Source organism: Frankiales bacterium (genome assembly GCA_016125335.1).
GTDB lineage: Bacteria > Actinomycetota > Actinomycetes > S36-B12 > CAIYMF01 > Longivirga.
Genome location: WGLY01000020.1, coordinates 1 through 57,671, shown reverse-complemented (window position 1 = coordinate 57,671; position 57,671 = coordinate 1). Strand labels below are relative to the sequence as shown.

Below are 57,671 nucleotides of genomic sequence, written 5' to 3'. Positions count from 1 at the left end.
GGCCGAGCCGGCGGCGGGCCGCACGACGAGAGCGCCCACGAGGCCCATCGCGACCTCGCGCACGCCGTCGACCGAGGTGCCCGGGTTGGCGGCGTCGGTGAGGCCTGCCTGGTACACGTAGGTGCCGGCGCGGTCGGGCGTGAAGGTGAAGGCCTGGGTGCCACCGCCCGGGGCCGCGGCCGCGGTGTAGGCGCCGTTGCCGTCGACGGCCTGGAGGCCGTGCCCGACGCCGTCGAGCTGCGGGATGGACAGCCCGACGGGCGCGGCGAGGTCGTTGACCAGGTGGATGGTCATCTTCACGCCCACCTGGCCGACGATGAGGGCCGAGCCCGCACCCGTCTCGGTGTTGTCGGCGCTGAACTTCCACAGCTGCAGCGGGTTCGCCACGCCCGCGACCGACACCGTGCCGGTGCGGGCGTGGATGGTGCACCCGCCCGACGCGTCCGAGGACGCATCGGTGCAGTCGACGCCGGCCGCTGCGCCCTGGGGCGGCAGCAGGCTGGGCTTGGGCGCCGACACCGCGGTGCCGTGGATCGCCGCGGGCGCGGTGACTGCGGCGGGGCGGGCAGCGGTGGGCTGGGCCGCGAGGGAGGAGACCACGGGGGTGGCGGCCGCCACCCCCGTGGCAGCGAGCAGGGCGATACCGACGCCGAAGGTGGCGGCGGTGCGCGCAGGGCGCCGGGTGCGGGTGTCCATGTCGATGTCCTCGCTCACTGCGCCAGGCACAGCTGGTTGGCTGCCGGGTCGATGCGGATCAGCGTCATCTGGCCGCCGAAGGACGCCCCGAAGTTCGTGGCGAACTGCAGCGCGTGGTTGTGGGCCATGTGGTAGTACTCGCCGCACACGTTCATCGAGGTCACGCCGGCGGGGAGTTCGCCCTGGAAGCCCAGGTAGGGGCTCATCGAGTACCACGTGCTCGCCGAGGTGAGGACGTCCTGGTAGGGACTGATCGGCACCGGGACGGGGTTGGTGATCGGGTTGTAGTTCTCGACGTTGGTCCAGGTGAACATGGCGTCGACCGTGCGGTTGGCGCCGATGTCCACGAGGTACTTGCCGTACGAGCTGTCGGGCTGGCCGGTCTTGTCCAGCGGCTGGCCGTCCTCTGCGATCACGCGCTCGGTGTTGCCGTGCGGGTGGAAGGCCGCGTCGGTCGGCATGACGTTGATGTAGCGCACGAGCGCGGGCAGCGTGTCACCGCCGTTGGTGGGGTTGACGCCGTTCACCAGAGGCGCGTCCGGCTGGTACTGCTCCTTCACGTGCACCATGGCGCCGTAAGGCTGGCTCGGCAGCCACGAGGCGTCGTTGGGGCTGGTCGTGTCCGGTGAGCTGCGCCCGTTGAGCAGGAAGTACTTGGCCGAGTAGTTGTTCCAGTTGAAGGCCTTGTGCTGCTCCACGGCCAGGTGCAGGTCGGGGTCGACCTGGGCCAGGATGTGGATGAACTCGCGCCCCGGCTGGAACTTGGTGCGGATGTCCGCGTACGCCTGGTCCGGGTGGCCGGCCGGCCGCACGACGATCGCGCCGTAGAGGCCCATCTCGACCTGCTTGGCCGGGTCGGTGCCGCTCTCGTACAGGTACGTGCCCGGGTCGGCCGCCGTGAAGGTGTAGGTCACCTGGCCGCCGTTGGCCGCCGCGGTGGGTGCGAGCGAGGTGAGCTGGCCGTCACCGCCGAACTGCGGCTCCGACGGGTTCCCGTTGGCCGTCACGTCGCTCTGGCCGGGGAACACCAGCGAGGTGTCCTCGTCGAGGGTGTTGGTCAGCGTGATCGACACCGTCGCGCCCTGCTGCACGCAGAAGATCGGGCCGGGCAGCTGGAAGGCGTGCGAGTCGGTCTTGAAGCCCCAGGAGAACAGCACGTTGCCGTCGGGCATGGAGATGTGCCCCGTGGCGGTGGAGATGCTGAAGCTCGGGTGCAGCGAGCTCTGGTCGCCGGGCTCGCACTCGATGCCCTCGGACTGCGCCGTGGGCACCGCCTGCGAGGCCACCGAGGTGCCGACGAGCGTGGCCGCGATCACGGCGATTCCCGCGCCGAACGCGGTGAGTCGGGTCAGGTTCATCGCCATCACATCCGGGTCGGGAGCTCGAGAGGCTGCTGGCCGAGGGTGCCCGCGGGGTGGACGACGACATGGGTGAGCATGCCGCCGTACCCGCTGGCGCCGTCGTTCTGCAGGTTCATGAAGTTGCGGTCGTAGAGCAGGTAGGTGCCGGGGGTGCTCGGCGCGGTGAAGAGCACGTCGCGCGACTCGCCCGGGCCGCAGTCCACCGAGTTGGTCACGTAGCTGTTGTCGTGGCCGTCCTTGCCCTTGAGCTGGCTGGCGTCTGCGCCCACCACGTGCATCGGGATGCCGTCCATGGTGATCGAGTGCCGCAGCGAGCCGAGGCTCGAGATGCGGAGCAGGACGACCTCCCCCACCTCGGCGTCGATCCGCGCGGTGCGCGGCTGGTACTTCAGCCGCTCGCCCGCGGAGCCCGCGGCGTAGGACACGGTGGGGGCCGGGTCGAAGGTGTCCTCGATCGTGTCGGGGAACGCCCGGCCGTTGAACAGCGCGAAGCCGGCCCGGAAGTAGGCCCAGTCGCTGATCTGGATGTGCGCGTCGCGCCAGTGGTCCTCGGGCATGTTCTCGGTGAGGAAGAGCGGGTACTCGCGGTCGTAGCGCGTGGCCTCGTCGTTGAAGACGTAGCGCAGCGCCTTGCCGTCGGCGTCGTAGCGCTGGGTCTTGCCGTCGGTCTCGTAGTTCATCAGCGGCCGCACGCAGACCAGACCGGTCATGCCCATCTGGACGTGCTCCACGTCCTCGAAGTGGCAGTGGTACATGTACGTGCCGGCGTCGTGCGGCCGGAACAGGTACGTGATCGTCTTGCCGATCGGCACCGACGCCGACATCTCGGGGACGCCGTCGAAGATCGGGATGGCGTTGTTGAACCCGTGCCAGTGCATCGTGTGCCCGTCGACGAGGTCCGGACGCATCGAGAGGCCGAGGTTGGTCAGCTGGACCCGGATCTCGCTGCCCTCGTCGAAGAAGAGGGGCGGGGCGGAGATCTGCGCCTTGCCGCGCTCGCCGATCACCTTGGCGTCGTTGTAGCCGGTGACGTCGCGGAATCCGAAGACGTACATGTTGTACGGCGCCGGGGCCAGCTCGTCGGGCCAGAAGCCCTTGACCGGCTTGGCGGAGTCCGGCATCGACACCCAGCCGTCGGTCGCCGCGAGGTGGACCTCCGTGCGGTAGGTCGGCTTCCACGTGGCGTCGGCCGCGATCGCCTGGGAGCCGCCGCGGGTGGCGGCGACTCCCGCGATCCCCGCACCGGCCGCCGTCACCACACCCGCGCGCAGCACGGTGCGACGCGAGATGAGGCCGGAGCCCGTCGCGCTCGTCGCGCTCTCGTCGTTCACGGTCGTTCCTCCGTCGTTGCGGGTTCGGATCTGGCTGCCGGGCGGGGCCGCGAGGGCCTCCGCGCTGGTCGAGGGCCCGTGGGCCTCGTTGCGGGCGGTCACTGCGCACGCACCTTCGTGCGCACGACCTTGACCGGGGAGGGCCACGACGTGCCGGCCTTCTTGATGGAGATGAAGTACGTGCGGCCGCGCACGAGGTGCGTGATGGTGCAGACCGCTGCGGTGCCGCCCTTGGCCGTGCAGACCCCCGCCACGCGGTAGCCGCGCGAGGTGGTGAAGGCGGCCACGACCCACGTCGTACCGGGAGCCGCGGCCCTGCCCGGTGCGGTGAACGCGATCCGCACCCCGCCCCGCAGCCCAGGGGCGTAGAGGGCGGCCACCGTCCCGGCCCGGAACGCCGGGGTCACACCGGTGCTCGAGCTCGTACCGCCGTTGCCGGTCAGTCCGGCCGCATTGGTCGCCGTCACCGAGACCCGGTAGGTCCGGAAGTTCGGGAGCCCGGTGAAGGTGTAGGTGGTGGTGGGCGCCGTCACCGAGTGAGAGGGTCCCGTGTTCGCCCACCCGTTGAATCCGACCCGGTACTGGAGCTGCACCGTGTAGGACACCAGCGGCACGCCGCCCGTGTTGCCCGGTGCGGTCCAGTTGGCCACGAGCGAACCGGCGGTGCTGCCGCGGACCAAGGTGACGCCGGTCGGCGCCCCAGGGGTCGTGGCCGGCATGCCGCTCACGAGCGCAGTCGGGGCCGAGGACGTGCCCGGTGCGACCGCGTAGGTGGCGACCACGTCGACCCAGTACGTCGTCCCCGTCGTGAGCCCGGAGATCCGGCACGACTGCTGGGAGGTGCTCGTGGCGGGGCCTGCGGTGCAGGTGCCCGCAGAGCCGCTGCCGTCCGCCGCCGTGTGAGCCGTGGCCAGGTACCCCGTCGAGAGGCCGTTGATGGCGTTGGGCGTGAAGCGGATGTCCAGCGCGTGCCCCGCGACGAGCCCGGAGGTCACCGGGGTGACGGTGAGGTTCGTCGGGGTGCCGGGCGGCGGGATGGTCGGCGTGCCCTCGACCCGGGGGTCGGTGGCGGCCGACTGGCCGACGGCGTTGTAGGCGAGCACGTCCACGTGGTAAGTCGTGCCGTTGGTGAGGCCGGTGATGGTGCACCCGGTCCCGGTGCTGGTGCAGACGCCGGCCAGGTCGCCGCCGGAGGCGGCGGTCCAGGCCCGGGCGATGAAGGAGGTCGCCGCCGGGTTGCCGGCCGCGCCCGCAGTCCAGGCGACGGCCAGCGAGCCGTTGCCCGCGGTGACGTCACCGATGGTGGGCACGCCCGGGGCCGCGAGGGCGTCGGCGCCCGTGCGCAGCTCGAAGGCTCCGGCGTCCGGGATGCCGATGCGGTCGTAGCCGGTGACGTCGGTGGTGACCGCCGGCAGCGTGGTGCCGAAGTCGATCGCCGGCGAGCCGGTGGTGATCGCGTAGTCGGCGTAGTTCCACGGCGACTGCGTCATGTCGTTGATGACCGTCTGGCGGAAGGCCACGAACGAGCGGCGCGCGTCGGCGTGCACGGACAGCGTGTAGGGCGAGGCGAACTTCGGGTCCACCGCGCTGTTGGAGGCGTCACCGGTGGTGCCCGTGGTCGAGCTCAGGACCGAGGTCCGGACGTCGACCAGGGAGCCCGGCTCGTCGACCGAGCCGATGTCCCAGACGTTGGCGTCTCCGTCGCTGATGCCGTGGATGGCGATGCCGTCGAAGGCACCGGCGCGGTTGTCCCAGATCACGTTGTTGTACGTGGTCGGGTCGGTGAACGACACCTGCGGGGTGGTCGGCTCGTTCCCGACCAGCTGCTTGAGCAGGGTGCTCAGGCCGGAGGTCGAGATGCCGGCCGCGGCCGGGGTGCCGTCGCTGGTGACGGCGGTCGCGGTGGTGACGTTGCGGGCGATCGTGTTGGCGTCGATCGTCACGTTGCTGGCGTCGTTGAGCGAGATGCCGCCACCCTCGTGGGCGCTGACGTTGTTCACGATCTCGTTGTTCTCGATCGTCACCAGGCGGGCGCCGGCGTTGAGCAGGCGGATGCCGCCACCGTCGTCGTTCGCGAGGTTCTGGTCGATCCGGTTGTGGTCGAGCAGGACAGTGCCGGAGCCGCCGGAGAGGGCGTCGGGGTTCGGCGGGATCTCACCGGCCACCAGGACGGCGCCACCCTCGTCGTAGCTCTCGTTGAACCAGATGCGGTTGTGGTCGATGCGGTTCGGGTTGGTCGTGCTCGAGCCGCTGTACCCGTAGTGGCTGATGCCGCCGCCGTACTCCGCGCTGAAGTTGCCGCAGACGTCGTTGTAGGCGACGCGGTAGTTCGTGGTGCCCGAGAACAGGCCCACACCGCCGGCGAGGTTCGCACCACCGTTGTTGGTGATGGAGTTGTGCGCGACGACGAGGTTCTGGTTCCGCAGCGAGTAGCTGTCGCTCGTGCTGAGGCGGTAGCCGGTCGACGTCGTGCGCAGACCCAGGGTGGGGCTGTTGGCGTACGGCGTGCCCACGCGGATGCCGCCGGCGTACGAGCCGGAGTTCCCGTCGATCTTGTTGTTGCTGATGACGAGCCCGTTCGTGCCGCCGTGGACGTAGATGCCGCCGCCCTGCGTCACGACCGCGCCGGTGCCGCCGTACGGCGTGGTGCTGCCGCCGGTGAGGATGTTGATGTTCGTCGGCGTCGTGCTCTGGATGCCGCCGGTGATGGTGAAGCCGTCGAGGGCCGGGGCGGGCGATCCGTTGTACGTCGGCGAGAGGACCGTCACCGCGGCCGAGTCGGGCACCGCGATGCTGGAGTTGTCGTAGCTCAGCGAGCCGAGCAGAGTCAGCCAGTTCTGGCCCGAGGGCAGGCCCTCGTCGAAGAACGAGCCGTCGATGACCGAGCCCTGGACGTAGTCGCCGTTGGCCTGGAAGCCGCCGGGGCCGACGCCCTGGATCTTGGTGCCCGAGTCGAGGATGAGGTTCTCCTGGTAGGCCCCGGTCGGGTTCGGCACGACGGTGTCGGACCCGGTGACCGGCGTCTGCGGGTAGGCCACCACGAGGGTCGTCCGGATCGAGTTGCGCGGGCCGCGCTCGTAGGCGCGCGCCTGGTTCAGCGCGTCCTGGAGCGTGCCGCCGGTGTCGGTGTTCACCTCGTTGGCTCCGGTGAGGCCGGGGCCGACGCGGTAGATCCGGTCGAAGGTGTACGAGCCGCCGAGCACCTGGAGGGTGACGCCGTTCGTGGTCACCTTGCCGTTGTCGGCGCGCCGCACCATGAGCTGCCGGGCGCCGTTGAACGACGAGCTCGGAGCCGGCACGGCCACGGTGATCTGGGTGTCGCTCCACGAGAGGACCGACAGCGGTGTCGCGGTCAGCGGGTCGGCTGCCTTCTCACCGGCCCCGCCGAGCAGGACCTGGCCCGAAGAGCCGAAGTCGCGACCGGTGATCGTCAAGGTGCGGGCGCCCTGCACGACCGGGTCGTCGACCCGGAACAGCTGGGGCTCGTTGTCCGACACGGTGCACTTCACGGCCGTCATCTGGCCGTCGAAGGTCTGGGCGGCGGTCAGCGTGGGCGCCGTGTCGGTCACGGTCCACAGCCCGGGCCAGGCCTGGAAGTTGGTCGCGATCGTGCGGTAGCGCGAGTCGTACGTCGGGTTGAGGTGCCCGGGCGTGCCCGGGTCGTTGCCGACGAACTTGTACATGCCCGGCGAGACGCCGCTGGGCGACGGGTTGTTGATGCGCACCGTCGAGGGCTCGATGGCCTCGTAGAAGCCGTTCGGGTCCGCGATCGCGGTGTCGACGAGGTTGCCGGCCCAGTCGTAGATGCCGGTGGGCGCGTTCGGGATGCCCTCGACCTCGCCGTACTGGATCTTCGTCGGGTCGCTGGACACGCCGAGGTCGTTGAGGATCAGGCCCCAGAAGTGCGAGGCCAGCGGGACGTCGGTGAACATCTCGAAGTTGGTGAACTGCGCCGTGCCGCTCACCACGTCGACGAGCTTGTCCGTGCACAGCGGGGTCTGCTGCCCCTCGTACGGGCTGCCGCCACCGTCGATGAAGTCCGGGTTGGTGACGTGCACGGTGTGCATCGGCCCGGCGCACTCGGGGATGACGCCGAGGCCCTCACCGCCGCCCGGGCCGGAGCACGCCGCCGCGTTGTAGTTGGGGTCGCCGGGCGTGCACGTGCTGCTGCTTCCGGCGTCGGCGGAGGCGGGGAAGTTCTCCTGCGGCAGCATCTGGTCGCCGCCGAAGATGTTGACGTCCTCCTCCTTGGTGATCTTGTACATGTCGTGACCGAAGGAGTCCTTCGGGATCTCCACGCCGACGATGTACTGGTCGGGCTTGAGGCCCATGTCCGGCAGGCCGGCGGCCGACAGGTCGGCGTACCAGGCCAGCGGCGCGGAGTCGTCGGCGTTCAGCGGGGCGCAGCCGGGCAGCGGGTAGGTGCCGGTGCTGCGGATCTCGGCCATCTGCGCGACGGTGCACGCCGGCGTCGTCGCCGGGTCGAACAGGTTGAGCCGCGAGGAGCCGAAGCCGTAGTTGCCGTTCACGGTCTGGGCCGTGGCACCCGGGGTGGAGTCGCTGGGCTTGGCGTACCAGCCCGCGAGCGGGGCCTCGACGCAGTCGGTGTTCTTGGACGGGTCGGCGAGCACCTGCTCGCCGGTCAGCACCGCGCCTGTGCGGTCACGGGCCACGCAGGCCTGCGGGCGCTGGTAGGACTCCGAGGTGTAGGTCTCCGCGAGCTGCGGGCCGTGCACGAGGGAGCCGTCGGCGTTGACCATCGGGTCGCCGTTGGGACCGTTGGGGCAGCCGTTGAAGGCTGCGTCGAACTTCGGGTCCGAGATGAGCGACGGGTCGAGGGTCGAGCCGCAGAGGACGGGCGCGTAGAGGTTGACCGGGACGCCCTGGATGCCGGGCTGCCAGTCCTCGGTCGCCGCGTCGGCCGGGGTGAGCTCGTTGCGCGTGGTGCCGTAGGAGATCGTGCCGGCGATGCCGCCGGTCTCGCCGTCCTTGAACGGCTCCACGGCCCAGTCGATGTTGCCGCAGAGGCCGATGACGGGCTCGACGGAGATGTCGACGGCACCACCGAGGTAGGTGGTGGACTTGTCCTCGTTGCACGCCTGCACGGTGATGCCGGTCGGCTTGAACCGCGGGTTGGCGTGCTCGAGGATCATGAACCGCGACAGCGGGTACGCCTGGATGATGTCGTAGTGGCCCGTCGGGTCCGTGTCGATCAGGTTGGTGAACTGGTCCATCGGGGTGTTGTCGCGCTCGCGGAAGGTGAGCGTGGTGCGGGCGACGCCCTGCTCGCCCGGGTCGCGCTTGCCGTTGCCGTTGGTGTCGATGAACACCGAGCCGGTGATGTGGGTGAACCAGCCGCCCACGTAGGTGACGCCGGCGTTGACGTCCGAGCCGGTGATGTTGACGTTGAACGTCTCGAGGATGTGGTTGATGGGCGCGTCCCACACGGTGACCATGTACTGGCCGTCCGCGAGGCCGTTCACGGTGTAGTTGCCGTTCGCGTCGCCCTTGCCGGCCCACACGACCTGGTCACCGGCGTCGATCGCGCTGATCGCGACGTTGGGGTTCTTGATCGGGCCGCAGTCCGAGGAGCCGTTGGCGCCGGGCACGGCGTTGGGCACGTAGGCACCGCCGACCGAGGCGATGTACGTGCAGCCCTCGTGCACGGAGCCGGAGATCGAGTGCGAGCCGGTCACGCCGTTCGGGCTGGTGCGGGTGCTGAACTGGTCGGTGGTCAGGTGCGTGGAGCTGTCGTAGGTGGCCCGCACCCACGGGTGCGCCACGGTCGGCTCCGGCGGTACGAAGCCGAACTGCACCTCGGGGACGAGCTCGCCACCGGCCGTGGTCTCGGTGCCGTAGCCGGTGTCGCCGGCCATGACCCACCAGTCGTGGTCCTGGGCGCCCTCGAGCGTGGTGGTCTGGAGCCAGTTCTGGTGCACGGCGTCGGGCCGGATGACGATGCCGTAGCGACCGGGCGCCATGTTCGGGATGACGATGTCGCCGTTGCTGTCCGAGACGCACTTGCCGGTGCTGGTGGAGCTGATGACGGGTGCGCCGTCGACGAAGATCATCTTGCCGTTGTTGTCGTGCTCGTACGTGGTGCACAGCGGGTTGCCGTAGTAGTCCGTCGACACGTCGCCGAGCAGGTCGTTGAGGAAGGCGCGGAAGCCGCGCAGCGGCGCCTCGGCGTCGATCTCGTACACACCGTCGGCCGGCACGGTGTCCTGGAAGATGCGCGCGCGGATCGTGGCCAGCGGGATCGGGTACTGGAGCAGCGAGACCACCGGGGCGGACGCGAGCTCAGCGGTGCCGGAGGTGGGCACGGAGAAGTGCGCGCCGCCGATCTCGTAGCCCTCGGCCTTGACCGAGATCAGGAAGCGGCAGGGCTGCGCCGGCGAGTTCGCCGTACGGGGCGCCGTGGCCGCGTAGTCGTTGCACGCCTGCTGGAGCACCGAGAGGTGGATGTTGCCCGCAGCGATGTCGTCCTGGTTGCCCGAGGCGACGATCGGGTCGCCGGTGTTGGACGTGCGGGTGCCCGGCCACTGGCAGTCGTTCGGGTAGTTGGGATCGGTGCCGGTCGACTTGGGCGCCGGCGGAAGGCAGTTCTTCGTCGAGTCGTTCCAGACGCCGGTCGTCTCCATCTGGATGAGGAACTGGTACTTCAGGTCCGCCGGGAGCGGGGCGCCCTTGGGGATGTCGCCGTTGACGCCCGAGACGAAGCTCAGCGACAGGTCGGTGATCGGCGCGGCCGAGGCGGGCGCGGCGATCGTCGTCGTCGTCACCGCCACGAGGCCGAGCAGCAGCGCGGAGGCGCCGGCGAGGGCGGTGACCCGCGAGCGCACCGCTCGCCTCGAGCCCCGCAGGACAGCGTCAGCCATCGCAGAGATGCCGGTCACGATGCACGTCCCAACTGCGCCGCAGGGCGCTCGATCGACAGCGAGGGGAGGGGGAGGTCGCCCGCACGGAGCGAGAGGTGACGACCTGCGCGCACGGCCGCCGGGAGCAGGCCCGCGGTGCGCTCACGATGAGTGACCATCTGGTGCAACTCCCCCCACAGGGTTGCGCCGGGCCCCCCGGCCCGGTCTGAGGTCGTACGACCCCAGGGGCGAGGGAAGCAGCGACGCCGCGTGACTGCCTATCCCGAAACTGCGGTGCCTCCGGAGCCATGACCCCCCGCATCTGGGGGGTCGGGAGGCCGGATCTCGACGGAACGTGATCGGTATCCCGGCGTGCCGCCACGGGGGGTGACGGCATCACCCGTTCGGGTCAGTGAGGTGAGCCTCTCCTGCCCTCATCCGAACGGATGAGTCGTAGGACCCGATCTGCCGAGGTCGGCGTGACGCTGCGCAACTACGGTCGTCAGGCAGTTCGACAGGGTCGTAGGTCCTCGGACGTACGACGGCGGACCGGGCCGGGGCCCGGAGATCGTGAGGGTGATGGGATGTCCGAGCAGCGCGCGTTCCCGCGCCAGGGCCGGCACGGCAGGGTGCTCGTGGTCGACACGCACCGGCTCTTCGCCGAGCTGCTGTCGGCGGTGCTGCACACGCAGCCCGACCTCGACTGCGTGGCCCGGGCCTTTACCGAGGCCGAGGGGCGCCAGGCGTTCCTGTCCAGCGCCCCCGACGTCGTCGTGATCGACACCGGGATCGCGGCCGACGGCGGCGTGGGCCTCGCCCGCGACCTGCTCGCCCGCCGCCCGGACATCCGGATCGTGATGGTCGCCGACAGCCCGCGGCCCGACGTGCTGCGCGCCGCCGCCCGCGCCGGCGTGTGCGCCTACCAGCTGAAGGCCTCGCCGCTCGAGGACATCCTCGAGGCGATCCGGTCCAGCCGCGTGGGCACCCTCATCGCGCCGGCCCACCTCGTCGTCGCGGCCACCGAGGACCTCGGCGTCCAGGAGGTCGAGGACGCCGACCTCACCCCGCGCCAGCGCGAGGTGCTGCACCTGCTCAGCGAGGGGTTCGCGGTGCAGCAGATCTCGCGCCGCCTCGGCCTGTCGATCCACACGACCCGCGGCTACGTGAAGACGCTGCTGGCCCGGCTCGACGCCCACTCGCAGCTCGAGGCGGTCGCGATCGCCAAGCGGCGCGGCATCCTGCGCTCCGCGAGCTGACCACGACGGGAGGAGACACCTCATGGACACCTGGACGCCGCGCCGCACGTGGGACCAGCCCGCCGCCGCCGGCCGCTCGCTGCGGCTCACCGTCGTCACCCTGCTCGCCCTGCTGGTCGCGCTCGTCGCGGCCGGGCCGGCCAGCGCGCACACGCAGCTCGTCGACAGCAACCCGAAGCAAGGTGCGGCGCTCGACGCCGCCCCCACCCAGATCGTGCTCACCTTCAACGAGGTGCCGGCGTCGGTGGTCTCGGTGAAGGCGCAGTCGACCAACGACGGGCCGCTCGTGGCGCTCGGCGATCCCGTGCTCGACGGCCAGACCGTGACGGTGTCGTGGCCGGCCGGCACCCCGGGCGACCTCTACCGGGTGGGCTACCAGATCGTCTCCGACGACGGCGACCCGGTCGAGGGCACGCTCATCTTCAGCTACCCGGCCGCGCCCGGCGACCAGGCCGCGGCCGCACCGGCGGCGTCGACCGACACGGGGTCGATGACCTCCTCCGTCTGGCTCGTGGGCGTCGGTCTGGTGGCGGCTATCGCCGTGGGCCTGCTCGTCGTCACCCGGCGTCGGGTCGCCTCCGACCCACTGACGGTGGACGGCGCGGACGGCGTGGACGTCGAGGACACCCAGACCACCGAGGTCTGAGCGCTCAGCCCTGCGCCGTCGGCCCCTCGCTCCCGTCGACTCCGTCGTCCGGGGCGTTCACGGCCTCCTCGTCGAAGTCGACCCGCTTGAGCTGCTTGTTCAGCCCGCGCGCGATGAAGTAGCCCGCGACGACGAGGAACAGCAGGGCGAGGAAGCCGAGCAGCCCCGGGCTCACCATGTCGTCGGGGGGCGGGGTGACCGTGGGCGACGGCGAGGGCGACGGCGAGTCCGCGAACGGCACGAGCACGGTGAGCAGGAACAGCACGGTGATCCTCGGTCAGGCGGTGGTGGCGGGCACGCGGAGGCCGGCGAACAGGTCGTCCTCGTGCTCGCCCGGAGGGCGCTCGCCGGCCGGTGCGCCCGGCACGAGCGAGCGGGCGAGCTGGTAGTCCTCGGTCGGCCACACCCGGCGCTGCACCTCGGTGGGCAGGTGGAACCAGCGGCCGTTCGGGTCGACCTGCGTGGCGTGGGCCTTGAGCGCCGCGTCGCGCACCTCGAAGAAGTCCCCGCACGGCACCCGGGTGGTGAGCCGGGCGGCGTCCTCGGGCTTGTCCTCCCAGGTCGAGAGCCACTCCGCGAAGGGCGACTCGAGCCCCTCCGCGAGGCACGCCTCGTGCAGGGCGACGAGCCGCTCCTTGTGGAAGGTGAGGTGGTAGTAGAGCTTGGCCGGCTGCCAGGGGTCGCCGGTGCCGGGGAACTGCGCCGGGTCGCCCGCCGCCTCGAAGGCGCGCATCGACACCTCGTGGGTGCGGATGTGGTCCGGGTGCGGGTAGCCACCGTTCTCGTCGTACGTCGTCAGCACGTGCGGGCGGAACTCGCGCACGAGCCTCACCAGCGGCTCGCTCGCCTCGTCGAGCGGGACGAGCGCGAAGCACCCCTCGGGCAGCGGCGGGGTGACGCCGTCCTCGCCGGGCTCGGGCAGGCCCGAGTCGACGAAGCCGAGCCAGGTCTGGTCGACGCCGAGGATCCGGGCCGCCTCGGCCATCTCGGCCCGGCGCACGGCGGGCATGTCGGCGAGGACTGCCGTGTCGTGGGCCAGCGCCGGGTTGAGGATGTCGCCGCGCTCGCCGCCGGTGCAGGTGACGACGAGCACCTCGACGCCTTCGCTCACGTAGCGCGCCATGGTGGCCGCACCCTTGCTCGACTCGTCGTCGGGGTGCGCGTGCACGGCCATCAGCCGCAGCGGCTCGCCGGGCTGCGGCAGGGTCGCCTCGAGGGTCACGATCGGCTCCCAGGGGGTGGTGGGGGACACTGCAGTCTCCCAGACACCGCCGACCCCGCCGAACCCGCGCCGCTCCGGCGCACCGGCACCGCGACGAGGAGACCGCCCGTGCCCGCCCGCACCCTCAGCCCGGCGATGGCCGCGCGCTACGGCGTCGGACGGCGCTCGCCCGGGCTGGCTGTGGGGATCGGCGTGCTGGTCGTCGTGTTCCTCGGGATCCTGGCGTTCGTCACCTACCACCTGGCCACCAACGGCGTGCAGGCCTCCGTGGTGCGCTTCGTCGTCGTCGACGACCACCGCGTCGATGTCACGTTCGACGTCCACCGCACGCAGGGCCAGGCCACGACCTGCGTGCTGCGGGCGCAGGACGAGCACCACGCGGATGTGGGATACGCCACGGTGACCATCACGGCGGGCTCCGGCTCCGTGCGCGCCGTCTACCCGCTCGCCACCTACGCCCGTGCCACGACCGCCGAGGTGCTGGGCTGCGCGGCGGACGGCCCGCCGCGCGTGGACGCGCCCGCGTTCCTGCCGGGCACGACCAACCCGGCGCAGCAGCCGACCATCGACGGCTCGTGAGACGCTCCCCGGCCGACGCACGTACCCTGGGGGTTCGCACCGGGCGCCCCGGGTAGCACCGGGCTTCCCGCGACGACCCCCTCATCCCGGGGTCGTCGGCACCGTCACCCACCATCGAAGGCAGCGACACGTTGAGCGACACCGGAACCCCCGAGACCTGGCTGACCCAGGAGGCGTACGACCGTCTCCAGGAGGAGCTCGCCGACCGGACGGGCCCCCGCCGCGCGCAGATCGTCAAGCGGATCGAGGCCGCGCGCGAGGAGGGCGACCTGCGCGAGAACGGCGGCTACCACGCCGCCAAGGAGGAGCAGGGCAAGAACGAGGCCCGGGTGAAGGTGCTCGTGCACCTGCTCGAGACCGCGCAGATCGGCGCCCCGCCCGCCGCCGACGGTCTCGTCGCCCAGGGCCAGGTCGTCACGGTGCGCTTCCCGGCGTTCGACGACACCGAGACGTTCCTGCTCGGCAGCCGCGAGGAGGCCGCCACGGCGTCCATCGACGTCTACTCCCCCACCTCGCCGCTGGGCGCGGCCGTGCTCGGCGCGCGGATCGGCTCGACGGTCGAGTACGAGACGCCCACCGGCGCGATGATGCAGGTGGAGGTCGTCTCCGCCGAGCCCTACACCGGCTGAGCGATCACCCGCGACCGCACTCCGCGCGAAGGCCCCCACCGGTCAGGTGGGGGCCTTCGTCGTCCCGGAGGAGACCGGGCAGATCCTGCGGCTCAGCCGTTGGAGCGACGGTACTTGCGGACGGCCAGCACCGAGAAGACCGCGATGAGCACGGAGCAGGAGATCACGGTGTAGAGGATCGGGTTCTGCATCGGCCACGCGTCGGAGATCTCGCCGGTCGGGTTGCCGAACAGCTGCCGGCAGGCCAGCACCATCGAGGACACGGGGTTCCACTCGGCGATGGTCTGCAGCACCGGCGGCATGCCTGACAGCGGCACGAAGCAGTTGGAGAGGAACGTGAGCGGGAACAGCCAGATGAGGCCGGCGGTGTTCGCGGTCTCGGGGTTGGGCATGTGCAGCCCGACCCACGCGCCGATCCAGGCGACCGTGTAGGCGAACAGCAGCAGCAGCCCGTAGGCGGCCAGCGCGTCGAGCACGCCGTTGTGGATCCGCCAGCCGACGACCAGACCGGTCACCGACAGCACTACCAGCACGAGGATCTGGCGGATCGCGTCCGCCGCGGTGCGCCCGAACAGCACGGCGCCCGAGGCCATCGGCAGCGACCGGAAGCGGTCGATGATGCCCTTGTGCAGGTCCTCGGCGAGGCCCACCGTCGAGGCCGCCGCGGCGAAGGCCACCGTCTGCCCGAAGATGCCCGGCACCAGGTACTCGCGGTACGCCGCGGCGCCCGCCCCCGGGTCGGCGCCCGGGATCGGGATCGCGCCGCCGAACACGTAGGCGAACATCACGACGAAGATCACCGGCTGCACCAGCGAGAAGAAGATCATCTCGGGCACCCGGACGGTCTGGATCAGGTTGCGCTTGGCGACGACCACGCCGTCGTGCAGCAGCCAGCCGAGGGCCGGGCGGCGCTTCGGGGCGGTGGCCACCGCGCCGGTGGCGGTGATGCTGGCCATGTCAGGCCTCCTTGCGGCCGCGGCTGCGACCCGTGGTGGGGGCGGGGGTCTCCTCCTCGGCCACGTGGCCGGTGAGGGAGAGGAACACGTCGTCGAGGGTGGGCCGGCGCAGCGCGAGGTCGTCGATCCGCACGTCCGCCGCGTCGAGGGCGCGCACGGCCTCCACGAGCACGGTCGAGCCGCCGGACACCGGCGAGACCACCGTGCGCGTGTCGGCGTCGACGGTCGCGTCGCCGTCGGAGACCGCGCGCAGCGCCGACGCGGCGACGGCCGGGTCCGAGCCGACGCTCACGACCACCTCGAGGCGGTCGCCGCCCACCTGGGTCTTGAGCTCGTCGCTGGTGCCGTGCGCGATCACCCGGCCGCGGTCGATGACGACGATGTCGTCGGCGAGCTGGTCGGCCTCCTCGAGGTACTGCGTCGTGAGCAGCACCGTGGTGCCGTCGCGGACGAGGTCGGCGATGACGTCCCACATCTGCAGGCGCGAGCGGGGGTCGAGCCCGGTGGTGGGCTCGTCGAGGAAGAGGATCGACGGCGAGCCGACGAGGCTGGCCGAGAGGTCGAGCCGGCGCCGCATGCCGCCGGAGTAGGTGCGCGCGGGGCGGTCGGCGGCGTCCGTGAGCGAGAAGCGCTCGAGCAGCTCGTCGGCGCGGGCCCGCACGTACTTGGACGGCAGGTGGTAGAGCCGGCCGACCATGTCGAGGTTCTCGCGGCCGGTGAGGTACTCGTCGACGGCGGCGTACTGCCCGGTGAGCCCGATGGCCCGCCGCACCGCCTCGGGGTCGGCGGCGACGTCGACGCCGGCGACGGTGGCGTGGCCGGAGTCGGCCCGCAGGAGCGTCGCGAGCACGCGGACGGTGGTGGTCTTGCCGGCGCCGTTGGGCCCGAGCAGGCCGACGACGGTGCCGTAGGGGACGGTGAGGTCGAGGCCGTCGAGCGCCCGGACCTCCCCGAAGTGCTTGACGAGTCCTTCGGCGTGGATGGCGGCCTCGGCCGGGGCAGGGGTCATGGGGCGAGCCTTCCGTCTGGGTCCGACGGCCGGCACCGGGGTTTGCGCTGGGCGAACAGGGGCGGTCATCGGGTCACCCCCGCGGGACCGGTGGCGGCGGCCAGGGCGCGCTCGGCGTCGAGGCGGGCGAGGTCGGCGCGGCGCTGGGCGCGCTCGGCCCGGCGGGCGGCCGCGGCGGCGCGGCGCAGCCGGCCGAGCGGGACCTCGGTGAGGAGCAGCCGGCGGTGCTCGTCGGCGACCTGCTCGGGGATGTGGTGCACGGCGGTCTCCTTCCGGGACGTGCGGTGCGAGGGGACGGCGTCCGGGGTCGGACGGCCGGGCGGACGGGTGCGGGTCACGAGGCGGTGCGGGGCGTGCGGGACCGCCGTCCCGGCCGGGGGCCGGGACGCGGGCAGAAGGGGGACGGGGTGGCGCGGCCCTCGGGGGCCGCGTCAGTCGGCGAGCAGCGCCTCCGCCTCGTCGACGCTGAGCCGGCCGGCGGCGAGGTCGGCGAGCACCTTGTCGCGGTCGACGCGCCGCCCGGCCGCGGCCGGGTCCTCGAGGCCGAGCTTGGCGAGCAGCTCGGTGAAGCGGGCGCGGGTCGTGGGGTAGGAGACGCCGAGGTGCTTCTCGAGCTCGCGCATGTTGCCCCGGCTGACGAGGAAGACGCGCAGCATCTCGGTCTCCTCGTCGGTGAGCCCGCAGTAGGCGCACATCCGGAACTCGCCGGTGATGCCGGTGCCGCACGAGGTGCACCCGCACCCCGTGACGACGAGCTGCGCGGAGCACACCGGGCACTCCCGCGGCGGGCGGTGCAGGTCCTCGGGGTGGCGGGCGCTCATGCCGCCACCACCGAGGCGGAGCCCATGCGCACCGTGACGTCGAACCGGTGCGACCCGGAGCCGGTGCTCCCGCGCGAGCGCATGCCGTTGTCCTCCGACGACGGGTGGCCGTCGCCGATGCGCAGCGAGCCCATCTCGGACACCGCCTCGACGACGACGTCCGAGCCGGGCTGCAGCCGCAGGTCGAGGCTGCCGAACTCGCACACGAGGGAGCTGTCGCCGGTGACGACGCCGACCAGGCTCAGGCTGCTCATGGCGCTGGTGCCGTGGACGGTGCCGCGGTGCTCGCGCACCTTGACCGAGGACGCCTGCGCCTTGACCGCGAGGTCGGCATGCAGGCCGGTGACGCTGACGCTGCACGCGGTGGCGTCCAGCGACACGGCGAGGTCCGGGTTGACGCGCACGGTCACCCGCTCGCCCCGGCCGCCGGTCCACACGGTGGGGACCCAGCCGAGGTACTTGGGCTTGTCGCGCACCTGGTAGCCCTCCCCGCTGGGCGCCTCGATCACGAGGGTCGAGCCCTCGTGCCGGACCGAGTGCGGGCCGTCGGCGACGGCGGTGGCCACCGTGGGGTCGGCGACGACGACGAGCTTGACGCCGCCGGCGAGAAGGGAGACGGACCCGACCGAGGAGGAGGCGGTCGGGGCCACGAGGGTGTCGGTGAGGTCGGGGTGCTCGACCGAGGGCGCGGACTCGTCCTCGTCGAGCAGGCGGGCGGCCTCGGCGGGGTCGAGGTCGCCGGCCGCGACCCGCGCGAGGACGTCGCGCAGGCTGCCGGTGGGGGGAAGGTCGGAGGAGGTCATGCCGAGAACTGTAAAGCGCACTTCCGAGAATGGCAACCCCTGTTTACAAAACGCACCCAGCAGTTCGGGTGGGGGCCTGGACTGGGGTCGCCCTGCCGCCAGGGCCGGTCAGGTGGTCACGGTGAGGCCCTCCGCGACGAGGCGGGCCAGCATGTCGTCGCGGTGCGCGGGTCCGCGGGTCTCCACCTGCACGACGATCTCCACCTCGTCGATGCGCAGCAGCGGGTCGATCCGGGCGTGCTCCACCTCCAGCACGTTGGCGTCGGCCGCCGCGAGCGCGGCCAGGATCGCGGCGAGCGAGCCCGGCCGGTCCGGCACGCGGAAGGTGAGGGTGCTGTAGCGGCCGGCCGCGGCCAGGCCGTGGCGCACCACGCGCAGCAGCAGCAGCGGGTCGACGTTGCCCCCGGATACGACCACCACGACGGGCGGCTCGAAGTCCGCGGGATGCTCGAGCACCGCCGCGGTGGCGGCCGCGCCGGCCGGCTCCACCACGAGCTTGCTGCGCTCGAGGGTGAGCACGAGCGCCCGGGCGATGGCGTCGTCGTCCACCACCCGTACCTCGTCCACGAGCCCCTCGACGAGCGCGAAGGGGACGTCGCCGGGCCGGCCGACGGCGATGCCGTCGGCCATCGTCGCCATCGACGGCAGAGCCACGGGGTGCCCCTCGGCGAGCGAGAGGGGGTAGGCCGCCGCACCCGAGGCCTGGACGCCGACGACGCGCACGTCGGGCCGCAGCGCCTTCACGGCGACCGCCGTGCCCGCGAGCAGCCCGCCGCCACCCGTGCACACCACCACGGTGCGCACGTCGGGCCGCTGCTCGAGGATCTCCAGGCCCACGGTGCCCTGCCCGGCCACGATGTCGGGGTGGTCGAACGGGTGCACGAGCACCGCGCCGGTCTCCGCCTCGAACGCGCGCGCCCGCACCAGGCAGTCGTCGATCGTGCCGGGGACGAACTCGATCTGCGCGCCGTAGCCGCGGGTGGCCGACACCTTCGGCAGCGGTGCGCCCTCGGGCATGAACACCGTGGCGCGGACGCCGAGCATGCTCGCGGCCAGGGCCACGCCCTGCGCGTGGTTGCCGGCGCTGGCCGCGACGACGCCGTACGCCCGCTGCTCGTCGGTCATCCGCGCCAGTCGCGTGTACGCGCCGCGGATCTTGAACGACCCGGCCCGCTGGAGGTTCTCGCACTTGAGGTCCACCGGGCCGCCGACCTTGTCGGCCAACCAGCGCGCCGAGCGCATCGGCGTCACGCGGGCGATCCCGCGCAGCAGGTCTTGCGCCGCGCGGACGTCGGAGATCGTCACCGTCTCGGCCACACCGGCAGTGTGTCGGATCCGGGCCTGTCGCGGGGGCAGCGCGCCGGGTTGACCGTCCCCGGACCTTCCCCGCACGCGCCGCTCACGGACTCGGCGTAGAACTGACGGCATGAGCACCACCGCGAAGCAGGCGGCGGCCCGGGCCGCCGCGCGCCGGCAGCCCCCGCCGGACTCCCCCGTGCCGGCGCCGTCCGCGCTCGGCCGCGTCGCCCGGCCGGACGGCCCCCACGGCTTGCTCCTGCTCGCCGAGCTGCTGCGCGGGCGCCAGTCGCCCAACGAGCTGTTCGAGGCGATCGCCCGGGCCCACCGCCCCGTCGCCCACACCCGGCTCGCGGGCGAGCACGTCTACATCCTCAGCGACCCCGAGCTCGTGACCGACGTGTTCCTCACCCACGCGCGCGACGTGATGAAGGGCCGGGGCCTGCAGGCCGCGCGCCCGCTGCTGGGCAACGGGCTGCTCACGAGCGAGGGCGAGTTCCACCTGCGCCAGCGGCGCCTGGCCCAGCCGGCGTTCCACCGCGACCGCATCGTGGAGTACTCCGCCCAGATGGTCTCCGAGGCCGAGCGCCACGCGGCGCGCTGGGCCGACGGCGACCGCGTCGACATGGTCGAGGAGATGACCGGCCTCACCTTCGCGGTGGTGGGTCGCACGCTCTTCGGCACCGACCTCACCGGCGACGCCCGCACGTTCGGCGACACCCTCGCGGAGCTGCTGAGCGGGTTCGGGCAGCTCTCGGCGCTGGGCAACGAGCGCCTCGTGCGCGCGCTGCCCAAGGGCCGCTACCTCCTGTCGCGGGTGGAGGACCTGGATGCCGTGGTGCAGCGCATCGTGGACGAGCACCGCGCGGACGTAGCGGCCGGCGTCGAGCGCGCGGACCTGCTGTCGTGGCTGATCACCGCGCGCGACGACGAGTCCGCCGCGCGCTACGGCACCGCGATGACCGACGAGCAGCTGCGCGACGAGGTCATGACGTTCGTGCTGGCCGGTCACGAGACCACGGCGATGGCGCTGTCGTGGGCCTGGTGGCTGCTGTCGACCCACCCGGCCGAGGCCGGGCGCCTGCACGCCGAGCTCGACCGGGTGCTCGACGACGGGGCCGGGGGCAGGCGGGCCCCGGCGTACTCCGACCTCGCGGAGCTGCCGTGGACGCGGGCCGTGGTGGCCGAGACCATCCGGCTCTACCCGCCGGCGTGGACGCTGGGCCGGCGCCTGCTCACCGACCTGAACGTGGGCGGCTGGGAGCTGCCCTCGGGCTCGATCGTGCTGGCCGCGCCGTGGATCCTGCACCGCGACCCCACCCTGTGGGACAGCGCGAGCTCGTTCCGCCCCGAGCGCTGGCTCGACGGCGACGGCCGCTTCGACGAGTCGGCACCCGGTGTGCCGCGCGGGGCGTGGATCCCGTTCGGGTTCGGCAACCGCCGCTGCATCGGCGAGCAGTTCGCCTGGACGGAGGCCGTGCTGGTGCTGGCGGCGCTGGGCTCGCGCTGGGCTCCGCGGCTCGTGCCCGGGTCCGTCGTCCGTACCCAGGCCGCGGTGACGCTGCGCCCGATGCACGGGCTGCCCATGACGCTGCACGCCCGCGACGCGCAGCACGCCTGACCGTCGGCCGTCCGGTCCGTCAGCCGGTCACCGGGCGAGGGCGTCGAGCCCGATCGCACCCGCGCCCACGAGCGCGGCGTCGCGACCGAGCGCGGCCGGCACCACCCGCGCCGCCCGCACGAAGGCCCATCCCGCGTGCTCGTCGAACGCCGCGCGCAGCGGCTCCCAGAACGCGGGGCCGGACTCCGCGACGCCGCCCGCGACCGCGACGACCTCGAGGTCGAGCAGGGCGGCGGCCGACGCGACGGCCACGCCCACCGCGCGGCCCGCGTCGCGCAACGCCGCACGGCAGGCCGGGTCCCCGGCGTGGGCGGCCTCGGCAACGGCGCGCCCGGTGCGCGGCCCGTGCCAGCCGAGCCGCTCGGCCCGGGCGACCAGGGCCGCCCCGCGGGCGACGGTCTCCAGGCAGCCGCGGCCGCCGCAGGTGCACGGGTCGCCGTCCGGCTCCACCACCACGTGGCCGAGGTGCCCGGCGTTGCCGCTGGCGCCGTCGACCCGGCGCCCGTGCAGCACGAGGCCGGCGCCCACGCCGGTCGACACCGTCACGCCCATCACGTGCTGCGACCCACGGCCCGCACCCCACCGGTGCTCGGCCAGCGCCACCGCCACCGCGTCGTTGTGGACCGCCGTCGGCCGGCCCCCGCCCCAGCGGAGGGCCACCCGCTCGAGCAGCGGGAAGTCCCTCCAGGCGGGGAGGTTGCCGGGCGAGACCACGCCGTCCGGCCAGCGCATCGGCCCGCCGCAGCCGATGCCCACCGCCTCGTACGGCGCGCGCCCGGCGACCTCGTCGAGCACCCCTACGACGGCGTCCCACACCTCCTCGGCGCCGCCCGACGGCGTGGGCAGCTCGTGGCGCGCGAGCTGCGAGCCGTCCGCGGACACGAGCCCGGCGGCGAGCTTCGTGCCCCCGACGTCGAGGGCGAGGACGGTGGTCACGCGCCCAGACTGCCCGACGGCGCGCACCCGCGCGCCGGCCGGCTACGAGCCGAAGGCGAGCAGCGAGGCCGTGCTCCCGTGGACGTGGTTGCGGCCGCCCACGGGGCCGATCTCGCCGCTGGCGAAGAACCCCGCCACAGGGCCGACGTCGAGGGCGGCCCTGACGGCGGCGACGTCGTGGTCCGGGGTGGGGAACAGCGACCGGCCACGGCTGTCGGCGGAGAACAGCAAGGCGCCGGCCAGCGCCCCCAGCCCCATCCGCGAGCGCAGGCCCGCGAGGACCTCGGCCAGGTCGTCGTGCGCGGCGTGCGCGTCGCGCAGCAGGAACTGCACGGTGGTGCCCACCGCCAGCCGCTCGCCGATGGTGATCGACCCGTCCACCTGCTCCGCGCCCACGATCGTGCGGACGACGAAGTCGGCGGCGAGGTGCTCGTCGGCGTACTCGTCGACGGCGACGCCGAGGTGAAGGCCGCGCAGCGCCTGCGGCTGCTCGGCCGGGGGCAGGGTGGCGATCGCCGCCTTGGCCTGGTCGAGCGCGGAGCGCCCGGCCAGCGACAGCAGCCGCTCGCCGTCGACGCCGGTGACCGCCATCGGCAGGCCGATGGGCCGGCACCCTTGGGACACGAGCGTATGCACGGACAGGTCTCCCCCGAGCACGACGCCGACGGCGCCGCGGTCGAAGACGCGCCCGTCGAGGAGCACCCGGGTCTCCCCCGCGGTCGACGTCCCGGAGGCCAGCGCCCCGACGAGCGGCAGGCCGCCGAGCGACTCGCGGGAGTGCTCGACGAAACCGCCGACGGGGAACGAGTGCGGATCGGCCAGCAGGACGCCGACCACGTCGTCGTGCTGGCGCGAGGGCAGCCCGAGCACCGCGAGGTGATCCGACGTGCGCAGCACCTCGAGGTGGAAGGCGCGCACCGTGACGTTCGGCAGGCTGGCCACCCACACGCTCACGCCGCGCACCCCTTCGATGCCGCGTCCGGCCGCGATGACGCCGTGCGCGCCGCAGCCGAGGGTCGTCCGCGCGCCGATGGCGGCGCGGGCGTGCTCGAGCGCCTCCTGCGTCTGGGCCGGCGTGCCGCCGGAGACGAAGACGAACGCGAGGTCCGGCCGGGCCCCGCGCAGCGGCGACAGCGCCATGGAGACGGCCTGGTCGGCCGCCACCGCCAGGTTGTCGCCGAGGGCGAGCCCGTCGCCGATGCGCGTCGCGTGGTTCATGCGGCCATGGTGGCCCAGCCAGGTCCGCCGCCGCACGGCGTCCGCCCGCCGACCATGGGCCGTCCGGGTGGCGGGTGAGGGTCGCCCTCGTTCATGCAGAGCGAACAGTGAGGGATCGCGCTCGTCCCGGGACGGACGTACGGTCGAAGCGTGACCTCCGCCTTCGCTCCCGACGCCCCCGCCGACCTCCCGCGCACCCTGGGCGCCCTGCGCGCCTCCGGGCACGAGTACCGCACCGTCAAGGACGAGCTGCGTGAGAACCTCGTGGCCGCCCTGCGTGCCGGTCGCGACCCGTTCCCCGGGGTGGTCGGGATCGAGGAGACGGTCCGTCCGCAGCTCGAGCGCGCGCTGCTCGCCGGGCACGACCTGGTGCTGCTGGGAGAGCGCGGGCAGGGCAAGACGCGGCTGCTGCGCACCCTCGTGGGCCTGCTCGACGAGTGGACGCCGGTGATCGAGGGGAGCGAGCTGCACGAGCACCCCTACGAGCCGGTGTCCGTGTGGGGACGGCGCACCGTCGCGGAGCACGGCGACGCGACGCCGGTGGCCTGGCGGCACCGCAGCGAGCGGTACGGCGAGAAGCTCGCCACGCCGGACACCAGCGTCGGCGACCTCATCGGCGACGTCGACCCCGTGAAGGTGGCGGAGGGCCGCACGCTCGGCGACCCGGAGACGGTGCACTACGGCCTGGTCCCCCGTACGAACCGCGGCATCTTCGCCATCAACGAGCTGCCCGACCTCGCCGAGCGCATCCAGGTGTCGCTGCTCAACGTGCTCGAGGAGCGCGACATCCAGGTGCGCGGCTACGCCCTGCGGCTCCCGCTCGACCTGCTGCTCGTGGCCAGCGCCAACCCCGAGGACTACACGAACCGCGGGCGCATCATCACCCCGCTCAAGGACCGCTTCGGCGCCGAGATCCGCACCCACTACCCGTTGCGGCTCGGCGACGAGGTCAGCCTGGTGCGGCAGGAGGCGGAGCTGCGCGCCCTCGTCCCCTCGCACCTGCTCGAGGTGGTGGCCCGGTTCACCCGGCTCGTGCGCGAGTCGCCGGCCGTCGACTCCCGCTCGGGGGTGTCGGCGCGCTTCGCCGTCGCCGCGGCCGAGTCGCTCTCGGCGTCCGCTCTGCGCCGCGCCGCGATCACCGGCGAGGACTCCGCGGTCGCCCGGGTCGGCGACCTGCCCGCGGTGGTGCCGACGCTGCGCGGCAAGGTCGAGTTCGAGGTCAGCGAGGAGGGCCGCGAGGACGACGTGCTCCAGCACCTGCTGCGGCGCGCGGTCGCCGAGACCTTCCGCGCCCGCCTCGGCGGCGTCGACCTCGCCGCGCTCGTCGAGCGGGTCGACGGCGGCGGCACCATCGAGGTCGGCGACCTCGTCACGAGCGAGGACGTGCTGCGCCGCGTCGGCCCGCTCGAGGGCATGGGCCGGCTCGTCACCGCGCTCGAGGGCGACGACGCGGCCGCCGAGTCGCCCGGCGTCGTCGCCTCGTGCCTCGAGACCGCCCTGGAGGGCCTCTACCTCACCCGGCGGATCTCCAAGGACGAGGTCCCCGGCGGTGGCCGCGCCGTCTACGGCGGCGCGTGAGCATGCGCTCAGCCGGCGATGCGCTCCACGGTGACGGCCGTGCCGTACGCCGCCACCTCGTTCATCATGTCGGCGATCTCGCCGGTGTCGAAGCGCATGCCCACCACCGCGTTGCCGCCCACCTGCACGGTCGCGTAGCGCAGCCGCTCCACCGCCTCGAGTCGGCTGTCGGACAGCAGCTGCGTGTAGCCCTTCACCTCGCCCCCGAACATGGTGCGGAAGCCCGCGCCCATGTTGGAGAAGGCGTTGCGCGCGCGCACGGTGATGCCGAACACCTCGCCGTGCACCTGCGTGATGCGGTAGCCCGGGAGGTCGTTCGTCGTCACCACCAGGATCGGCGGGCCGGAGTAGCGCGCGGGGCCCTGGCCGATGGCGGCGTCGGGCTGCTCGGAGATGGAGGCCTGGACCTGGTCGGTCCACTGCTGCCCGTCCCAGAGCCGCAGCTGCTTCGGGTTGTCGGGGTTGGGGTACCAGCCGGCGGGCGTCGAGGTCGTCATGCCGCCAGGGTAGGTGCGGAGGTGTCCGGGTGAGCCGCTATCGCTACGGCGCGTACGACGACGGTCCCGACCCGCTGGCCGAGCCCTACGACGCGGCCCGCGCCGTCGACGAGCTCGGCGACCGCGTGCTCGACGGCTCCGGCGTCCGTGACGCGCTGCGCGAGCTGATGCAGCGGGGCACCGACGGCCTGCGCGGCCTCGACGACCTCATGCGTCGCGTCGCGCAGCGGCGGCGGTCGCTGGAGCGGTCCGGGCGCATGGACGGCATGCTCGAGCGCGCCCGCGACCTGCTCGACCGCGCCGTCGAGGAGGAGCGCCGCGCGCTGTTCCCGGACCCCTCGGACGACGCGCGCTTCCGCGAGGCGCAGCTCGACGCCCTGCCGCCGCAGACCGCGGCCGCCGTGCGCGAGCTGAGCGACTACGACTGGCGCTCCCCCGAGGCGCGGGCGGCGTACGACGAGCTGCGCGACATGCTGCGCCGCGACGTGCTCGACCAGCAGTTCCGCGGGATGAAGCAGGCGCTGGCGGACCCGGCCGGGTCCGAGAGCCGGCAGGCGCTCAAGGACATGATGGGCGACCTCAACCAGCTGCTCGAGAAGCGTCAGCGCGGTGAGGACACCGAGCAGGACTTCCGCGACTTCATGGACCGGCACGGCCAGTTCTTCCCGGAGGACCCGCAGTCGCTCGACGAGCTGCTCGACCAGCTCGCGCGGCAGGCGGCCGCGATGCAGCGGATGCTCGACTCGATGTCGCCCGAGCAGCGCCAGGAGCTCATGGAGCTGATGGTGCAGGCGCTCGGCGACCTCGACCTCGCCTCCGAGATGGGGCGGCTCACGGACAACCTGCGGATGATGCGCCCGGACCTCCCGTGGAGCGGGCGCCAGCGGCTGCGCGGCGACGAGCCGCTCGGGCTCGGCGACGCCACCGAGGCGCTCGCCGACCTCGCCGACCTCGAGCAGCTCTCCGACGCGCTGGCCCAGGACTACCCCGGGGCGAGCCTCGAGGACGTCGACGAGGAGGCCGTGGCGCGCGCGCTCGGCCGACAGGCAGTCGACGACCTGCGCCGGCTCCAGGAGGTGGAGCGCGAGCTCGAGCGGCAGGGCTACCTGGTGCGGCGCGGCGGCGACGTCGAGCTCACCGCCAAGGCGATCCGCCGCATCGGCCAGACGGCGCTGCGCCGCGTGTTCGCGTCGCTGGAGTCCGGCGGGCGCGGCGACCACGACGTCCACGACGCGGGGGCGGCCGGCGAGCTCACCGGCTCCACCCGCGAGTGGCGCTTCGGCGACGAGCAGCCGCTCGACGTCGTGCGCACGGTGTCCAACGCGGTGCGGCGTCGCATGATCGACCCCGACGGGCCGCGGCTGCGGCCGGAGGACTTCGAGATCCGCGAGACCGAGCGGCGCACCCGGGCGGCGGTCGCGCTGCTCGTCGACCAGTCGTTCTCCATGGTCATGAACGACACGTGGCGCACGGCGAAGACCACCGCGATGGCGCTGCACGCGCTCGCCTCCACGCAGTTCCCGGCCGACGCCATCGAGATCATCGCGTTCGCCAACCTCGCCCGGCGCATCGCCCCGCACGAGCTGCCCGACCTCGACGCCAACGAGGTGCAGGGCACGAACCTCCAGCACGCGCTGATGCTGGCCGGGCGGTTCCTCGACCGGCACCCCGACGCCGAGCCCGTGGTGCTCGTCGTCACCGACGGCGAGCCCACGGCGCACCTCGACCAGGACGGCGAGTGGTGGTTCTCGTGGCCGCCTGGCTCGGACACCATCGCGCTCACCCTCGCCGAGGTCGACCGCATGACCCGCCGCGGCGTCCCGATCTCGTTCTTCCGCCTCGGCGACGAGCCGCGGCTCGCGCAGTTCCTCGACGACGTCGCCCGGCGCAACGGCGGTCGCGTGCTCGCGCCCGAGGGCGACCGGCTCGGCGACTATGTCGTCAGCGACTACCTGCGCCGGCGCAACGGCCGGCGGCGCTCGGCCTGACGTCGTCGCGCGCGGCGGGGGGTCACCGGGCTCGCGCCTGCCGGGTGACAGGATCCGCCGTGTGACCGAGCCCGTCGACCGCCCCGCTCCCCCGCGCGAGGGTGCCGCAGTCGGCGGGTGGCTGGGCCGGACGTCGCTGTTCGAGGGGATGCCGCGCGAGGTCTTCATCCTCTCGATCGTCTCGTTCTGCGTCGCCCTCGGCTTCGGCATCGTGGGTCCGGCCCTGCCGATCTTCGCCGACGAGTTCGGCGTCACCGACCTGCAGGCCAGCGCCGTCGTCAGCGTCTTCGCCGCGATGCGGCTCGTCGGCGCGCTGCCCGCGGGGTGGCTCGTCGACCGGGTCGGCGAGCGCACCACGCTCGCGACCGGCCTCATCATCGTCGCGCTGTCCTCGGCCCTCGCGGGGCTGTCGGGCACCTACGTGCAGCTGATCGTGCTGCGCGGGGTCGGGGGCATCGGCTCGGCGATGTTCACGGTGTCCTCGCTCGCGCTGCTGCTGCGCATCGTCGGGCCCGATCAGCGCGGCCGGGCTGCGAACGCCTTCCAGGGCGGCTTCCTCATCGGCGGCGTGGTGAGCCCGGCCATCGGCGGCGTCCTGCTCGTCATCTCGATCCGCCTGCCGTTCTTCTTCTACGCCGTCACCCTCGCCGTCGCCGCGTTCGTGGTCATCGTCCTGATGGCGCACACGCACCTGCGCGAGCGGGTGCGCAAGGCCGCGCCGAGCGCGACCGGGCGTGGCTCGTGGGCGCTGCTGGCCGAGGCGCTGCGCAACCGCTCCTACGTCACCGCCCTGACGGTCAACCTCGGCAACGGTTTCGCGTCGTTCGGGCTGCGGTCCGCGATCATCCCGCTGTTCGTCGTCAACGGCCTGGGCCTGGACAAGTCCTGGGCCGGGTGGGGCGCGTTCGCCTCGGCGCTCGTGCAGTTCCCGTTCCTCGTGCGCGCCGGCCGGCTCTCCGACACCCGCGGCCGCAGGCTGGCGCTGATGATCGGCACGGGGGTGACCACCGCCGGGTTCGTCGTGCTCGCGCTCACCGGCCAGTGGTGGGGCTACCTCGCGGCGATGGGCGTGCTCGGCGCAGGTGCCGCGTTCCTCGGCGCCGGCCCCTCGGCGGTGGTCGGGGACGTCACCCAGGGGCGCCGGGAGGGTCCCGTGGTGGCGACGTTCCAGATGATGAGCGACGTCGGCGCGGTCGCCGGCCCGCTGATCGCCGGGCTGATCGTCACCAGCACCGGCTCCTACTCCGTCGGCTTCGTGGTGGGCGCCGTGGTGCTCGCGCTCACGTTCGTGATGTCGGCCACCATGCCCGAGACGCTGCGCCGCGCCGAGGCCCGCGAGCTCGGAACTCCCGCGACGGGCGAGGCCGAGGGCGGGCAGACTCCCGGGCCATGAGCGGGACGCAGAGCGAGTACGACGGCAACTTCGACTACTGGGAGAAGGCGGCCGCCACCCACGGCACGACCGAGAACGACCTGCACTACCACTTCGACAAGGTCGTCGAGGGCGGCTCGCTCATGACCCGGGCCGAGGAGCGCGCGCTCGCGGAGGCCATGGGCGGCACCGAGGACGACCCCCTGGCCGGGGTGCGCGACCGCGACGTGCTCTACCTCCAGAGCCATCTCGGGGCCGACGGCGTCGTGATGGCCCGGGCCGGTGCCCGGGTGACCTGCGCCGACTTCTCGCCCACCGCCCTGGCCCGGGCGGCCGAGCTCGCCGAGCGGGTCGGCGTCACGATCGAGACCGTCGTGTGCGACTCGCGCGACCTGCCGGCCTCGCTGCACGGGCGCTTCGACCTCGTGTACGTCACCGTGGGCGCGATCTGCTGGATCGACGACCTCGACCTCTGGATGCGTCAGGTGGCCCTCGCGCTGCGACTGGGCGGGCGCCTGGTGATGGTCGAGATCCACCCGATGTACCAGATGATCGACGCCCGGAGCCCGGACCTCGTCGTCGACTTCCCCTCCGGCGGCGGCGCGGGGCTGAGCTACACCGGCACGGGCACCTACGCCGATCCCACGGCGCAGATCAGCTCGACCACGACGTGCTACGCCCACTCCGTCGGCGACATCGTCACCGGAGCCATCCGCGCGGGCCTGCGGGTGGACCTGCTCGAGGAGCACACCGCGATCGAGATCAACCCGCGCGGCGACGACGTGCTCACCCAGGGCGAGGACGGCCTCTACCGCCTGCTCGTCGGCCGCGGGGCGAACCCGGGCGAGGCCCCGCAGCCGCTGCCGGCGTACCTGACGCTGCTCGCGACACGGACCTGAGCGACGCCGCGGTTCCCGGCAGGATGGGTCCCGTGGCACCGAGACCGCTCGAGGAGATCGTCGATCCCGGCTGGGCCGCCGCGCTGGAGCCGGTGGCGGCCGACATCGCGCGCATGGGCGACTTCCTGCGCGCCGAGGTGGCCGCCGGCCGCGGCTACCTGCCGACCGGCGACCACGTGCTGCGCGCGCTCCAACGGCCCTTCGACGACGTGCGCGTGCTCGTGGTGGGCCAGGACCCCTACCCCACTCCCGGCCACGCCATGGGTCTGTCGTTCTCCGTGAACCCGGACGTGCGGCCGATCCCCCGCAGCCTCGCGAACATCTACCGCGAGCTCGTGGACGACACCGGGGTGCCGGAGCCGTCCAACGGCGACCTCTCGCCCTGGGCCGACCGCGGGGTGCTGCTGCTCAACAGGGTGCTCACCGTGTCGCCGGGTCGGCCGGGCTCGCACCGCGGCAAGGGCTGGGAGGCGGTGACCGAGCAGGCGATCCGCGCCCTCGTCGCGCGCGACCGCCCGCTCGTCGCGGTGCTCTGGGGCCGCGACGCGCAGAGCCTCATCCCCATGCTGGGCGCCACCCCCGTGGTGGCCAGCCCGCACCCGAGCCCGCTCTCGGCCTCGAGCGGCTTCTTCGGCTCCCGGCCGTTCACCCGGGTGAACGCGCTGCTGTCCGGACGCGATGCCGAGCCGGTGGACTGGGCGCTCCCCTGATCCCGCGGCGCCGCCGTCTGGACACACACCGTTAAGTGGAGTAAGCAGACGCCCGACGACACCGGCACCGCACCTCGGGAGGCACTGCCGTGGAACACCCGCGAGACGTGGTCGACCTCCGACTCGCCCCCGTCACCCTGGCCGTCGATCGCGAGCTACAGCGGCTCGGCGACCGCGAGACCGACGAGGTGCGCTACCTCGTGAGCCTCGGCTCGGACATGAAGCTGCGCGACGAGGAGGAACGGGCCTCGGCGCTCGTGCGCGCGGCCACCCACACCGTGGACCTCGGCGGCTGGGAGCCGAGCTGGGACGGGCGCGGGCTGCGCCTCACCCACGGCGAGCACACCCTCGTGCTCGGCGTCTCGGCGACGCTGCTGGACTTCGTCCGCACCGGCTGACGCCCTGCCGACAACCTCGGCACGACCGGTGAAGCGGGGGTGCTGACCGGCCTCGGCCGTGTCAGGCGGTGTGGTCGGTCCAGGCCGACCCGTCCCAGTAGCGCTGGCCGCCCGGCCGGCCCGGGTCGGCGTACCAGCCGGCGGGCGGCAGCGCGGCCGGCGCGGGAGCAGGGGCGGGGGCGGGCGCCGGGGTCGGCTGCTCGACCGGCGCGACCGTGGGCGCGCCGGGCTCGGCCGCCGGGTCGGGCGCGGAGACCGACTCCGGGATGACGGTGTCGCTGGCCTGCGACGGCTGCTCGAGGAACGGCTGGGCCACGGGCTCGGCTGCCAGCGTCGGGTCGGCCGAGGGCGCCGCGGGCTGCGTCGGCGCCGGGGCGCCGTACGGGTTCTGCGCGGGCGGCTGCTGACCGGAGGCGGGCTGGCCGTACTGGGGCTGGCCGACGGGCTGCCCGTACTGCGGCTGCCCGTACTGCGGCTGCCCGTACTGGGGCTGGCCGTACTGCGGCTGGCCGGCGTACCCCGCCGCGCCGTAGGCCGGTGCGCCGTAGCCCGCGCCGGCCGGGGGCCGCTTCGAGCGTGACCGGCGCACCAGCCCGACGATGAGCACGATGAGGCCGATGAGCCCGAGCAGGGCGCCGAGCCCGATCGCCGCCAGCCACGGCAGCACGCGCAGGAACTCGGTGAACGACGGCGCGATCACGACCTCGGAGCCCTCGGTGCTCACCTGGATCCGGTAGGTGCCGGTGGAGGGCGCCTCGAAGGTCGCCACGGCGCCGAAGGTGGTGCCGTTGTTCGTGTAGGTCTGCACGGAGTCGCCGGAGTCGACGATGGCGACGTCCGTGCCGTCCGGCGCCGTCACGGTGATGTCGCTCGCGACCACGTTGCCGGTGAGCGGGTCGTTCGCGGTGCCCGTGCCGCCCGTGGACGCCTCGTAGACGGCTTACGTCGTGCCGCCGGTGAGCGGGCGCTGCACGTCGAGCGGTGTCGGCAGGGGCGAGCCGAACTCCCGCACCAGGTCCGCCGCCGATCCGGCGACACCCACGATGCCGACGACCACCGCCACGATGCCGGCGAGGAGCAGCACGACGCCCGTGACGATGGCGCCCTTGCCCTTCGGTGCGACGGCTGCCGGCTGCTGCGGCGTCAGCGACCATTCCTGTGCCATGACTGCTCCCCGGGTCCGTGTCGGGACCCACTATGCCGCGCGGGGCGGGTGCGACGCGCCGCTCGCGGCCATCGCGCCCGGTGGTCAGACCACGTCGTCGAGGGCGTCGTGCAGGAGCGCCGCCGCGGCCGCCGGGTGGTCGGGCGCCAGCAGGCCCGCCGCGGCGATGACGTAGCGACGGTCGACCGTGACCCTCGGGGACGCCGGCACGCGCCAGCCGCCCGCGTGGTCGGTGGTCACGGGCGCGAGCATCCGCACGAGCAGGGCAGGGTCGGCGTGCCGGAACACGCCGCCGCTCGCGACCACCAGCGACACCCGGCTCAGGTCGCGTCCCGGGGTGCGGCCCTCCGCGGTCTCGGCGGGGCGGGCGTGGCGGCGCAGGGCGACCGTGAGGGCGAGGCGGGCGAGCTCGGCGTCCTCGTCCCGGTCCGCATCGGTGGACGGCAGCCAGCCCGGCTGCTCGTGCCGCACGTCGGCGGCCCTCGCCAGCGCGTCGTACGCCGGACCGGGCGCGACCAGCCGCTCCGCCAGCGCGGCGCCGACGACACCCGTGGCGCCCCAGCGCATCCCGAGGTCGCCCTCGACAGTGCGGCCGCGCCACAGCACCTCGACGACCTCGCGGTGCAAGGACGACTCCTCGGCGTCCGGGGTCAGCGCGGAGTACACGTCCGTGGTCGCACCGCCGACGTCGACGAGCAGCACGTCGCCGTCCACGTGGTCGGCGAGCAGCTCGATGCCGGCGAGCACGAGATCGGGGGTGGCGCCGCGCACCAGCCGGGCGAACCGCGGGCCGCGCGTGAGCCCCTTGCCGCCGATCACGTGGCGCACGAACACGTCGCGGATGGCGGCGCGGGCCGGCAGCGGGTCGAGGACGCCGATGCGCGGCAGCACGTTCGGGCACGCCACCACGGTGCGGCGGCGGCGCTCGAGCTCGGCGACGACGTGCTCGCGGGCGTCGGCGTTGCCGGCGACGACGTAGGGGACGCGCGGCCCGGACACGGACAGCCGGTGCGCGTTGTGCAGCAGCACCTCGGCGTCGCCGCCGTCGGTGCCGCCCACGAGGAGCACGACGTCGGGCCGGGAGGTCGCGAGGTCCGCCACCGCCGGCCGGTCGAGCGGCCCGCTGGAGACGTGCACCACCTTGGCGCCGGCCGAGAGTCCCACGCGCGCACCGGCTTCCGCGGTCACCACACGCTCGTAGCCGACCACCGCCAGGCGCAGGCCGCCCCCGGCCGAGGAGCACGCACGCACGTCCAGCGGCTCGCCGCCCGCCTCCGCGACGACGCGCCCCACGGCGTCGTCGAGCCCGGTGAGGACGTCGAGCCCTGGCCCGACGGTGGTGGGGACCGAGGCGGTGGCGAGCAGGCGCCCGGCGTCCCCCGGCGTCACCGCGACGGCGGCTGCCTTCGTGAAGGTCGACCCGGTGTCGACGCAGACGACGTACCCCGGGGTCACCCCAGCGCCTGGAGCACGTCGGCCACGAGGTCCTCGACGGTCTCGATCCCGACCGAGAGGCGCACCAGGTCCGGCGGCACCTCGAGCGCCGAGCCGGCGACCGAGGCGTGCGTCATCCGGCCGGGGTGCTCCACCAGCGACTCGACGCCGCCGAGCGACTCGCCGAGCGTGAAGACCTGCGTGCGGGCGCAGAAGTCCAGCGCCGCCTGCTCGCCGCCGCGGACCCGGAAGCTCACCATCCCGCCGAAGTCGCGCATCTGCTTGACCGCGACGTGGTGGCCCTCGTGGCCCTCGAAGCCGGGGTAGAGGACCTCCACCACCTCGGGGTGCTCGCGCAGCACCTCGGCGACCGCGCGCGCGTTGTCGCAGTGGCGGTCCATGCGCACGGCGAGCGTCTTGATGCCGCGCAGGGTGAGCCACGAGTCGAACGGGCCGGAGACCGCGCCCATCGCGTTCTGGTGGAAGGCGAGCCGCTCGGCGAGCTCGGGGTCGCTCGCCACCAGGGCGCCGCCCACCACGTCGCTGTGCCCCCCGAGGTACTTCGTCGTCGAGTGGACGACGACGTCGGCGCCGAGCAGCAGCGGCTGCTGGAGGTAGGGCGAGGCGAAGGTGTTGTCGACGACGAGCAGCGCCCCGGCGGCGTGGGCCACCTCCGCGATCGCGGCGATGTCCGCGACGCGCAGCAGCGGGTTGGTCGGGGTCTCGACCCACACCAGTCGCGTGCGGCCGGGCTGCACCGCCGCGGCCACGGCGTCGAGGTCGGTCAGCCGGGCGGGCGTGTGCTCGACGCCCCAGCGCGAGGCGACCTTGTCGACGAGGCGGAACGTGCCGCCGTAGGCGTCGTCGGGGAGGACGACGTGCGACCCCGGCTCGAGCACCGTGCGCAGCAAGGTGTCCTCCGCGGCCAGCCCCGAGGCGAAGGCGAGCCCGCGGGTGGTGCCCGCGGCGGCGCCGGCCGGGTCCTCGAGCGCGGCGAGGCACTCCTGGAGCGCGGTGCGCGTGGGGTTGCCCGACCGTGAGTACTCGTAGCCGTTCCGCAGCCCGCCGACGCCGTCCTGCGCGTAGGTGGACACCTGGTAGATCGGCGGCACCACGGCACCGGTGGTGGGGTCGGGCTCCTGCCCGGCGTGGATGGCGAGGGTCTCGAACCCGGCGGCGTCGCTCACGGCGCCAGCGTAGCCCCGCGACGAGGGCCGTCATCCCGCGCGCGTCAGGCGGTCGAGGGGGACGCTGCCTGCTCGCGCCGGCGCTGCGCGTAGGCGCGCGCCTTCGCGCGGTTGCCGCAGATCGCCATGATGCACCAGTGCCGCCGGTGGGTCGGGTCGTGGAACAGCCAGCCGCAGCCGGCCCCGCCGCACCGGCCCACGTGCGCGGCGCCGCCCGAGGCCATCAGGTCGTAGGCGGCCAGGGCTGCCCGGTGCACCGGCAGGGCCGGCCCGGCCCGGTCCGGGTCGCCGCCGTCGAGCACCACGCGCCCGTCCACGAGCGGCTCGAGGCGCGAGACACGCGTGGCCCGCTCGACCGCTGCGGCCAGTACGGCGAGATCGGCCTCGTCCGGGTGCCGGCCCGCGCCGCCGGCGGTGGCCACGGCGTACCAGGCCTCGCGCAGCTCGATCGCGGCCCGCACCTGCCGGGTCGCGAGCGCGGGGCGCTCGGCCGCCTGCCGGCGCAGCAGGCGCACCTCGCCGGGAGACACCAGCCCGACGTCGCCGGCCCACACGGCGAGCGCGTCGTAGGACACGAGGTACTCGCGCGGGCGATCGGTGCCCCAGCCCGCCCTCGTGTTCGCGATCTCGAGGGCGACATGGCCCGACACGGCGTCGGGCACGAGCTGCCCGGACACGCGGTGGTTGGCCATCGTCCCGCCTCGGCGCTGGATCGTTGCTAACCGGATATTGCCATGAAGCGGTTAGTGGTGTCAGGGTCGGGCCGGAGACGGAGGTGCTGGTGGGCGCGGTCGGCCGGCTGACATGGGCACGCCTGCGGCACCGGCCCGCGCACTGGGCGATCCTGGTCCTCGGCGTGGCGGTCGCCCTGGCCCTGCCCGTGCTCAGCGCCGCCACGGGCCGCGTGGTCGCGGCGCGTGCGCTCACGCACGCGGTCGACCAGCTCCCCGCGGGCGAGCGCACGGTCATCGCGTCGTACGGCGGCACCGCGGATCCTGCGCAGCAGTCCGTCGACGCCGGCATCGTGCGGGCCGGCATCGCCCGGCTCACCTCCGCCCGGATCACCCACCAGGTGCTCTACGGGCCGATCGCGGACACCGCCGGCGCCACGTTCCGCCTCGCCGCGACGGACGACCTCGCCGCCCAGGTGCGCCTCACGTCGGGCCGCCTCCCCGGCTCGTGCGCCCCGACGCGCTGCGAGGTGGTGCTGGTCGGGGCGACGGTGCCACCGCGGCTCGACCCCTCGCTGGGACTCGTCGTCGTGGGGACGGCCACCGCCGAGGACCCCCTGCTGCTCCCCGGCACGTTCGACCCCGGGCCGGCCGCGCACATCCTGCTCGGCTCGGATCCCGATGCGCTGCAACGGCTCTCGGCGTTGCAGCAGTTCCCCCGCGGCAGTGGATGGGTGGCCGCCCTCGACACCTCGCGCATCGTCTCGATGGGCGTGCCGGCCTACGCCGCGCTGTCCCGGTCGGTCGCCGACGAGCTCTCGCTCGAGGTGCGCGCCCTCGTCCTGTCGGTGCCGGACGACGCGCTGCTGCGCGAGGACGCCCGCGCCGCGGCGTCGCAGGGGCGCTTCGCCCTGCTCGGCGGCGCAGCCGCGGTGCTGGTGCTGGGCTTCGTCCTGGTCGCTGCCGTGGGACTGCGGCGCGAGCACGCCGAGGCGGCCGCGCTGCTGCGGCGCCGCGGCGCCTCGCGCCGCTCCCTCGTGGCCTTCGCCGGTCTCGGGACGGCGGCCGCCGTGGCCGTCGGCGCGCTGGCCGGCACGCTGATCGGTGCCGCTGCCGCGTGGGCCATGGCGGCCACCACGAGCCCGCAGCCACCCGTCGGCCCTCTGGTCGCCGGCGCGCTGCTCGACGCGCTGCCCGCCTCTCTGCTGCTCGTGGTCGCCGCCGTCGTCCTCACGTCGGCGGTGCTGGTGTGGCCCTCGGCGCGCGAGGGCACGGCGTGGCACGTCGTCGAGCTGCTCGCCGCCGTGTGCCTGCTCGCCGTCGCGCTCGCCGCCGGGCGGGGGGCGGTCACGGCGGGCACGTCGGGCGGCGACCCGCTCTCGCTGGTGCTGCCGGTGCTCGCGCTCACGGCCGGGGGGCTGCTCGCCGCACGCCTGTGGGTGCCGCTCGCGGCGGCGGTGAGCCGTCACCTGCCCGCCCGCGCCGTGGGCGCGCGGCTCGCGGCGTCCGGCGGCGTGCGCCGCCCGCTGCGCACGGTCGTCACGGTCGGGTTCGTCACGGCCGCGGTCGGCACGGTGGTGTTCGCCGGCTCCTACCGGGCGACGCTGGCGGCGAACGCCGCCGACACCGCCGCCTTCGACGTGCCCACCGACGCGCGCGTGACGATCGGCGCGGACGGCGTCGACCCGCTCACCCTCGAGGCCGCCGCCCCGCTGCCCGGGACGGCGTGGCCGGTGCTGCGCTCGGTCGCCGGGGTGCGCACGTCCGCCACGAGCGGCGACGCCGTCGCCCTCCTCGGCGTCGACCCGGACGTGCTGCCGCGCCTGGCCCGGTGGGACCGCACCGTGGGCGCGTCCTCCGGCGCCGACGCGGCGGCTCTGGTCGCCGCGCCCACCCCCGCCGCCGGGGTCCCGATCGCGGACGGCGCCCGCACGCTGAACCTCGGGGTGGTCTCGTGGAGCCGCTCCGCCGTCGGCGTCGTCGACGTCGTCGCCTGGGTGTCCACGCCGGACGGGCGCGAGTCCGGTGTGCCGCTCACGCTCACGGGCGACCGGCTCACCGGGGCGCTGCCGGCCGGCACCGGCCGCACGCTCACAGCCCTCACGCTGCGGGAGAACCCGCAGGACGCGACCCGGCGCCAGCACCGCATCGGCGAGGGCGGCACCGTCGACGCCGTGCTCTCGGGCCGGGTGGTGCTGGCACCGCCGCCGGGGGGCTCGTGGGACGGCTGGTCGTCGGCCACCGCGACGACGTCCTCCGACGCGTCCGGCCTCGCCGTCGCCTACCAGCTCACCGGCACCGTGGTGGTGGTGCGGCCCGGGCTCGTGGGACGGGCGCCCGTGCGCGTGCTGGTCGACCCGACGACGGCGTCCCTCGGCACCACGCTGCGGCTCGACCTCGGCGGTGGCGACGCCGTGGCCGCCCAGGTGGTGGGGACGCTCCCCCGGTTCCCGACGTCCGGCCCGCGGTTCGTCGTGGCCGACCTGCGCGCCCTGGGCGCCGCGCTCGACGACCACGAGCCCGGCACCGGCGCCCCGCGCGAGGTGTGGGCGGACGCCGGCGGCGACCCGGCCGTCGTCTCCGGGCTCGACGCGCGGCTGGCCGCGGCGCCCTGGGACGGTGCCACCGTCGAGCGGCGCGACGAGCGCCGGGCGGCGCTGGAGTCCGACGCCGTCGCGCAGGGTGCGGCCTCGCTGCTCCTGGTGGCCGCGGCCGTCGCCCTGACCGTGGCGCTGCTCTCGCTCGTGCTGCTCGTGGCCGGCGAGCGGCGCGACGACGACGGCGTGCTGCTGGCCCAGGAGGCCGACGGCGTCCCCACCTCGACGCTGCGCCGCAGCCTCTGGTGGCGCGCAGTCGGCGCGGCCGTCCCCGGCCTGCTCGCGGGCGGCGTGGTCGGCCTGCTCCTCACCCGCGCGGTGTCGTCGCTGGTCGCCCTCTCCGCCGGCGGCACGTCGCCGGTGCCGCCCCTGGAGCCCGCGGTGGGGCCCGGGTGGACATCGGCGGTGCTGCTCGCCGGGCTCGGCCTGGCGCTGCTCGTGTGCGCGCTGGTCGCGGGCCGGATGCTGCGCTCCGCCTGGCCCTCGAGGCCGGGGCAGGAACTGCGATGAGCGCTCCCGCCGTCGAGGCGCACGACCTCTTCTGCCTCTACTCCTCGCCGCACGGCGCGGTGGCGGCGCTGCGCGGGCTCTCGCTCGTCGTGCCGCGCGGCGAGCGCCTGGTCGTCAACGGCCCCAACGGGTCCGGCAAGTCGACGCTGCTCTCGGTGCTGGCGGCGGAGGTGGCGCCCAGCGCCGGGCGGGTGCGGGTGGCCGGCATCGACCTGGTGGGGGCCGACGAGGCCACGCGCACCGCGCTGCGCCGCCACCGGCTCGGGCTGATCGACCAGAGCGCGCGACGCGCGCTGCGGCCCGAGCTCGACGTGCTCGACAACGTGGCGCTCCAGCTGCGCGTGGCCGGCATGGGTCGCGTCCGGGCGCGCGACCGCGCCCGGGAGATGCTCGACCGGCTCGACCTCGGCGGGCTCGCCGTGCGCCGGCCGGCCACGCTGTCCGGCGGCGAGGCGCAGCGGGTCGCCGTCGCCGCCGCGCTCGCGCACGGCCCGGAGGTGGTGCTCGCGGACGAGCCCACCGGCGAGCTGGACCCGTCGGCCGCCGACCAGGTCTACGACGTCCTCGCGCGGGCGGTCGCCGAGCTGGGCGCCACGCTGGTGCTGGTCACGCACGACCCTCGCGCCACCCGCGTGGCCGACCGCGTGGTGCGCATCCGCGACGGCCGGCTCTCCGAGCAGTGGGACCCGGCGGACCCGTCGTCGGAGACCCTCGTGGTGGACGACCGCGGCTGGGTGCGGCTGCCCGACGCGCTGCGGCACGGGGCCGGCGCTGCCAGCGGAGCGAGGGCGGTCGCCACACCCCGGGGCGTGCTGCTCACCGGCACCGGCGACGCGGTCCGACCCACCCGCGCGAACGAGCCGGCCGCGCCGTCCCGCGACGGCGAGGTGGTCGCGACGCTGGACGCCGTGGCCGTGGCCTACGACGGCGTCCGCGTCCTCGACGGTCTCGACCTGAAGGTGAGGTCCGGGTCGCTGACGGTGGTGTCGGGCCGCTCCGGCTCCGGCAAGTCGACCCTGCTGCGGGCGCTCACCGGCCTGGCTCCGGTGGACGGCGGATCGGTCACCCTGCTCGGTCGCCGGCTCGACGAGCTCGACCGCGACGGGCGGGCCGCCGTGCGGCGCTCCGGCGTCGCCGTCGCGGCGCAGGGCGGCTCGCTGGTGGAGACCATGCACGTGCGGGACAACCTGAGCCTCGCTCGGACGGCGCGCGGCCTGCCTGACGACGACGACCTCGTCACGAGCTTGTGCGACCTGCTCGGGCTGACCGCGCTGGGCAGCCGGCCGGTGTCGGCGCTTTCCGGCGGCGAGCGCCAGCGGGTGGCGGTGGCGCGCTGCCTGGCGGTGCGCCCGCGGGTCGCCGTGCTCGACGAGCCCACCAGCCAGCTCGACGAGGGCAACGCCGAGATCGTCGCGCAGGCGCTGCGCGAGGCCGCGCGCGACGGGTGCGCCGTCGTCGTGGCCAGTCATGACCCGGTGCTGGTCGACGCCGCGGACACGGTGGTCGACCTCGGCCGAGCACCGGGGACGCCGCGCGCTGACCGCCGGTGACCGCCCGGATCAGACCAGCTCGTCGACCGGCGCCTCGGCGGTGGCCTCGTGCACGTCCGGCGCCGCGGGAGGGCGGCCCGGGTGCGCGACGGTGAAGGTGTCGATCGAGCCGCGCATCGACTCGGCCAGCGCCGCGAGCTCGCGGGCCGACGACGCCGCCTGGCGCGAGCCGGCGCTGTACTGCCGCGACACCTGCGACACCTGACCCATGGCGAGCACCACCTGGTCGGACGCCGAGCGCTGCTGCGCCGAGGCGATCGAGATCTCGCGCGTGGCCGTGGTGGTCTCGTCGACCATGTCGGCGATGCGGTCGAGCGCGGCCGCCGCGTCGTGCGCGACGATGCGGGCCCGGTCCACCTCGCGCTGGCCCTCCTCCGCGACGAGCACCGTGGCGCCCGCCTCGGTCGCGATCCGGCCGACGAGGCCCTGGATCCGCGTCGTCGACGCGCGGGCCCGCTCGGCCAGGCGCCGCACCTCCGCTGCGACGACGGCGAACCCCGCGCCGTGCTCGCCCGCTCGCGCCGCCTCGATGGCGGCGTTGAGCGCCAGCAGGTTGGTGCGCTCGGACAGGTCGTCGATCACCTCGAGGATGCGGCCGATCTCCCGGCCGGTCTCCCCGAGCGACACCGCGCGCTCGGTGATCCGCTCGACCCGGTCGGCCACGACGTCCATCGCCTCGACCGACTGGCCCACGGCGAGCCGGCCCTCCTCGGTGAGTCGCAGGGTGTCGCCGGCCACGCGCGCCACCTGCTCGGAGGTGAGCGCGATCTGGGCCGCGGTCGCCGCGAGCTCCTCGATCGTCGCCGTCGTCTCGGCCACCACGCTGGTCTGCTCCGCGGCCGCCGAGGCCTGCTGCGTGGCGCCGGCGCGCAGCGCCGTACTGGCCTCCGCGAGGGCGCCGCCGTACTCCTGCGCCTGCGCGACGAGCCCGCGCAGCCGGGCGATCGTCGAGTCGAACGACGCCGCCATCGCGCGCAGGTCGCTCTCGGCGAAGTCCTCCACCGGGATCGCCGCGGCGAGGTCGCCCTGCGCGACCCGGCCGAGCGCCTCGGACATGTCGGCGAGGCGTCGCTGCAGCCGCACCGCCTGCTCGGCCTCGGCGCGCCGGCGTCGGCGCACCTGCACCACCCACGCGACGGCGCCGGCCAGCCCCACGACGAGGAGCAGCGCACCCAGGCCGCCCAGCAGGAGCGCGGCCAGCTGCTCGCCGGACGCCGCCACGGCGGCCACCGGCTCGGAGACGCTCACCACCCAGTCGAGGTCGACCGCGCCCGGCAGCGCGGCGTCGTAGGAGGTGCGCTGCCACGCCGTGACGAACCCGGCGTCGGCCACGACGCCGCCGGACCCGTGGCCGAGGTCGACCCCGAGGTGCATCACCGCCTCGCCTGCCGACTGCACCCCGAGCTGCGCGCCCGCGGGCAGCGAGCGGGCGGCCGCGGCGGTGAGCTGCGGCACCGAGGACTCGATCTCCAGCACCCCGGCCGGCTCGCCCGCCGGGCCCACCGCCGTCACCGTGGTGACGACGGGGTCGACCACGGTCACCGACGCGTGCGGCTCGGTCGTGTACGCCGTGCCCGGTCCCTGCGCGAGCGCCGTCGCCAGCCAGGGCGAGCCCAGTCCGGTGCGCATCAGCGGCAGGGGGCCGTCGGCCGTGGGCGTCGTCGTGTCGAGCACGCGCAGCACCTCGCGCCCGCTGGTGGTGCGCAGCCGCGCCACCGCGACGAGCCCGGGCCGCAGCTCGGTGAGGGCGACGAGCGGCCGCCGGGCCGCCTCCTGCTGGGCCGGCGTCGGCGCCGTCGGCGACGTGAGCACCGCGGCCAGGGCCGGGTCGCGCCCGGCGAGGAGCGCGGCCAGGCGCACGACGTCGACCTGCCGCGAGACCTGCGCGGACGCCTCGCGCGCGGCGGAGGCGAGGGTGAGCTCCTGCTGGCTCTCGGCCTCGTGGGCCCGCGACGCGACGGCGACCGCGAGGACGCTGGCCGAGCTGATCAGCACGAGGGCGAGGGCGAGCGTGACCGGCACGACCCAGCGCAGCCGCAGTCGCGGGCCGACCCGGCCGGATGCCCAAGGCGGCACGGCGCGGCCGGGCGTCGGCTCCCCGCCGACCCCCGCATCGGGGTCGACGTCGTCGACCCGCTCCGGCGTCCTCATGACCGTGCGCCCCTGCCCGCTCTGCCGTTCCGGATCCGCGACGGACCCCTCAGTACCGTCGCGCGTGCCCTCCGGTGAGGCATCGGCAGCATCGGGCCGGGGTTGAGCCGGCCGGGCGGTCGCTCACCCGCACGCGGGACCCGTCGTCGTCGCGCCGCGGCCCGGCCGGGGCGACGTCATCGGTCGGTAAGGACCCGGGGGAAGCCCCGGGCCTGCCGCGCGGTTGGGATGGGTGCGGGTCAGCGGTTGCCCACACCGCGACCCCCGGAGAGGCTGGTCCCATGTTCCTGTTCGGCTCCTCGGCCAAGACCCGGATGGTCACCCCCGACGACGCCCTGCCCGGTCGCCCCACCCGCCCGTTCGCCGTGCCCGAGCGCCACGAGGTGCTCGGCACCCCGCTCGAGGGCCCCTTCCCCGAGGGCCTCGAGCACCTCTACGTCGGCCTCGGCTGCTTCTGGGGCGCGGAGAAGCGCTTCTGGCGGCTGCCCGGCGTCTACACCACCGCCGTCGGCTACCAGGGCGGCGTGACGCCGAACCCCACGTACGAGGAGGTGTGCACCGGCCGCACCGGGCACGCCGAGAACGTGCTCGTCGTGTACGACCCCGCCAAGGTGTCGACCTACGACGTCCTCAAGGTGTTCTGGGAGAACCACGACCCGACCCAGGGCTACCGCCAGGGCAACGACGTCGGCACGCAGTACCGCTCGGCGCTCTACACGACCACCGACGAGCAGGCCGCGCTGGCCACCGCCACGCGCGACGCCTACGAGAAGGTCCTCGTGGCCAAGGGCTTCGACCCCATCACCACCGAGGTGCTCTCCGCGGAGGGCCTGCCGTTCTACTACGCCGAGGACTACCACCAGCAGTACCTGTTCAAGGTGCCCCACGGCTACGACTGCCACGCGGAGACCGGCATCGCCCTTCCCCCGCTGTGACGCCCGCACTGCGGTGACCCCGTGACGACGCTCGGCCCGGTCTCTCCGACCGGGCCGAGCGTCGTCGTCAGACCCCCTTGTAGTTCAGGATCTGCGACAGGGTGTGCAGCGGACGGACCAGGTCGCGCTGGTCGTCCATCACCTCGTCGATGTCCTTGTACGCCGCGGGGTGCTCGTCGACCAGCCGTGCCGCGTCGCCGGCGTTCCACGTGCGGCCCTCCATGGCCGAGCGCAGCGACTCGACCGAGAGCGCCTTCGTGGCCGCGGAGCGCGACATCCGGCGTCCCGCGCCGTGCGAGCACGACTCGTACGACGCCGGCGACCCGAGGCCCTCCACGATGTAGGAGCGGGTCCCCATCGAGCCGGGGATGATCCCGAGCCGGCCGGCGTCCGCCCGGATTGCGCCCTTGCGGGTGATCCAGAGGTCGCGACCCCGGTGGTGCTCCTGCTGCGTGAAGTTGTGGTGGCAGTTGATCTCCTCCACCGGCTCGAGCGCCCGGCCGAGGAACGCGGCGAACTCGTCCAGGACGATCCGCAGCATCCGCGCCCGGTTGGCCGCGGCGTACTCCTGCGCCCACAGCAGGTCGCGGACGTAGGCCGTGAACTGCGCGGTGCCCTGCGGGAGGTAGGCGAGGTCCGGGTCCGGCAGGCTGATGAACCACTGCTTCATCAGGCCCTGCGCGGCCTTGATGTGCGCCGCGGCCAGCTTGTTGCCGACACCGCGCGACCCGGAGTGCAGCACGACCCACACGTGGTCGCGCTCGTCGAGGCACACCTCCACGAAGTGGTTGCCGGACCCGAGCGAGCCGTACTGCTCCCGCGCCGTGCGGTCGAGGCCGCGCTGCGCGAGGTCCGTCGCCGGCTGACGGGTCACGACGCGCAGGACGTCGACGTCCTGGTCGCCATGGCCCTTCCCGACGCCGGCCGGTACGGAGCCGGAGATCCGGCCGTGCAGGCCGGTGAGCGTGTCGGGCAGGTCGTGCGACGTGAGACCGGTGTCGACGGCGGCCATGCCGCAGCCGATGTCGACTCCGACGGCCGCGGGGATGATCGCGCCCTCGGTCGCGATCACCGAGCCCACGGTGGACCCCTTGCCCACGTGGGCGTCGGGCATGAGGGCGAGCGGCGTGACGACGAACGGCATCGACGCCGTGCGCGCTGCCTGGGCGAGCGCGTCCGGCTCGATCGTGGACGCCCACGACAGCACGGTGCCGTGCGCCGTGGCGGTGGGGCTCATGGGACTTCTCCTCTCGTGGTGGTGCTGCTGACGATGCCGCACCGCGGCCAGGGGACGGTCGCGGACGATCGGATGGGGACGGGGGCCGGCGTCGGGCCGGGCAGCCGGACGACGCGGCTGACGACGACCGAGGCGCGAGCGCACGGCGCACGGCCGGAGCGCGGACTGCTCGCCTCGGAGCGCGCCTGCTCGCCCCGGAGCGCGGCGTGCTCGCCCCGGAGCGGCCTGCTCGCGCCGCTGCGCGGACGACGACGCCGCTGCGCGCGGGGCGCCGTCCTCAGCGCTGGGGGCGGTCCTCGCGCCGACTGGGGAACGGATGGCCCAGGAGCCCGGCCCGGCGTCGATACGCGCAGCCGGGCGCCGGGCGCTCGCTGCGCCGGGTGCTCGTCGCGTCGACGGGGGTGTGCACGGGTGCTCCTCGGGATGGGGCCGGGCGGACCCCGGCCGCCGTGAAGGCTGGCCCACGCGACCGCGTCGGTCAACCGCGTTCCGGTCCGGACCCGTCGTTACTGCCCGAAGAACCGGATCCGGGCCCGGTCTCCGCGCTTTCGGGCCGTAACGACGGGGTCGGGCGGGGTCAGGGGTCGACGACGCGGCCCTGGGCGAGGTGCACGGTGCGGTCGGCGATCGCGATCACCCGGGGGTCGTGCGTGGCCACGAGCAGCGCCGTCCCCGCGCGGCCGGCGTCGCGCAGCGCCGCGAGCACAAGGTCGACGTGGTCGTCGTCCTGGTGGCTGGTCGGCTCGTCGAGCAGGGCGAGGGTGGGCGTGAGGGCGAGCGCCCGCGCGGCCGACACCCGCTGCTGCTCCCCCAGCGACGTGTCGGCGGCCGGGCGGTGCCCGATCTCGGCCAGCCCCAGCGCATCGAGCAGCGCGTCGTCGACGTCGCGCCCGCGCAGCGCGGCGGGCAGGCCGACGTTCTCGCGCACCGACAGCTCCGGGCTCACCGACGAGCGCTGCGGCATCAGCGCGACGGTGGCCCAGTCACCCCACGAGTCGGCCGCGCGGCCCAGCACCTGCACCGTGCCGTGGGTGGGGTGCGCGACGCCGGCCACCAGGTGCAGCAGCGTCGACTTGCCCGAGCCGGACCGGCCCGCGAGCACCACGAGCTCGGCCGGTCCCACCTCGAAGGAGACGTCGTGCAGCACGACGTCGGACGCCTCGGGCCCGAAGGCGTGCGTCACCCGGTCGACGACCACCACGGTGGCGTCCCCGGAGGCGGCGGCGCTCACGACCCCTCCCCCGTGTCGTGCGGTGGCCGCAGCCGCACCTCGGCGTCGCCCACCTCGAGCACGGCGCGCCCGTCCGGGAACAGCGCCAGGGCCGACGCCGGCAGCTGGAGCCGCCCGGCGGAGTCGATCGCCGCGAGCGAGACGCCGCTCTGCGAGCGCTCCGACGACAGGACGCCGTGCCGCAGCGCCAGCGTGCGGTCCACCGCCCGCATCGCGCGGTCGTCGTGGGTCGAGATCACTACGCACGCACCGGCTTCCGCGCGCCGGCGCAGCTCGGCGAGCACGAGGGCGGCGGACTCGTCGTCGAGCTCGGCCGTCGGCTCGTCGGCCACCACGACGTCCGCGCCCGAGAGCACCGCAACCGCCACGGCCAGCCGCTGCTGCTCGCCACCCGAGAGCTGTGCGACGTGCGCGGCACGCCGGTGCTCGAGACCCATGCGCCCGAGCAGCGCGGTGACGTCCTCGCCGTCGCCGCCGCGCAGCGCGGCGGTCTGGGCCAGCTGCTCCTGCGCCGTGAGGTGCGGGAACAGCACCTCCGTCGGGCGCTGCGCCACCCACGCGATGTGCTTGCGGCGCAAGGCCGCGAGGGCCGACGTCGACATCGCCGACGCCGCGTGCCCGAGCACCTCGAGGTCGCCGCCGGTCTGGCGTTCCCGGAGCGCGACGATCGAGAGCAGGCTCGACTTGCCGCTGCCCGACGGCCCGGTCACGGCGCTCACGGTGCCGGTGCGGAACTCCGCCTCGACCCCGCGCAGCGCCTGCGTCTCGCCGGTGGGGGCGGCGTACATCTTCACCAGCCGCAGGCAGCGCACGGCCACCTGGGACGCCGGCTCAGCTCCCTTCACGCAGCAGCACCTCCTCCGGCGACGGTCCGCGCGACGACGTCGTGGGGCGCACCCCGGACAGCCACGCCACCACGAGCATCACGAGCGCCACCGCGCAGGTGACCGCGACACCGGCCCACGTCGGGTGCAGCTCGTAGGCGGGGCTCGCGCCCCGGTCGAGGTCGAGCAGCAGGGGGCCGAGCGGCGAGACGAGCACGACCGACGCCACGGCCGCCACGAGCGCCACCACCACGAGCAGCCCGAGCTCCCACGTGCGCGCCGCCCCCACCCCGCGCCGCCCGACGCCGACCCGCACGAGCAGGGCGTCGGCCGCGCGGGAGCGGCGCACCATCCGGCGCGCGTACACGGCGGCGACCACCACGGACACGAGCGCGAGGAACGCGCCCACCGCGCCCTGGTAGCCGAGCGAGCGCGTCGCCGCGGCGATGGTGGGCGTCTGCGCGGCCTGGTCCGTCGTCGTCAGCGCGGTGGGCGTCACGCCGTGCTGCGCCAGGTAGTCGGTGAGCTCGCGGGAGGAGCCCGACGACCACAGCCAGGTCTCGGCGAACGGCCGGTTGGACAGCGTCTCGTCCGGCGGCGCGAGGCGCGGGTCGTAGCGCGCCTGGCTGGCGAACAGCGTGGGCGTGGCCGCCACGAGCATCGGCCGGCTGCGCAGCCCCGGGAACGCCGGCACGCTCGCCACGACCGACACGGGCGAGGTCCACGCCTGGCCGCTGAGCACCGCGAGGTCGCCGGCGCGCAGGCTCGGCTCGTTCACGGCGATGACCGGGATCGCCGCGCGCGACGGATCCTGCATCGCGACCGCGTCCGCGGAGGCCAGTGCGGTGACGGCGTCGCGCGCCCGGGCCATGGTGGCGCCCTCCCCCCAGTCGGCCACGGCGAGCAGCTGCGCCGGGTCGACGGCCATGAGGTCGCGGTAGCCGAACTCGCCGCTGAGCGACACGAGCGAGCGCCACACCAGCGTCATGCCGTCGGGCACCGGCGGCGTGCGGCCCTTCGGCACCTTCACGCCGGCCGCGAGCTCCTCGTTCGTCGGCAGGCGCGGCGCGTCGGGGTCGAGCAGCCACGAGCCGTCGATCTGGGCGACCGTGGCGGCGCCGTTCGCCACCGCCACCCGGTCCGCGACAGCCACCTGGGCCGCCGCGACGGCGGACATCGCGAACAGGGTCATGCCGAGGCCGAGCGCCATCACGGACACCACGAACGTCTGCTCGCTTCCGGCGCCGGCGAGGCGGCGGACGGCGAGCCAGCGGGAGGCGCGCGCGGCGCTGCGGGGCAGGGCCGCCGCGCGGCGGCGCGCGACCACCCGCACCGCCCAACCGACGAGCACCGCCACGAGCGCGCCGACGGCGGCGCACACCAGGGCGGGCACCGCGAGCGCGACCGGACCCGGCGACCTGGCCGGCGTCGTCCACGCCGCGACCGCGGCGACGACCGCACCCACCACGAGCACCGCCACCCACGGCACGCGCACGCGCGGTCGCGCCGTGAGGCCGCGCTCGAGCGTCACCACGGCCACGGCCCCCACGGCGCCGATCCCGACGACGCCGAGCAGCCCCACCAGCACGGCCCGCCGGGCGCCCGTGCCGACCGACGTCGCGAGCAGCGGCCCGGGGGGTCCGGCCGCGCGCAGCACCAGCCAGGCGACGAGCACGCCGAGCAGCACCGCGACGACGGCGGGCAGCAGCGCCTCGAGCGACCACAGGCCCAGCACCCGCACCGGCCCCACCCCCACGGCAGCCCCGTGGCGCAGCTCGCGCCGACGGTCGAGCACCAGGAGCACCGCGAGGCCGAGCGCTGTCAGCAGCCCCGCCGCCACGCCCGCGCCGGCGAGCAGGTCGCCACGCTGCCGGGTGAGCCCCGCGAGGAAGTCCGCCTCGGCCACCAGCGACTCGATCCCCGACACCACGCCGAGCCGCAGCGGACCGGGCGGCTCGCCGTTGGGCGCCTTCGTCTCGTCGCGCAGCTCCGCGACGCCGGCCGCGGTCACCTTCGCCGCGTCCAGCGTCAGTCCCGGGGCGAGCTCGGCGTTCACCCGCCAGATGAGGTCGTCGCCGATCGCCTGCGAGGCGCGGTCCACGGTGTCGACGTCGCCCACCACGAGGTAGGCGGGCAGCGTGGTGAGCGAGGCGTCGGTGGGCAGGCCGCCGACGCGCCGCGACCAGATGGCCGTGCCCGGCGGGTCGGCGGGGCGGCGTCCGTCGGCGGCGACGGCGTACGTGCCGGCCAGCGGCAGCGTGATCGTGGGCGGGATGGGGTCCTTCGGCCGCGGCGGGTGCGTGGTGCAGGTCCGGGCCCACGGACTGCCCGGTGATGGTCGGCGTGGTCAGCCCCGGGATGAGCGCCATCCGCTGCTGGTACACGACCTGGTCGGCGCTGCGCGGCGACCGGCCGCCCACGAGGCTCACGGCGGGAGAGTCCGACGTGCGGGCTCCCTCCGGCACGGTGGCCAGCGTCGCGGACAGGGCCGCCTCGCCGGCCAGCTGGCCGAACATCGGCGCCGACGCGGCGCTCGTGGTGGCCGCGAGCAGCGCGCCCACGAGCAGCACCCCGCCGCCCCCGCGTGTGAACGCGCGCAGCGGGGCGCGCTTCCACAACGGGGGGACCACGGGCACCACCTTGGCAGCATCACCCGGGCGCACCGGCGCCGTCCCCGTCGAAACCGAGCCGTGTCCCGCCCGGCCCCGCGGCTAGGGTCCGCGCATGGTGCAGGTGCGGCTCGAGCCGATGACCCAGGAGCAGTACGACGCCTACCGCGCGACCGCGGAGGAGGGGTACGCCGAGAGCATGCGCCTGGCCGGGGCCAAGGGCGACGCCGAGTCACGGGCCAAGGCGGCCGAGGACTACGCGCGCCTGCTCCCCGACGGGCTCGCGACGCCGGGTCAGCTCCTCTGGACGGCGTACGACGGCGAGCGCGAGGTCGGGATCCTCTGGGTCGCGCTGACCGACACCCCGGACGGCACCACCGCGTTCGGCTACGACCTCGAGGTGCCCGAGCCCCTGCGGCGGCACGGCTACGGCCGCGCGATCCTCGAGGCCGCCGTCGAGGAGCTGCGCGCGAGGGGCGTCGTCTCCGTAGGGCTCAACGTGTTCGGGCACAACCTCGGTGCCCAGGCCCTCTACGAACAGATGGGCTTCGAGGTCACCGCCATCCAGATGGTGCGCAAGCTCTGACGAAGGCGGCACGGGCGCGACGTCGACGCGCCGGCGTCAGTCGTTGCGGTGCTGCGTGATGTAGGCGACGAAGTCCGCCGGCGACAGCCCGCGCACCGAGTCGGGCAGCTCCTTGCCGTTGAGCACCAGGTTGGGCGTCCCGGGGATCCCGTTGTCCTGGAAGGCCTGGTAGGAGTTCGACGCCCAGCCCAGGTAGGTCTGCTGGTCGACGCACGAGTCGAAGGTCGTGAGCGCTCCCCCGCTCAGGCCGGCCGTGGCCCCGAACTGCTTCAGCACGTCCTGTGTGTAGCCCACGCCCTCGGTGGGCTGGTTGGCGAACACCGTGGAGTGGTAGGCCTCGCCGACGCCGGCGTCGATGGCGCAGCCCCATGCGGACGTGGCGCGGGCGGACGCGTGGTCGGTGCCCAGCCCCAGCTGGCTGTAGTCCAGAAAGATGGTCGGGCGGTAGACCACCTTCACGGTCCCGTCCTGCGCGAGCTTCTTCAGGCTGCTGCCGTAGGTCGCCTCGAACTCCTTGCAGATGGGGCACTGGAAGTCCTCCCACACCTGGAGGACCGGCGTGCCCGCCGCTGGGTCGAGGGGATAGCCGTAGGCCGTGTCGGAGTCGCTGCCGAGCACTCCCGTGGGGAGGGCGGCGCCGGGGTCGGGGGCGGGAAGCGTGACCGAGCCGCTGGGGGTGGAGGACTGCGCGTTGTTCCAGACGACGGCGCCGACGATGAGCCCCACGAGCACCACGAGCCCGAGCCCGATGAGGATCGAGGTGCGGCGCTGACGGGCCCGCTCGGCGCGCAGCGCCTCGGCGCGGGCGGCGGCCGCCTTCTCCCGGGTGGAGCGGGCGTCCTGCTTCCCGGGCTTGCCGGACTTCCCCGGCTTGCCGGGCTTCCCCTGCGCGCCGCCCTGGTCGGGCGTGTCGGGCTGGTCGGGCACTGGTCCCCCTCGGTCGGGCCGTCGTCGCGAGCCTAACGACCCCGTCGTGCGGAAAGGTTCCGGCCGCGCGCCGGGCGGGTGACGGCGCGTCGCCGCCGGCGCTCAGCTGGACAGGTAGTGCAGGAGGTCCTGCCGGGTCACCACGCCGGCCGGCAGACCGTCGTCGACCACGATCGCGGCGTCGGCCTTCTCCAGCGCCGAGACCGCCGCGGCCACGGGCTCGCCGGAGCCGATCATCGGCAGCCCGGCGCTCATGTGCTTCTCGACCGGGTCCGACAGGTGCGCCCGCCCCTCGAACAGCGCGTCGAGCAGGTCGCGGTCGACGACGGAGCCCACCACCTCGGCGGCCTTCACCGGCGGCTCGGCGCGCACCACGGGCATCTGCGACACGGCGTAGGTGCGCAGGATGTCGATCGCCTCGCGCACCGTCTCCTGCGGGTGCGTGTGCACCAGCTGCGGGAGGTCGACGGACTTGCTGCGCAGCACGTCGCCCACGGTGCGCTCGCCCGAGGTCTGGAGGAACCCGTAGTCGGCCATCCACTCGTCGTTGAAGACCTTGGACAGGTAGCCGCGGCCGCCGTCGGGCAGGAGCACGACGACGACGTCGTCCTTGGCGGCGCGGGCGGCGACCTCGAGCGCGGCCTGCACGGCCATGCCGCACGAGCCGCCCACGAGCAGGCCCTCCTCGCGCGCGAGCCGGCGGGTCATGAGGAACGAGTCGCGGTCGGACACCGCGACGATCTCGTCGGCCACCGTGCGGTCGTACGTCGTCGGCCAGAAGTCCTCGCCGACGCCCTCCACGAGGTAGGGGCGGCCGGTGCCGCCGGAGTAGACCGAGCCGACCGGGTCGGCGCCGATCACCCGCACCCGGCCGTCGCTGACGTCCTTGAGGTAGCGGCCGGTGCCGCTGATGGTGCCGCCCGTGCCGACCCCGGCGACGAAGTGCGTGATGCGCCCGTCGGTCTGCTCCCACAGCTCAGGACCGGTGGTCTCGTAGTGCGACCGGGGGTTGTGCGGGTTGGAGTACTGGTCCGGCTTCCAGGCGCCCGGCACCTCCTGCACCAGGCGGTCGGACACCGAGTAGTAGGAGCGCGGGTCCTCGGGGTCGACGGCCGTGGGGCACACGACCACCTCGGCGCCGTAGGCGCGCAGCACGTTCTGCTTGTCGGCGCTGACCTTGTCCGGGCACACGAAGATGCAGCGGTAGCCCTTGCGCTGCGCCACGATCGCGAGACCGACACCGGTGTTGCCGCTCGTCGGCTCGACGATCGTTCCCCCCGGCTGGAGCTCGCCGGAGGCCTCGGCGGCCTCGATCATGCGGGTGGCGATGCGGTCCTTCACGGAGCCGCCGGGGTTGAGGTACTCGACCTTCGCCAGGACGTCCGGGGCGTCGGGGCCGAGATGGGCCGTCACCGAGTGGAGCCGCACCAGGGGCGTGTGCCCGATCAGCTCGACCACGCTGTCGTAGACCTGCATGGCGCCGACCCTAGCCGCCCGCGAGGGGTGGTCCCGCCTCGAGCGGCGCACGCTGTCGCGGCACGCGCGGGGGACGGCGAAGCGGCCGGGTCGACGCGCCGGACGTGGCGAGGCCCACAGGACGGGCCCGAACAGCGGTGCATACGTCGGACCCAGAGGGGAGGATGTGGCCGTGCCCGCGACCTTCCCGGTGCTGCCGATCCGCGACGAGCGGGTGCGCCGTATCGCGTCCGCCGCCGCCAAGGGCGGCGGCGGGCTGCTCGGCGTCGGCACCGCGGTGGCGGGGGCGGCGGTGGGCGTGATGGTCGTCCAGGCGCGCCAGGCGCGGCGGGCGATCGGCCCCCGTCGCGGTGTCCCGCCGTACGCCGACGGCCGCTACCTGCCCCCCGGCTCGGACGCCGCGCGCGGCACCTCGCTGCGCCTGGCCGTGCTCGGGGACTCCGGCGCGGCCGGCCTCGGCGCCGAGCACGCGCAGGGCACCGCCGGCGGCCGGCTCGCGGCCGAGCTCGCGGCCGCCTCGCACCGGCCGGTGCTGCTCACCAACGTCGCCGTCGTGGGGGCCCAGAGCCGCGACCTCGAGGCTCAGGTGGAGCGAGTGCTCGCCGTCCGCCCGCACGTGGCCGTGATCATGATCGGCGCCAACGACGTCACGCACCTGGTGCGGCCGCAGAAGTCCGTCCAGCTGCTCAGCGAGGCCGTGGCCCGCCTGCGCGAGGCGGGCAGCGAGGTCGTCGTCGGCACCTGCCCGGACCTCGGCACCGTGCGGCCGATCGCCGCGCCGCTGCGCCAGGTGGCCGGCCGGATGTCGCGCGAGCTCGCCGCCGCGCAGGACATCGGGGTGCGCCGAGCGGGCGGGCGCCCGGTGCCCCTCGCCGAGAAGATCGGCGCCCTGTTCGCGGCCGAGCCCGAGGTGTACTTCTCGGCCGACCGGTTCCACCCCTCCGCCGAGGGCTACGCCGCGTGCGCCCACGCCATGCTGCCCGACGTCCTCGAGGCTGTGGGCCTGGCCCGCCCGGAGTCGGGCACGGGCCCGGTGCCGGCCCTCCCCGGCGCCTGAGAGCTCTGGCCAGGGCGTCGGGTCACAGGCGGCGGCGCAGGTCCAGCAGGACGTCGGCCGCCTCCACGAGGGCCGCCCGGGCCGCCTCCGCACGGTCCGTTGCAGCGGGCCCGGCCGCGGCGTCGAGCAGGTCGTGGCCGCACACGGCCAGCTGGTCGCCCACCGCGTGGACGGCCAGCACCGGCACTGGCCGCACCGGCTCGTCCTCGAGCGCGGCGGCGAGGTCGGCCAGCCGCTGGGCCGCCCGCCGCACCGCCTCGGCGCGGGTCGGCTCGGGCTCGAACGAGGCCTCGAGGCGGGCCAGGCCCATCGCCCGGACCCGGTCGACGGTGCGCTCGAGCTGGGTCCGCGCGGCCTGCGCGGGGTCGGCGTCCTGGTCCACGCCAGGAGCCTCCCAGAGGCGTCCACGAATCGGTCGGTTGGCCTGCCCAAGCGGCACCCGGCCGGGCTACGGTGGGTCAGCACACCGGCCCGAGCACAGGAGACGTCGATGATCCGTCACTCCGAGGAGACCCACCAGCAGCTCGTCGACCGCCTCCCCACGGCCACCGGCCGCGACCTCAAGGACTGGATGCGCGCGCTCGAGGACGGCCCCTCGTTCTCCCGGTTCGACGAGAAGGTCAACTGGCTGCGCGACGAGCACGGGCTCTCGCACGGGTTCGCCACCGCCATCGTGCACGAGGCCGACATGGTGCGCGCGCACCGCAAGCTCGGCTGACCCACCCGCTGCGTCGACCTGCGTCGACGACGGCGGCCCGAGGCCCCGCTCCACCTCGCCCGGCACCCCGGGCGGCGCGGAGCGGGGCTTCGCCGTCCGCGGGCTAGTCCACGGGCGCGACGACCTCCACCGCGACCGCGGGCGCGGTCGAGTGCACGGGCCAGAGCACGAGCGCCGTCGCGGTGCCGAGCACCGCACCCACCACCTCCGCCGCCACGAACCCCGGCACGCTCGACGGCGCGATGCCGGCGATGGTGTCGGAGAGAGTGCGGGCCACGGCGACGGCCGGGTTGGCGAACGACGTCGACGCCGTGAACCAGTAGGCGGCCACGATGTAGGCCGCGACCGAAGGTGCCACCCAGGCGGACCGTCCACCGCGCACGAGCCCGATCACCACCAGCAGCAGCCCGGCGGTCGCGACCACCTCGGAGAGCAGCGCGCCCGGGCCGCTGCGGTCGTGGGTCGACACGCTCACCGCGGAGAGCCCGAACATGAGGTTGGCCACCACGGCACCCAGGCACGCGCCGGCCACCTGCGCCGCGACGTACGCCGGCACCTCGCGCCACGGCAGGCCGCCCAGCCACCCCTCCACGAGGGAGACGACCGGGTTCAGGTGCGCCCCGGAGACGGGGCCGAGCAGCGCGATGAGCACCACGAGGGCACCGCCCGTGGCGACGGCGTTCTCCATCAGGGCGAGGCCGGCGTCACCGGGCGAGAGCCGCTCGGCCATGATCCCGGAGCCGACGACGGCGGCCACGAGCAGCCCGGCGCCGAGTGCCTCGGCGAGCAGCCGACGCCCCAAGGGCGTCGCGATCACGTCGCGGCCGCGTCGATCTCGGCGACCAGCGCCTCGATGCGACGGCGGATCTCGTCGCGGATCGGTCGCACCGCCTCCACCCCGCGGCCGGCCGGGTCGTCGAGCTCCCAGTCGAGGTAGGTCTTGCCGGGGAAGAACGGGCAGGTGTCGCCGCACCCCATCGTGATGACGTAGTCGGAGTCCTGCACGGCCTCGGTGGTGAGGATCTTCGGGGACTCCGCCGAGATGTCGATGCCGTCCTCGAGCATGGCCTCGACCACCGCGGGGTTGAGCGAGTCGGCGGGCGCCGAGCCGGCCGAGCGCACCTGCACACGGTCGCCGGCGAGCGCCGCGAGGTAGGCCGCGGCCATCTGCGAGCGGCCCGCGTTGTGGACGCAGACGAACAGGACGGACGTGGTGTCGGGCACGGTGGCTCGCTCCTCAGCAGCAGGCGGTGACGGACTCCGGCTCGGCGCCGGCGGGGACCGGCGTCGACGTGCAGCAGGTGCCGTCGCCGGCCAGCTCGAGCAGCGGGAGCGACGCCGTGGCCGGGCGGGCGCCGGCGGGGTCGTCGTCCTTGACGACGTACAGCTCCCAGGGCGCGCCGGCCGGGTCGTGCACCCACACCTTGTCCTGCAGCGCGTAGCAGCAGGTGGTGTCCTTCTCGTCGAAGGTGGCCAGTCCGGCGGCCGACAGCCGTGCGGCACCGGCCTCTACCTCCTCGGTGGAGGCGACCTCCACGCCGAGGTGGTTGAGCGCCCCGTGCACGCCGGCCCCGCGCGCCTCGGCCGGCACCTCGATGAGGACCAGCTTGAGCGGCGGCTCGTCGATCGCGAAGTTCGCGTAGCCAGGACGCCGCTTGTGCGGCTCGACGCCGAACAGCGTCGAGTAGAAGGCGACCGACGCCTCGAGGTCCGCGACGTTGAGGGCGAGCTGCACACGTGCCATCGTGACTCCTGCATCGATCATGGTCTATGTTGATGACGGTCGATGCACCGTAGGACATCGACGACCATCGATGCAAGGGACGGCGAGGAGGAACCCGTGCCGGCTGCCCGCACCCGTACGCGGCCCGCTCACCGCACCGCGCTGCCGCTGCTCTCGGGGCCCGAGTGCTGCCCCACGGGCATCGCGGAGCCGATGGACCGCGGCACGGCCGAGGCGCTGGCCGCGCTGCTCAAAGCCGTGGCCGATCCGGCCCGGCTCCAGCTGCTCGCGCTGCTGCGCGACGCCGACTCCGGCGAGGCCTGCGTGTGCGACCTGACCGAGCCGCTCGGGCTCAGCCAGCCCACGGTGTCGCACCACCTCAAGGTGCTCGGCGAAGCAGGTCTCGTGAGGCGCGAGCGCCGCGGGACGTGGGCCTGGTACTCCGTCGTCCCGGAGCGGCTCGCGGAGATCGCGGCCGTCTTCCGCTGATCGGCGGGGGCGAAGGACGCCCCTGCCTGCGGCGACGCCCGGGCCGGATTCCGGACCCCCGGTTATCATCGGAGTGATCGCTGCAGAGCAGCGCTCGCCGCAGAGGGTGCGGGCCGGTCCCGACACCCCCGACAGATGGAGTCCGCGTGGCCAACCAGATGCTGGCCGAGGTGGAGAAGGCCCTCAAGGACGGCCCTGCTCGCACCTCGATGACGACCACGACCGAGACGGTCCAGCTCCCGGACGTCATCGTCGCGACCGCCGCCTGCCTGGGCATCGCGATCGTCGCCGCCGTTCCCGGCTGGCTGTTCCTGAGCGGGAGCATCGTCCTCTACCTGGGCCTGATCGTCGTCCTCATGGCCGCCGGGTTCTACGTCGCGCGGCGCTCGCCGGTGAGCCCCGGTCTCGCGCTCGGCTACAGCGCCCTGCTCGGCCTCATGATGGGCGCCTTCACCCACATGGCCACCACGGGCTACAACGACAACGTCGCCCTCATCACGCAGGCCGTGCTCGGCACCGTCGCGGGCGCGGTCGCCATGCTGCTCGTGTACTCCACGCCCTTCGGCAAGCGGGCGAGCCGCGCCGGCAAGCTGTTCATCGGCGTCATGATCGGCTACTTCCTGCTCGGCATCGCCAACATCGTCGCCGCGCTGTTCGGCGTCGGCGGCGGGTGGGGCTTCTACGGCGTGTCCGGCATCGGCCTGGTGCTGTGCGCCGTCGGCGTCGCGCTGGCCTGCTGGTCGCTGCTCGTCGACATCGGCGCCGCCGCCAACGCCATCGCCGCCGGTGCGCCGCGCTCGTGGTCCTGGTCGCTCGGCATGGCGCTGGCGTCCTCGATCGTGTGGCTCTACCTCGAGCTCCTGCGCCTGCTGGCGATCCTCAACCGCTGATCCGGCGCGCCACGCTCCTCTCGGGGCGGTCACCTGCGGGTGGCCGCCCCGAGGTGCGTCCGGGCACGTGTCGCAGCACCTCCGACGGGGCTCCGCGCGGGCACGTCCACCAGCCGGTGACGATCGACGGCGCGTGCTGCGCGTCTCTCGGCTCTCGCAGCATTCACGGCTCTTACGACGAGGCCTCCGCGCCCCCGACCTCCCGGTCGTGCGCTGCGACGCGTCCACGCTCAAGCCCGGGCTGGGCTTTCACCTGCCCGTCCCGGCGTCCACAGGCTGTGGAGGACGGAACGGCGAAATCCCTTGGAAATACTGGGGATTGAGGGTTGTGCCTGTCAGTGGTCTCGGGTAGCATTCCAACATTCGTTCGAACCCCAGCCGAACCTGTGGGAGGTGCCCGATGACCGTCGTCGACGACCGGGACACCGCCCCCTCGTTCGGCCCGGTGGGCCTCGGGTTCCACCCGGACTGGGACGTCCACGACCCGATCGCCTGGCTGACCGGCGACCCCAGCGCACTGCTGCCGCTGCTCGAGCAGCCCGTGGACGCGACCGACCTGATCCTGTTCGAGCAGGTCGACGTCGAGGCGATCACGGAGCCGGCCGAGCTGATCGACTACCTGTCGGTGGTGGGACGGCTCGAAGCCCGGCTGGCGTCATTGCGTCTGGCGGCGGAGGCGGCGTTCGCTGGGAAGGCGTGCCCGGACCCGAGGGTCAGCAACGCGTACGCGGAGGCCGCGGCCGAGCAGGAGGTCGCCTACGCCACCCGCAACAGCGCCTACGGCGCGTCGAGGGAGATCGGCCGCGCACTCGCGCTCAAGGAGGTCTTCCCCGCGTTCCGTGCCGCGCTGGCGGCAGGTGAGATCACCGAGCGGCACTGCGCCGTCCTCGTGGACCAGACCCGCTACCTCACGGATCCCGAGGTCCTCGCGACGATCGAGACCCAAGCGCTGGAGAAGGCCCGCACCCTGACTGCCTCGGAGCTGCGCAAGTTCCTCGACAAGCTGATCGCGCGGCATGACCCGG

The 57,671-nt window shown here is 74.4% G+C and carries 52 protein-coding genes (1 of these 52 running past the window's edge); 21 read left to right on the top strand and 31 right to left on the bottom strand.

The genetic code is table 11. The features are described 5' to 3' along the window. The 4 genes from GC157_12030 to GC157_12015 form a co-directional block, all read right to left on the bottom strand. On the bottom strand, positions 1-696 hold the beginning of the coding sequence (locus GC157_12030; GenBank protein ID MBI1378195.1) for a hypothetical protein. It extends 2,511 nt beyond the left edge of the window; only the first 696 of its 3,207 coding nucleotides appear in the window; its start codon is at positions 694-696; the stop codon falls past the left edge of the window. Positions 697-710: 14 nt separating this feature from the next. Further along, positions 711-2,060 (bottom strand): multicopper oxidase domain-containing protein, encoded by a 1,350-nt coding sequence (locus tag GC157_12025; GenBank protein ID MBI1378194.1) that lies wholly within the window; start codon positions 2,058-2,060, stop codon positions 711-713. Next, on the bottom strand, positions 2,060-3,388 hold the full coding sequence (locus GC157_12020) for a multicopper oxidase domain-containing protein (GenBank protein ID MBI1378193.1): 1,329 nt from the start codon (positions 3,386-3,388) through the stop codon (positions 2,060-2,062). The genes GC157_12025 and GC157_12020 overlap by 1 nt, the downstream gene beginning before the upstream one ends. A gap of 98 nt (positions 3,389-3,486) precedes the next feature. Continuing rightward, complete coding sequence (locus GC157_12015) at positions 3,487-10,266, bottom strand: hypothetical protein (GenBank protein MBI1378192.1); 6,780 nt, start codon at positions 10,264-10,266, stop codon at positions 3,487-3,489. 425 nt (positions 10,267-10,691) lie between these two features. On the opposite strand from GC157_12015, the gene GC157_12010 reads away from it, so the two are divergent. Beyond that, the gene (locus GC157_12010; GenBank protein ID MBI1378191.1) at positions 10,692-11,501 is read left to right on the top strand and encodes a response regulator; all 810 of its coding nucleotides are present in this window, start codon (positions 10,692-10,694) and stop codon (positions 11,499-11,501) included. A gap of 22 nt (positions 11,502-11,523) precedes the next feature. After that, positions 11,524-12,147, top strand: a complete 624-nt coding sequence (locus GC157_12005; protein ID MBI1378190.1) for an LPXTG cell wall anchor domain-containing protein — start codon at positions 11,524-11,526, stop codon at positions 12,145-12,147. A 4-nt stretch (positions 12,148-12,151) separates the two neighbouring features. Here the strand turns inward: GC157_12005 and GC157_12000 are convergent, their stop codons facing one another. Together GC157_12000 and mca are read right to left on the bottom strand one after the other, a co-directional pair. After that, positions 12,152-12,412: a hypothetical protein gene (locus GC157_12000; GenBank protein MBI1378189.1), complete on the bottom strand. Its 261-nt coding sequence runs from the start codon at positions 12,410-12,412 to the stop codon at positions 12,152-12,154. Positions 12,413-12,424: 12 nt separating this feature from the next. Continuing rightward, positions 12,425-13,321, bottom strand: a complete 897-nt coding sequence (mca, locus tag GC157_11995; protein ID MBI1378188.1) for a mycothiol conjugate amidase Mca — start codon at positions 13,319-13,321, stop codon at positions 12,425-12,427. A 156-nt stretch (positions 13,322-13,477) separates the two neighbouring features. On the opposite strand from mca, the gene GC157_11990 reads away from it, so the two are divergent. Then, positions 13,478-13,948 (top strand): DUF4307 domain-containing protein, encoded by a 471-nt coding sequence (locus tag GC157_11990; GenBank protein MBI1378187.1) that lies wholly within the window; start codon positions 13,478-13,480, stop codon positions 13,946-13,948. A gap of 131 nt (positions 13,949-14,079) precedes the next feature. Further along, entirely contained in the window at positions 14,080-14,577 is a 498-nt protein-coding gene (gene greA, locus GC157_11985) for a transcription elongation factor GreA (protein ID MBI1378186.1), read from the top strand. A gap of 92 nt (positions 14,578-14,669) precedes the next feature. Here the strand turns inward: greA and GC157_11980 are convergent, their stop codons facing one another. From GC157_11980 to GC157_11955, 6 genes are all read right to left on the bottom strand, one after another. Continuing rightward, on the bottom strand, positions 14,670-15,533 hold the full coding sequence (locus GC157_11980) for an ABC transporter permease (protein ID MBI1378185.1): 864 nt from the start codon (positions 15,531-15,533) through the stop codon (positions 14,670-14,672). Position 15,534: 1 nt separating this feature from the next. Continuing rightward, on the bottom strand, positions 15,535-16,542 hold the full coding sequence (locus GC157_11975; GenBank protein ID MBI1378184.1) for an ATP-binding cassette domain-containing protein: 1,008 nt from the start codon (positions 16,540-16,542) through the stop codon (positions 15,535-15,537). A gap of 65 nt (positions 16,543-16,607) precedes the next feature. Continuing rightward, positions 16,608-16,802 carry a hypothetical protein gene (locus GC157_11970; GenBank protein ID MBI1378183.1) on the bottom strand — a complete coding sequence of 65 codons (195 nt, stop codon included), beginning with the start codon at positions 16,800-16,802 and terminating at the stop codon, positions 16,608-16,610. A 171-nt stretch (positions 16,803-16,973) separates the two neighbouring features. Then, positions 16,974-17,363, bottom strand: coding sequence for a DUF2089 family protein (locus tag GC157_11965; GenBank protein ID MBI1378182.1), 390 nt, complete (start codon positions 17,361-17,363; stop codon positions 16,974-16,976). After that, complete coding sequence (locus GC157_11960; GenBank protein ID MBI1378181.1) at positions 17,360-18,166, bottom strand: hypothetical protein; 807 nt, start codon at positions 18,164-18,166, stop codon at positions 17,360-17,362. Before GC157_11960 ends, GC157_11965 begins: the two co-directional genes overlap by 4 nt. 108 nt (positions 18,167-18,274) lie before the next feature. Continuing rightward, positions 18,275-19,594 (bottom strand): threonine ammonia-lyase, encoded by a 1,320-nt coding sequence (locus tag GC157_11955; GenBank protein ID MBI1378180.1) that lies wholly within the window; start codon positions 19,592-19,594, stop codon positions 18,275-18,277. On the opposite strand from GC157_11955, the gene GC157_11950 reads away from it, so the two are divergent. Further along, positions 19,593-21,083, top strand: coding sequence for a cytochrome P450 (locus GC157_11950; GenBank protein MBI1378179.1), 1,491 nt, complete (start codon positions 19,593-19,595; stop codon positions 21,081-21,083). The genes GC157_11955 and GC157_11950 overlap by 2 nt on opposite strands. 27 nt (positions 21,084-21,110) lie before the next feature. Here the strand turns inward: GC157_11950 and GC157_11945 are convergent, their stop codons facing one another. Both GC157_11945 and GC157_11940 read right to left on the bottom strand, forming a co-directional pair. Then, entirely contained in the window at positions 21,111-22,019 is a 909-nt protein-coding gene (locus tag GC157_11945) for an ROK family protein (GenBank protein ID MBI1378178.1), read from the bottom strand. A 42-nt stretch (positions 22,020-22,061) separates the two neighbouring features. Next, positions 22,062-23,237, bottom strand: coding sequence for a histidine kinase (locus GC157_11940; protein ID MBI1378177.1), 1,176 nt, complete (start codon positions 23,235-23,237; stop codon positions 22,062-22,064). Between the two features lie 150 nt (positions 23,238-23,387). Here GC157_11940 and GC157_11935 point away from each other — a divergent pair, with 150 nt between their 5' ends. Further along, positions 23,388-24,815, top strand: a complete 1,428-nt coding sequence (locus tag GC157_11935; GenBank protein MBI1378176.1) for a magnesium chelatase — start codon at positions 23,388-23,390, stop codon at positions 24,813-24,815. Between the two features lie 8 nt (positions 24,816-24,823). On the opposite strand, the gene GC157_11930 is transcribed toward GC157_11935, so the two are convergent. Continuing rightward, positions 24,824-25,312, bottom strand: coding sequence for a heavy metal-binding domain-containing protein (locus tag GC157_11930; protein MBI1378175.1), 489 nt, complete (start codon positions 25,310-25,312; stop codon positions 24,824-24,826). 29 nt (positions 25,313-25,341) lie between these two features. On the opposite strand from GC157_11930, the gene GC157_11925 reads away from it, so the two are divergent. The 5 genes from GC157_11925 to GC157_11905 all read left to right on the top strand — a co-directional run bounded on the left by GC157_11925 (position 25,342) and on the right by GC157_11905 (position 30,679). After that, positions 25,342-27,300, top strand: coding sequence for a hypothetical protein (locus GC157_11925; protein ID MBI1378174.1), 1,959 nt, complete (start codon positions 25,342-25,344; stop codon positions 27,298-27,300). 148 nt (positions 27,301-27,448) lie between these two features. Beyond that, positions 27,449-28,693, top strand: a complete 1,245-nt coding sequence (locus tag GC157_11920; GenBank protein ID MBI1378173.1) for an MFS transporter — start codon at positions 27,449-27,451, stop codon at positions 28,691-28,693. Then, on the top strand, positions 28,690-29,571 hold the full coding sequence (locus GC157_11915) for a methyltransferase domain-containing protein (GenBank protein ID MBI1378172.1): 882 nt from the start codon (positions 28,690-28,692) through the stop codon (positions 29,569-29,571). The genes GC157_11920 and GC157_11915 overlap by 4 nt, the downstream gene beginning before the upstream one ends. Before the next feature lie 32 nt (positions 29,572-29,603). Continuing rightward, positions 29,604-30,281, top strand: coding sequence for a uracil-DNA glycosylase (locus GC157_11910; GenBank protein ID MBI1378171.1), 678 nt, complete (start codon positions 29,604-29,606; stop codon positions 30,279-30,281). Between the two features lie 107 nt (positions 30,282-30,388). After that, positions 30,389-30,679: a hypothetical protein gene (locus GC157_11905; protein ID MBI1378170.1), complete on the top strand. Its 291-nt coding sequence runs from the start codon at positions 30,389-30,391 to the stop codon at positions 30,677-30,679. A gap of 61 nt (positions 30,680-30,740) precedes the next feature. On the opposite strand, the gene GC157_11900 is transcribed toward GC157_11905, so the two are convergent. From GC157_11900 to GC157_11880, 5 genes are all read right to left on the bottom strand, one after another. After that, positions 30,741-31,559: a DUF2510 domain-containing protein gene (locus GC157_11900; protein ID MBI1378169.1), complete on the bottom strand. Its 819-nt coding sequence runs from the start codon at positions 31,557-31,559 to the stop codon at positions 30,741-30,743. A gap of 60 nt (positions 31,560-31,619) precedes the next feature. Next, entirely contained in the window at positions 31,620-31,844 is a 225-nt protein-coding gene (locus tag GC157_11895) for a hypothetical protein (GenBank protein MBI1378168.1), read from the bottom strand. 84 nt (positions 31,845-31,928) lie between these two features. Next, positions 31,929-33,299, bottom strand: coding sequence for a glutamate mutase (locus GC157_11890; protein ID MBI1378167.1), 1,371 nt, complete (start codon positions 33,297-33,299; stop codon positions 31,929-31,931). Beyond that, complete coding sequence (locus GC157_11885; GenBank protein MBI1378166.1) at positions 33,296-34,465, bottom strand: cystathionine gamma-synthase; 1,170 nt, start codon at positions 34,463-34,465, stop codon at positions 33,296-33,298. Before GC157_11885 ends, GC157_11890 begins: the two co-directional genes overlap by 4 nt. Positions 34,466-34,509: 44 nt before the next feature. Then, positions 34,510-35,157, bottom strand: a complete 648-nt coding sequence (locus GC157_11880; protein MBI1378165.1) for a hypothetical protein — start codon at positions 35,155-35,157, stop codon at positions 34,510-34,512. Positions 35,158-35,240: 83 nt separating this feature from the next. Here GC157_11880 and GC157_11875 point away from each other — a divergent pair, with 83 nt between their 5' ends. Together GC157_11875 and GC157_11870 are read left to right on the top strand one after the other, a co-directional pair. After that, positions 35,241-38,243, top strand: coding sequence for an FtsX-like permease family protein (locus GC157_11875; protein MBI1378164.1), 3,003 nt, complete (start codon positions 35,241-35,243; stop codon positions 38,241-38,243). Then, positions 38,240-39,793, top strand: a complete 1,554-nt coding sequence (locus tag GC157_11870) for an ATP-binding cassette domain-containing protein (protein MBI1378163.1) — start codon at positions 38,240-38,242, stop codon at positions 39,791-39,793. The genes GC157_11875 and GC157_11870 overlap by 4 nt, the downstream gene beginning before the upstream one ends. A 9-nt stretch (positions 39,794-39,802) precedes the next feature. Here the strand turns inward: GC157_11870 and GC157_11865 are convergent, their stop codons facing one another. Then, a complete protein-coding gene (locus GC157_11865) occupies positions 39,803-40,849 on the bottom strand; it encodes a hypothetical protein (GenBank protein MBI1378162.1) in 1,047 nt (348 codons plus the stop codon). Positions 40,850-42,225: 1,376 nt separating this feature from the next. Between GC157_11865 and msrA the strand changes: the two genes are divergently transcribed. Beyond that, positions 42,226-42,879: a peptide-methionine (S)-S-oxide reductase MsrA gene (msrA, locus tag GC157_11860; protein MBI1378161.1), complete on the top strand. Its 654-nt coding sequence runs from the start codon at positions 42,226-42,228 to the stop codon at positions 42,877-42,879. Positions 42,880-42,946: 67 nt separating this feature from the next. Here msrA and GC157_11855 read toward each other — a convergent pair whose 3' ends face one another. From GC157_11855 to GC157_11840, 4 genes are all read right to left on the bottom strand, one after another. Continuing rightward, positions 42,947-44,116, bottom strand: coding sequence for an RtcB family protein (locus GC157_11855; GenBank protein MBI1378160.1), 1,170 nt, complete (start codon positions 44,114-44,116; stop codon positions 42,947-42,949). Between the two features lie 577 nt (positions 44,117-44,693). Next, positions 44,694-45,593 (bottom strand): ATP-binding cassette domain-containing protein, encoded by a 900-nt coding sequence (locus tag GC157_11850; GenBank protein ID MBI1378159.1) that lies wholly within the window; start codon positions 45,591-45,593, stop codon positions 44,694-44,696. Further along, positions 45,344-46,192, bottom strand: coding sequence for an ATP-binding cassette domain-containing protein (locus tag GC157_11845; protein MBI1378158.1), 849 nt, complete (start codon positions 46,190-46,192; stop codon positions 45,344-45,346). The genes GC157_11850 and GC157_11845 overlap by 250 nt, the downstream gene beginning before the upstream one ends. Next, the gene (locus tag GC157_11840; GenBank protein ID MBI1378157.1) at positions 46,179-48,290 is read right to left on the bottom strand and encodes a hypothetical protein; all 2,112 of its coding nucleotides are present in this window, start codon (positions 48,288-48,290) and stop codon (positions 46,179-46,181) included. The genes GC157_11845 and GC157_11840 overlap by 14 nt, the downstream gene beginning before the upstream one ends. Positions 48,291-48,514: 224 nt before the next feature. Between GC157_11840 and GC157_11835 the strand changes: the two genes are divergently transcribed. Beyond that, positions 48,515-48,886: a hypothetical protein gene (locus GC157_11835; GenBank protein MBI1378156.1), complete on the top strand. Its 372-nt coding sequence runs from the start codon at positions 48,515-48,517 to the stop codon at positions 48,884-48,886. Between the two features lie 9 nt (positions 48,887-48,895). Then, a complete protein-coding gene (locus GC157_11830) occupies positions 48,896-49,366 on the top strand; it encodes a GNAT family N-acetyltransferase (GenBank protein MBI1378155.1) in 471 nt (156 codons plus the stop codon). Between the two features lie 36 nt (positions 49,367-49,402). On the opposite strand, the gene GC157_11825 is transcribed toward GC157_11830, so the two are convergent. Further along, positions 49,403-50,293, bottom strand: coding sequence for a thioredoxin domain-containing protein (locus GC157_11825; protein MBI1378154.1), 891 nt, complete (start codon positions 50,291-50,293; stop codon positions 49,403-49,405). A gap of 102 nt (positions 50,294-50,395) precedes the next feature. Beyond that, the gene (locus tag GC157_11820; GenBank protein ID MBI1378153.1) at positions 50,396-51,769 is read right to left on the bottom strand and encodes a cystathionine beta-synthase; all 1,374 of its coding nucleotides are present in this window, start codon (positions 51,767-51,769) and stop codon (positions 50,396-50,398) included. Between GC157_11820 and GC157_11815 the strand changes: the two genes are divergently transcribed. Then, positions 51,768-52,826, top strand: coding sequence for an SGNH/GDSL hydrolase family protein (locus tag GC157_11815; protein MBI1378152.1), 1,059 nt, complete (start codon positions 51,768-51,770; stop codon positions 52,824-52,826). The genes GC157_11820 and GC157_11815 overlap by 2 nt on opposite strands. Positions 52,827-52,848: 22 nt before the next feature. On the opposite strand, the gene GC157_11810 is transcribed toward GC157_11815, so the two are convergent. Continuing rightward, on the bottom strand, positions 52,849-53,208 hold the full coding sequence (locus GC157_11810; GenBank protein ID MBI1378151.1) for a hypothetical protein: 360 nt from the start codon (positions 53,206-53,208) through the stop codon (positions 52,849-52,851). 108 nt (positions 53,209-53,316) lie between these two features. Between GC157_11810 and GC157_11805 the strand changes: the two genes are divergently transcribed. Next, positions 53,317-53,544, top strand: a complete 228-nt coding sequence (locus GC157_11805; GenBank protein ID MBI1378150.1) for a DUF4287 domain-containing protein — start codon at positions 53,317-53,319, stop codon at positions 53,542-53,544. Positions 53,545-53,647: 103 nt separating this feature from the next. Here GC157_11805 and GC157_11800 read toward each other — a convergent pair whose 3' ends face one another. The 3 genes from GC157_11800 to GC157_11790 are packed head-to-tail and all read right to left on the bottom strand — an operon-like array spanning position 53,648 to position 55,288. After that, positions 53,648-54,361: an aquaporin family protein gene (locus GC157_11800; protein MBI1378149.1), complete on the bottom strand. Its 714-nt coding sequence runs from the start codon at positions 54,359-54,361 to the stop codon at positions 53,648-53,650. Further along, a complete protein-coding gene (locus GC157_11795) occupies positions 54,358-54,768 on the bottom strand; it encodes a phosphotyrosine protein phosphatase (protein ID MBI1378148.1) in 411 nt (136 codons plus the stop codon). Before GC157_11795 ends, GC157_11800 begins: the two co-directional genes overlap by 4 nt. 13 nt (positions 54,769-54,781) lie before the next feature. After that, positions 54,782-55,288, bottom strand: coding sequence for a glyoxalase/bleomycin resistance/dioxygenase family protein (locus GC157_11790; protein MBI1378147.1), 507 nt, complete (start codon positions 55,286-55,288; stop codon positions 54,782-54,784). A gap of 42 nt (positions 55,289-55,330) precedes the next feature. Between GC157_11790 and GC157_11785 the strand changes: the two genes are divergently transcribed. The 3 genes from GC157_11785 to GC157_11775 form a co-directional block, all read left to right on the top strand. Further along, on the top strand, positions 55,331-55,756 hold the full coding sequence (locus GC157_11785; GenBank protein ID MBI1378146.1) for a metalloregulator ArsR/SmtB family transcription factor: 426 nt from the start codon (positions 55,331-55,333) through the stop codon (positions 55,754-55,756). 146 nt (positions 55,757-55,902) lie between these two features. After that, on the top strand, positions 55,903-56,646 hold the full coding sequence (locus GC157_11780) for a hypothetical protein (protein ID MBI1378145.1): 744 nt from the start codon (positions 55,903-55,905) through the stop codon (positions 56,644-56,646). A 400-nt stretch (positions 56,647-57,046) separates the two neighbouring features. Beyond that, positions 57,047-57,671 (top strand): DUF222 domain-containing protein (locus GC157_11775; GenBank protein ID MBI1378144.1); only part of this gene is annotated, 625 nt, incomplete at its 3' end.

What these genes read in the sequence shown, in the direction of transcription:
- GC157_11930 (MBI1378175.1), bottom strand. Translation starts at nt 25,312, where the DNA reads ATGACGACCTCGACGCCCGCCGGCTGGTACCCCAACCCCGACAACCCG.
- GC157_11950 (MBI1378179.1), top strand. Translation starts at nt 19,593, where the DNA reads ATGAGCACCACCGCGAAGCAGGCGGCGGCCCGGGCCGCCGCGCGCCGG.
- msrA (MBI1378161.1), top strand. Translation starts at nt 42,226, where the DNA reads ATGTTCCTGTTCGGCTCCTCGGCCAAGACCCGGATGGTCACCCCCGAC.
- GC157_11805 (MBI1378150.1), top strand. Translation starts at nt 53,317, where the DNA reads ATGATCCGTCACTCCGAGGAGACCCACCAGCAGCTCGTCGACCGCCTC.
- mca (MBI1378188.1), bottom strand. Translation starts at nt 13,321, where the DNA reads ATGGCCGTGCACGCGCACCCCGACGACGAGTCGAGCAAGGGTGCGGCC.
- GC157_12010 (MBI1378191.1), top strand. Translation starts at nt 10,692, where the DNA reads ATGAGTCGTAGGACCCGATCTGCCGAGGTCGGCGTGACGCTGCGCAAC.
- GC157_11830 (MBI1378155.1), top strand. Translation starts at nt 48,896, where the DNA reads ATGGTGCAGGTGCGGCTCGAGCCGATGACCCAGGAGCAGTACGACGCC.
- GC157_12005 (MBI1378190.1), top strand. Translation starts at nt 11,524, where the DNA reads ATGGACACCTGGACGCCGCGCCGCACGTGGGACCAGCCCGCCGCCGCC.
- GC157_11965 (MBI1378182.1), bottom strand. Translation starts at nt 17,363, where the DNA reads ATGAGCGCCCGCCACCCCGAGGACCTGCACCGCCCGCCGCGGGAGTGC.
- GC157_11915 (MBI1378172.1), top strand. Translation starts at nt 28,690, where the DNA reads ATGAGCGGGACGCAGAGCGAGTACGACGGCAACTTCGACTACTGGGAG.
- GC157_11820 (MBI1378153.1), bottom strand. Translation starts at nt 51,769, where the DNA reads ATGCAGGTCTACGACAGCGTGGTCGAGCTGATCGGGCACACGCCCCTG.
- GC157_11870 (MBI1378163.1), top strand. Translation starts at nt 38,240, where the DNA reads ATGAGCGCTCCCGCCGTCGAGGCGCACGACCTCTTCTGCCTCTACTCC.
- GC157_11920 (MBI1378173.1), top strand. Translation starts at nt 27,449, where the DNA reads ATGCCGCGCGAGGTCTTCATCCTCTCGATCGTCTCGTTCTGCGTCGCC.
- GC157_11955 (MBI1378180.1), bottom strand. Translation starts at nt 19,594, where the DNA reads ATGCCGTCAGTTCTACGCCGAGTCCGTGAGCGGCGCGTGCGGGGAAGG.
- GC157_11865 (MBI1378162.1), bottom strand. Translation starts at nt 40,849, where the DNA reads ATGTCCGAGGCGCTCGGCCGGGTCGCGCAGGGCGACCTCGCCGCGGCG.
- GC157_11975 (MBI1378184.1), bottom strand. Translation starts at nt 16,542, where the DNA reads ATGACCCCTGCCCCGGCCGAGGCCGCCATCCACGCCGAAGGACTCGTC.
- GC157_11895 (MBI1378168.1), bottom strand. Translation starts at nt 31,844, where the DNA reads ATGGCACAGGAATGGTCGCTGACGCCGCAGCAGCCGGCAGCCGTCGCA.
- GC157_11960 (MBI1378181.1), bottom strand. Translation starts at nt 18,166, where the DNA reads ATGACCTCCTCCGACCTTCCCCCCACCGGCAGCCTGCGCGACGTCCTC.
- GC157_11940 (MBI1378177.1), bottom strand. Translation starts at nt 23,237, where the DNA reads ATGAACCACGCGACGCGCATCGGCGACGGGCTCGCCCTCGGCGACAAC.
- GC157_11815 (MBI1378152.1), top strand. Translation starts at nt 51,768, where the DNA reads ATGGCGCCGACCCTAGCCGCCCGCGAGGGGTGGTCCCGCCTCGAGCGG.
- GC157_11855 (MBI1378160.1), bottom strand. Translation starts at nt 44,116, where the DNA reads ATGAGCCCCACCGCCACGGCGCACGGCACCGTGCTGTCGTGGGCGTCC.
- GC157_11790 (MBI1378147.1), bottom strand. Translation starts at nt 55,288, where the DNA reads ATGGCACGTGTGCAGCTCGCCCTCAACGTCGCGGACCTCGAGGCGTCG.
- GC157_11785 (MBI1378146.1), top strand. Translation starts at nt 55,331, where the DNA reads ATGCACCGTAGGACATCGACGACCATCGATGCAAGGGACGGCGAGGAG.
- GC157_11980 (MBI1378185.1), bottom strand. Translation starts at nt 15,533, where the DNA reads ATGGCCAGCATCACCGCCACCGGCGCGGTGGCCACCGCCCCGAAGCGC.
- GC157_12015 (MBI1378192.1), bottom strand. Translation starts at nt 10,266, where the DNA reads ATGGCTGACGCTGTCCTGCGGGGCTCGAGGCGAGCGGTGCGCTCGCGG.
- GC157_12025 (MBI1378194.1), bottom strand. Translation starts at nt 2,060, where the DNA reads ATGGCGATGAACCTGACCCGACTCACCGCGTTCGGCGCGGGAATCGCC.
- GC157_11880 (MBI1378165.1), bottom strand. Translation starts at nt 35,157, where the DNA reads ATGGCCAACCACCGCGTGTCCGGGCAGCTCGTGCCCGACGCCGTGTCG.